The organism is Gilvirhabdus luticola, assembly GCF_040117515.1.
Classification (GTDB): domain Bacteria; phylum Bacteroidota; class Bacteroidia; order Flavobacteriales; family Flavobacteriaceae; genus Gilvirhabdus; species Gilvirhabdus luticola.
In genome coordinates this window covers 1-43182 of the sequence record NZ_JBEEEN010000011.1, presented here as the reverse complement: position 1 = coordinate 43182, position 43182 = coordinate 1, and the positions used below count along the sequence as shown (strand labels likewise).

Below are 43182 nucleotides of genomic sequence, written 5' to 3'. Positions count from 1 at the left end.
GCAGGAATATTATCAGCCTCTCCATCACCAACACAGAACTCGAAAGGTCCGCCTTCCAATACGCCTGCCGTTGGCTGAAGGAATCTCTCAATGGCAATAGGTTCAGATAAATCAAACCTGCCAACAATATCATTAATATTTTTAGTAAACTTACCTTGTCCTGAAGGGTCTACTAAAGGTTTAATGCCGTTGTATGATAAGTGATAGATTAAGCATACTCCTACACTAGCATCATCAAAATTAATATCAGATGGATTATCTGGAAGAGCAAGAATGTTACCTTCTTCATCAGTGATAATCCATTGTTTTACCCGACCAGATGCATTTTCGAGAACAACCTCTACATGATCTGCTTCTCCGTCACCAACACAAACACTATTATAGGACTCTCCATCAATAAATGTTATATCACCTCCGTATACTGTTGCATTCTCATTGGCATGCCAATTCTGTGCATTAAGAACGCATATACTGAAGAGGATAAAAAAGATTGGTAAATTGTTAAGTATGTAGGTATAAAAAATTGAATTTGGAGCAACATTACGTACATTTCTTTTCATAACGATTGCCTTTAAAATTTTACTTTATAAATTTAATAAATAGCTAACGATTAAAATGTTAGCCAGCTAACATTTCGATAAAAAGCAATTAAAACAGATAAAGTTATATAATATATTGCCTGAAGTTATGCTTAATTTTGTTTTAATACAAAATCTAGTATATTACCTGTTGAAGCATTGGGAAAACCAATTCCTAAAAGTGCAGACATAGTTGGTGCAATGTCAGTTATTTCTGTTCTTTTAAAGGTTTGACCGTGTTCAATTCCTTTACCAAAAAATAGAAGAGGTACATGAGTATCATAATTATATCCTGTACCATGATCTGTACCCGTTCTATTCCATTGAGAGTCTGGTAAAACTGATGTATTATAAACATATAAAATATCACCTGAACGTTTTTGATTGTGGCCATTGCTTAATAAATTTTCAAGATATCCGTGTTGTCCACCAAACTGATTAATATTTGAAGCTATAAAAACTCTATCAATAAGTTTATACTCTAATAATTTAATTGAAATTGCTTCTTTTAATTTTTCTAAATTCAGTTTTTCAGATTTAATTTTATCATGATCTAAATAAATTTGATTGTTTATTCTACTCAAAATTAAATTAGATACTTGATACTGATCTTCCAAAAATATATTTAAGTCTTCCTTCATTTTTCTAGTATCAAAAAATCCTCCTGGAATTTTTAATGACTGTAAATATAAAATAGCATCAACTGCTCCATGATCTGATGTTAAAAATACTGTGTACTTGTCCTTTCCAACTTTTTCATCAAGTGCATCAAACAATCTCTCTAACTCTAAATCCAAACGCAAATAGGTGTCTTCTACTTCAACTGAATTTGGGCCAAAATCATGTCCTACTTTGTCTGTACTAGAGTAACTTACTGTAAGGATATCGGTAATTTCATCTACGCCTAATTGTTCTGCATCAATCGCTTTTAAGGTAAAATCTGTGATTAAACTGTTTCCAAAAGGGGAATCCGCAATAATTTGAAAGTTTCCATTTTCGTTTTTCAAAGCTTCTAAATCATACGGAAATGTTGCTGATTCCATGCCTTTAAATATTCTTTCAAAAGTATTAAGGTCATTACCACTTTCGAAATACGTATCTATATCATACAATGTATTCCAAACTTTGAAATATTTTTCTGCTGCATCAGAATCATTAAAATCTTTTACCCATTGAGGCAAGTCATTCATGTAATAAGAGCTTGATATCCAATTTCCAGTTCCATTATGTTCATAATCAAACCAATAAGCAGCATTTGCGGTATGTCCTGCTGGTAAAATTGCTCCTCTATGTTTAATAGATATTCCAATGGTTTTTCCTTTCATTTGTGTGAACAATCTATTTTCATCGGCAAAAGTAGTGGACAACATCCACTTTGGTGATCTTTTACCATCATTACTTGTTGTTCCAATAGGCAAAACAGAATTATCATCAACACAATTTACGTTACGTCTTAATTCTTTTTCATACCAATCATTACCAATCACTCCATGATATTTTGGTGTAGTTCCAGTAAAAATAGAAGCATGGCCAGGACCTGTTTTTGTCGGAATATAATTGAAATGATTATTCTTACAATTATAGCCTTCATCCATCATTCGTTTAAAACCACCATCTCCATATTTATTATAAAAACGGGTTAAATAATCATATCGCATTTGGTCAACCACTATACCAACTACTAATTTTGGTTTTGAATTGCTATCTATAGTAGCTGTTTGTGCTCTACTCGCTATAACGAATGAAAAAATAAATAGGTAAAATAATATGCGTTTCATAACCATAATAATATTGTGTTTCAAAAATAAGGGATTTATTGTTTCTTTAATTTAAAATAATGGTTAAATAAGTAATACTAATTTTTTACTTTAGCAGTAACTTATTTTTTTATGACATACCTCCATAATATTGGTCTTTATTTTTTAATGATTCGAGAAATGTTTCGTAAACCAACCAAGTGGTCCGTTATGAAACACTTAATTTTAAAGGATATAGATGATTTGATTATTCAATCACTGGGTATAGTTGCATTCATTTCATTCTTCGTTGGAGGAGTTATTACTATCCAGACTGCTTTGAACATTAGCAATCCTTTAATTCCAAAATATCTGGTTGGTTTTGCAACGAGACAATCGGTAGTTTTAGAATTTGCGCCTACATTTACATCAATTATTATGGCAGGAAAAGTAGGGTCTTTCATTACTTCAAGTATTGGAACCATGAGAGTTACAGAGCAGATAGATGCGCTTGAAGTTATGGGAATAAACTCACTTAATTATTTAGTTTTTCCTAAAACGGTTGCTTTAATGTTTTATCCTTTTGCTATCGCTATTGGAATGTTCTTGGGAATCCTTGGAGGTATGGCTGCTTGCGTTTTTGGAGAATATACTACTTTAGAGAATTACATTATTGGAATACAGACAGATTTTGATACATTTCATGTGATATATTCGTTTATCAAAACCTTTGTTTTTGCTTTTGTTTTGGCAACAATTCCATCCTTTCATGGGTTTTATATGAAAGGTGGTGCGTTAGAAGTTGGTAAAGCAAGTACAACTTCATTTGTTTGGACCAGTGTTGCCATCATATTGTTAAATTATATTATAACCGGAATGTTGTTAGGCTAATGATCATAGTAAAAGATTTACATAAATCGTTTGGAGACGCTCACATTTTAAAAGGCATAAGCACTACTTTTGAAAAAGGGAAGACCAATCTAATTATTGGTCAAAGTGGTTCTGGTAAAACAGTATTACTAAAATGTCTGTTGGGATTGTTTACACATGAAGGTGGCAGTATTTCTTATGAAGGCAGGCGCTTTTCGAAACTTTCTGAAGATGATAAAAGAAATTTGAGGGCCGATATAGGAATGGTATTTCAAGGCAGTGCCCTTTTTGATTCCATGACAATAGCCGAGAATGTAAAGTTCCCACTTCGTATGTTTACCGCTATGACTAATTCTGAAATGGATGATCGAGTAGATACTGTTTTAAAAAGGGTTAATCTTGTTGATGCTCATAAAAAAATGCCAAGCGAGGCTTCCGGTGGAATGCAGAAAAGAGTTGCGATAGCTCGTGCTATTGTAAATAATCCAAAATATTTATTTTGTGATGAGCCTAACTCCGGTTTAGACCCAAAAACTGCCATTGTTATTGATAATTTAATTCAGGAAATTACCAAGGAATACAATATCACCACTGTGATAAATTCTCACGATATGAACTCTGTCATGGAAATTGGAGAAACCATTATCTTTTTAAAAGATGGACTAAAAGCTTGGTCTGGAAGCAGAGACAACATTTTTAAAACAGATAATGAAGTGGTTACAGACTTTGTTTATTCTTCTGAATTGATGAAGAAAGTGAGACAAATGTATATTGAAGAAAAACAGTAATTTATTATTATTGTATGTCCCGAGACTTTCTTAAAAATCCACCGAACCCAAAAGTTATGGTGTGAATATTGCCAGTAAATTCGTTATAATCTTTATCAAAATGCGTTAGATTAAAGGTGTATTTAACTCTCAAATAACCAAATACATTTTTTTTATCATTCTCATCACGGTTCATTTTAATGTCAAAACTCAATCCCAGTAAAATAGGTTCATCGTAAAAATTAAATTTTTCTTCAATCTCATTCTTCTCAAAATCAAAAATATAATCTGCATTGGGGCTTAAGTCTTTAGCCAATATCCCTGATATAGATACGCCTATAAATGGTAACACCCTTAATGAATTATTGTCCAATAAAGGATAAGCTACAGATAATTCTAAATTGTGATAATGTGCTTTACTGTTTTTCTTCCAAATTAAATTATCAATTTCAATTTCCTTTTTTGTTTTACTGCGCCCATAAAAATATCCTAAATTAATAACCATAATCTTCTTATACTGCATGCTAAATGACACGCCGAATAAAAGTTGATTGTTAAATTGACCATGCAGTCCTTCAGTAAAAATGCTATAACCTGTAGACAAATCTGCGCCGAAACCCCATTTTGCCCAACTATTTGCATCTAAAATAGTACTATCTATGATGTTTTTAGGAGTATCAAATTCCTTATTAGTTTCAATTGAATTGTAAAAATTAAGTTTTGAAAATGTAGATTCTTGCGTATTATTTGACTGACAATAAGATTTTAAAACCAATAGGGTAATAACACCTATGAGTATACTTTTTATCATAAAGTAGATAAACTTAATTAATCACTACGCTATTAATAAATCCATGAAATATTTGGTAATACAACTAAATTAATCTTTTTATCAATACAAACTAAAATTAATTTAAACTCTTAACTATCAAGGTATCTAAATCTAATTTTCTTTTAAGCCACTTTTCTAGCTTTTCTTTATCTTTTTCAATTATTTCCTTGGTGGCAATAGAGTCATACCATTTGGCTGAAAATATTGAAAGTGTATCTGTTTTTTTAAAATTTGTAGTTATTTGATTAGAATAAGAAAATTGCTCAATATTTTCAAAGACAATGTTTAATTCACTCGTTAAACCATCAAATGCAATATAGTTTTTCTCTAATTTAGATAAAGTAATTACCTTGCCTTCTAGAAATCGGATTTTTTCAGATTGTGATAACAAATCCAAAGAATCTCTAGAGCGCAATTCTTCCATATATCGCAAATTATCTGTATATTTTGACTTGCTTTGATTGACTACTAAAGAACAATTATTAAGAGCATTGTAATCATTCATTCTACTTTTTAATAGTGCAATTGTAGATTCAGGAATTTCATCAAGTCCAAAAGTGTTAATAATTATTGATGACGATTCTCCATCGGAATATGTATAATTTGCATTCTTCTTTAAATAGGAAGCATGAGGTAAAGCATTTAACTCATTCTCAATAAAATTACGAGCATCTCTATTAAAATTATTCTCGTTCAAAACGTTTAAAAATGTCCAAACGGCTGGGATCATAACTACAACGGCTAATAAAGTTGCTAATTTTGAAATCCGACTACGCTTTTTGGAATTCACGTATTTTATCATTGGAAAACGCAATAATTTCAATACAATAAAAGTTGCCAAAGCTATAAATATGGTGTTTATAGTAAATAGATACATAGCTCCTAAAAAATAAGGTCCATTACCTATAGCTAATCCATAACCAGCAGTACATAAAGGAGGCATTAATGCAGTTGCTATTGCAACTCCAAAAATAACGGATGCAATTGTACCACGTTTTGTTCTTGCAATTATTAAGGCAAGTCCACCAAAAAAAGCAATTAATACGTCACGTATATCTGGTTTAACCCTTCCTAAAAGTTCTGAAGTATCTTCGCTTAACGGAAATATATAAAAAAATAAAAAAGCCGTAAGTAAACTCAAACCAATCATGATTGCCAAATTGATTAAAGACCTTTTCATCGTATCTATATCATTTATGGCAACAGACATACCTACACCTAATATTGGTCCCATTAGGGGAGAAATTAACATGGCGCCAATAACTACGGCAGTTGAATTTGCATTAAGACCTACTGAAGCCACAAAAATAGAACAGACCAAAATCCAAGCTGTTGCCCCCTTAAAAGGTATATCAGCTTTTATTGCAGCAATAGTCGCATCCCTATCGGTGTCTTGACGAAAATCTAAAAGTTCATTCAAAAACTTTTTGATACTTGCAAATAAACCTTTTGCATCTTTTTTAACAGCCTGTTTAGATTGCTCTACATTCTGTTCATGCTTTGCTTCTTCTTCTGAAAAATTAAACTTACTTTCTTCCATGATTATTCAAAATTTTCACCAAATTTTTGTTTCAGGTTTTGGAGAACTGCCTTTATATCCTGTTCTTTTTCTTTTGGATAAATTAATAAAGCCTCATCTTTATCCACAATAATATAGTCATTCACACCATCAATAACAACAAGCTTACTTTTATTGGTTCTTATGATGTTTCCTTTTGAATTAGACACTAATGTCTTCGCATTTATAATGGCATTATTGTCATGATCTGTTTCAAGTTTATCATACAAGCTAACCCAAGTTCCTAAATCATTCCAATCAAATTCAGCAGGAAGAACACATACATTTTTAGACATTTCCATAATGGCATTGTCCACAGAAATATTTTCAGCTTTCATATAATTCTCTCCAATAAATTTGTCTTCAAGTTCTGTGTTATAAAAATCAATTCCTTTCTCAAATAGGGCAAAAAGTATTGGTTGATTCCTCTTATAAGAATCTATCACACTATTAACATGCCACATAAAAATACCAGCATTCCATAAAAAGTTTCCTTGTGACAGAAATTTTTTTGCCGTTTCATAATCTGGTTTTTCTTTAAATTGTTTTACAGATTTAATGCTATAATCTGAAGAATTATCAAATTCAATATAACCATAACCTGTATTTGGAAAAGTAGGTTGAATGCCTAAAGTCATCAAAGAATTGTGCTTATAACAATAGTCAAAAGATTGTTGAACGTTTTTCACAAAAGTATCTTCGTCTTCAATCCAATGGTCACTAGGTGCAACAATAATGAGTGCATCTGGATTTTCTTTCTGAATTTTTAAAGAAGCATATAAAATACAAGGCGCTGTATTTCGTAATGCTGGTTCTAAAACCACTTGTCTTTTTGTAAGTTTTGGCAATTGTTTAAATACTAAATCATTATACAATTTATTAGTTAAAATGAAAATATTCTCTTCTGGAATAACTTTACTTAAACGAGAAAACGTTTTTTGAATTAAAGTCTCACCAGTTCCTAACATGTCGTGAAATTGCTTTGGGAAAGCTTTTGTGCTTACTGGCCAAAACCTTGATCCTATACCTCCTGCCATTAATATGGCGTAATGGTTTTTACTCATAAATAATTTTAAATTATCTCAACTTCTGCATTTGGATTGAAAAGATACAACTTTCCAGTTTTAATCTCAATACATTCATAACGTTTAACTCGTTTATTTCCTTTTTTAAAAATTTTGCCATTATACATCTTAAATTTAGTCCCAAAAGGAATCTCAACAACATATGTTTTATTGTTAGGTTCATCAAATTGTTTTAACGCCCTTGATAAAATAACATCTGTATCGCTACTAGCTTTTGGATTTTTAAAATGTCTTGCAAGTAATGGTAAAATATCTGCTGGAAAAATATCAGGATTTAAAAAGGATAACATTAAATGCTGAAAACAGCGCTTCCATTCAAGACCGTGTGGTTTAATAAACTTGCCATGTTTCTTATACGCTTCAAAATGTGCAATCTCATGAATGAGTGTAATTAAAAAACGATATTTATTTAAGCTTGCATTTATGGTTATTTGGTGTTTATTATTAGGTAATTTTCTATAATCTCCGTGTCTTGTTTTTCTTTCTTTCTTTATTTTTACTACCAAATTATCATGCTCTAAAAGCTTTAAAACTTTTGATTCAGAAGCTGAAGGAATATAATCTTGTAATCTTTTTTGCATTGCTCAAAAGTATGGCAAATAATTAAAATTTTTCTCTTATATTATTTTAAAATCTTAAATTAAAAAATAAAAGTATATCTGTGTTTACTATAAAAGTAAAAGAAGAACTTATAGAGTATTGCAAAAAACAAATTTCTAATTACAATTTTGGAAAGCGTTCTCAAGCTAATGGTACACCAGAACAACAACTTACCGGGATTATTGGTCAAAGTGTTGTTATGGAACTTTTTGGTTTAGAAAAAGTCGATGGTCGTTATGGTTTTGATGAAGGTGTTGATCTTGTTTTTAACAATAAAAAGATTGATGTAAAAACTATGGGTAGAACTACTTAATGTAAAGCCATATTACACAAATAATTTTTTAAAACTTCAGGACTATTTTAAAACCGAAGTGTATGTTTTTTGCAGTTATCACAAAACGAAAAAAGAACTCACTATTTGTGGTTAGATTACTAAAGAAGATTTTGTGCTGAAAAGACGTTATTACAAAAAAGGATCTTTAAGAACCAGATCCGATGGCTCTACTTTTAAAACTTTTTCAGATTTATACGAAATCGACAATTCAGATTTAAATAAAGTTAATTCAGTAAAAGAATTAAAACAAAAATTAATGCTCCTATAAATTTAAGTGAATTCTTTATCTTTACTATTTACACAATTCCTTGCAAAGTGTCTAATCGTAACAAAGAAATAACCATTGCTGTTTTACCTTTTCAGGTTTTAACAGATATTGAAAAGTTAAATCCGATAATGCTTGGATTTACTGAAGATCTTATTACAAATTTTTCAAAGTTTAATGGTTTATCTGTTCTTTCTCATTTTTCTACAAGACAATTTAAGAACACTTCAAACATCAACTCGTTAACCGAACTCAATGTTGACTATGTTGTTACAGGTAGCTTTAGATCACATTTTGATAAAATTAGAATCAATATCAGGCTTATCAATGCTTCTGAAAACTCAATAGTTTTTGCAGGTCAACATTTAGAAACTCCTGAATCCATCTTCCTTGCAGAAGACGCGGTGACCCATCAAATTGTGAATGTATTGCAACAACAGATAGATTATAATCTTTTATCATACTCTTACAAAAAGAAAAATACTGATCTGGATGCCTATGTTTATTGGCTAAAAGGTATGGATATCATGTATAAAGGAACGCTGGAAAGTGATCTAAAGGCGCGTAAATATTTTAATGAAGCATTAAAGGTAGACCCAAATTATGCTAGAGCATACACTGGAATTTCTTTGTCCTATTTTAATGAATGGAGTTGTCAGGTTTGGGACAGATGGGAAGTAAGTAGTAAAGGAGCACATAAATATGCCCTAAAGGCACTTGAACTTGACGAAAATGATTATCAAGCTTTGATGGTTCTTGGAAGAACCTATTTATATTCTGAAGAATATGAGAAAGCAGAACATTGCTTAAGGAAATCTTTAAGAATGAATCCCAATGATGCTTTAAATCTAATGAGCATTGCTTTTTTATTGGTCTATTTAGGCCACCCAGACGAAGCTTTGAAATTATATAACAAAGCCAATACCTTAAATCCGTTCCATAAAGATAAATTCCTGACTTATGGAACTTTCATTTATTTTGAATTAAGCCAATTTGAAAAAGCACTTGAGCTAGCCAAAAAAATTAAACTTGATCAAAGTTGGGTAGATTTTCCTGTTTTTATTGCTGCAATTTATTTTCATATTAATGATTTAAAAAACGTAAGAAAATATTGGAATATTTTTGTTGAAAATTTTAGTGCCCATATTAAAAAGAATGCAACAGAAAGAGAAGCTCTGGAATGGCAAATAAATGTAAATCCATTTAAGGGTAAAACCAATCTTCGTCCTTTTTGGGATTTTATAGCCAAAGGAGAAAACATTTCTCCTGCTAGTGAACCCATAATTGAAAGTATTAAGCATGAAGCTTCTTTCATTAAAAAAGGCGATATGTGGGAAGTGATTTTTCAGGGACAGAATGCTTTAGTTAAGGATTCAAAAGGAAATAGTGACATAGCTATACTTTTATCAACACCTAACAGCGACATACACTGTATGGAACTCATGGGATCTAATCTTCATGAAAATATAGATTCAGACGTTATTGATGAAAAAGCCAAAGCTTCTTATCAAAAGAAAATAGAATCCCTTCTATCCAAAATAGAGGATGCTAAAGAAATGCAGAATTATGAGCTAACTTATTCGCTTGAAAAAGAATACGAATCTCTTGTCGATCATTTATCTAAATCACTTGGCCTTGCCGGCAAACCCAGAAAAATTGGTTCTTCCGTAGAAAAGGCCAGATCAGCCGTAACCTGGCGTATTCGAAGTGCCATAAAAAAAATTGATGCAGTTCATCCTCAACTAGCTAAACATCTTTCCAATTCAATAAGTACAGGTACATTCTGCTCCTACAAACCAGAATTGAAAGTAACTTGGATGGTTTAATATTTCTCCTTACAATTCTTTTTTCATGAACTTACATCGTAAGGACAAAACTTACGTCTATAAAGGTGTAAGCGAATTATAATCAATTTAAAATTAATTTATCATGCCAACACCATTAGAAATTTTACTCGACCCCATTTCATTGATCATTTTGGTTATGTATGCAATTCTCATTGTATGGGAAGCATTATTTCCAGCAAAGAAATTACCAAAAGTAAAATATTGGAAGCTGAAAGGACTAACTGCTTTTGCTGTTTATTTTTATTTATCTTCTTACCTACCTTTATTAACAGATCCGTATTTAGAACCTTTTCAATTATTTGATCTTTCTGGTATTGGAATAATTAGCGGTTCTATATTAGCCATTTTACTTGTTGAGCTAGCTATTTATATCTGGCATCGGTCTATGCATAGGTCAGACTTTTTATGGCGTACGTTTCATCAGATGCATCATAGCGCAGAAAGACTAGATACCTATGGTACTTTTTATTTCAGCATTTTAGATATGATTGGATGGACGTTTCTTGGAAGTATTTGTTTTGCACTACTTATGGGATTTAGTCCTCAAGCCATTACAGTTATGCTCTTGGTAACAACGTTCTTCAATATTTTTCAACATTCAAATATTAAGACACCTCGTTGGTTAGGCTATATCGTTCAACGTCCTGAAAGTCATACAGTACACCATGCAAAAGGAATTCATAAATACAACTATTCAGATTTACCATTGATTGATATTCTTTTTGGGACCTTCAAAAATCCTAAAACCTTTGAACATGAAACTGGATTTTATCAAGGTGCATCTTCCAAAATTTGGAAAATGCTAACATTTAAAGATTTAAATAAAGAACCTATAAATAAATAAATAATATTATGAACATTAAAGATTATCTAAACTCAAACATACCTGTTCTAACTGATAGTGGATTTGAAACTACATTGTTATTTCACCATAACATAGATCTGCCACATTTTGCATCATTTTATTTGCTTGACAAACCAAAATATGATGACGTCATCTATAATTATTATAAAGAACATCTTGAAATAGCAAAACAATATAAACTTGGTTATATATTAGAAAGTGGTACTTGGAGAGCCAACAGAGATTGGGGATTTAAGCTTGGTTACAATGAATCTGATTTAGTAAAAGTAAATCAGCTAGCTATAAAGCAATTAAAAGCTTTTAAGGACGAATACTCTGCCAATTTACCTTTTATATTGATAAGTGGTCAGATTGGACCTGCAAAAGATGGCTATACAATTACAGCAGTTATGTCTGAAATTGAAGCCCAAAAATATCATGATTTACAAATCAAGGCATTTAAGGAAGCAGGTGCCGATTTGGCTTCTGCCTTGACCATGGGTTATATAAACGAAGCATTGGGCATTGTAAATTCAGCTAAAGAAAATGATTTACCAATAGTCATTTCTTTTACTGTTGAAACTGATGGTCATCTACCAAGTGGTGAAACATTAAAAGATGCTATTGAAACTATTGACAGAGCAACAAATAGTTATCCTTTGCACTATATGATTAATTGTGCTCATCCTTCTCATTTTGTTGACCAATTGGAAGAAGATGGCAAGTGGAAATCTAGAATTAAAGCCATAAGAGCAAATGCATCATGTAAAAGTCATGCTGAATTGGATGAAGCTACTGAATTAGATAGAGGCGACATTTTAGACTTTGGTAAGTGGCATGCTCAATTGAAAGAAAAGTTGCCAAATTTAAACATCTATGGTGGTTGCTGTGGTTCAGATGTGGAGCATGTAGCCGAAATATGTAAAAACATTTCAATTCCTGTTGAAGCATAAAATGAAAGAAATCGTTCAAAAAACATTCAGTTATAATCAAATGAATACTGGAAACATAAAAGAGGTTTTTCCTCTTTTATGTCCAGTTAGAGAAAGAGATTGGATCGATGGTTGGGATTGCAAAATGATTTATTCAATTTCCGGACTAATTGAAAAAAATTGTGTTTTTATAACTCAACTCAATAAAGACAAAGAAACCATTTGGCACGTTACCCAATACGATAAAAAAAATTATAGAATAGAGTTTTTAAGGGTAACACCAAAAGAAAATACGGTAAGAATCAACATGCAATTAGAAAAAATTAATGAATCTTATACCAAAACTTACATTTCTTATTTGTACACCCTTTTGGAAAACACCCAAGTGGAAGAAAAAATGTCTCAAATTGAGCAATCATTTTTAAATTCAATGACGCATTGGGAAAAAGCTATAAACTATTATCTTAAAACTGGAAAGAAGCTAAAAAGGGTTAAGGCGTAGAATTAGAAACTTGAAGTAATTTCCCATTGTAATATTTATTCCCATTCAAGGAAAATTTAAAAATATATTGTGCCATTTCTAGTGCCGACGTTCTCGCCTCATAATCTGGAAAAGCCTCTTTAAGCATTTCTGTTTGTACAGCTCCCAAAGCTAAAACATTAAAACTCGGTCCTGTTTCTTTATACTCTTCTGCTAGCAATTCTGTTAAAGTTATCACTGCTCCTTTACTAGAACTATAAGCTGATAATCCCGCAAATTTCATACTACCTTGAACTCCACCCATAGAACTGATATTTACAACATGACTTTCTTTATTCATAAATGGAAGAACTATACGTGTTAATTCAGCAACGCCAAAAACATTAGTTTTATAGACATGCAAAAAATCTTTTGTACTTGTTTCTGCAAATGGTTTGTTAATCAAACTTCCAGCATTGTTGATTAGAATATCGACTTGATTCCATTCAACCTTTATAAAATCAATTACTTTTTGATAATCGGTTTCAACTTCCAAATCAAATGATAGTGAACAAATATTATCAAAATGAAGATTGTTGACAGGTTGTGCATTACGCGACAATGCCAAAACATTATGGCCCGCATCTGCAAAGAGATGAACCAATTCTAAACCAATGCCTCTGCTTGTTCCAGTAATGATAATATTCTTAACTCTATTCATACATTTCAATTTCTTTTGTAGGTGTATCACACATTTTTTCTATAGCTGGTATGATTTTGTTGATCAAACTCGCCATAAAATCGTAATCTAATTTATCGGCTTCATCGTCAACATGATGATAATAATCATAATTTGACAAATCGCAAGAAGATAAACTTTGACAAGGTAAACCAAACTCTTTATAAAAAGCATAATTATCTGATGCCACAAAAAGATTATATTTTTTAGCAATATCAGATAAGCCAATGAGGTTGCTATCTACATATTCATTAATTTTCGACGCCATATTGGACAGGTCATAACCTGACAAAAAAGCAACATAATCACGATCTTTAAGAGGAACACCTGTCATTTCAAAATTCAACATACTATATAAATCTAAATTTTCATTCTTTAATCTTTTGGCCAAATGTTCTGAACCTAAAAGACCTAATTCCTCTGCTGAAAACAAAACAAACATGATGCTTCTTTTGTTTTTCTTTTTTGCTGCAAAATATTTTGCAATGGCTAATACAGAACTAGTTCCAGAGGCATTATCGTTAGCTCCGTTGGCAATGGAGTCATTATCAACTGCTTTTGCATAACCAATATGATCATAATGAGCTGAAATGATAACAAATTCATTCTTTAATTTAGAGTCTGTTCCTTCTATATATCCAACAATATTGAAAGCATCCAAACCTTTTGCTTTAAAATCATCACGATACGATTCAAAATATGGCTTAACTCCAAAACTTTTAAGCTGTTGTTCGATATATTTGGCTGCTTTTTCAATACCTCCTGTTCCTGTATTTCGTCCAGCTAAATCATCTGAAGAAAGATATATAACAGATTCTTTAATTTCATCACTTAATATAATAATGGTTTTTGAAGGTTTACATCCAATAAAGGTAGATAGGATTAAGAATAAAAAAAAAATACCTCTCATAATTTTAATTTAGATAAATATATAAAATTCCTTAACTTTAATGAAAAGTATTTAAGATGCCTATTTATATGGATCGGCATGAACTTCCGAGTGAAATTACTCCTGAAGCTCTGGCCGAATTACATCAAAAAGATTTAGCAATCGAACATAAACATGACTGCCGAGGTTTTACTTATTGGTTAGATTTGGACAAGAAATATGCCTTTTGTTTGATTGAAGCTCCGAATAAAGAGGCTGTTTACAATATGCATCATGAATCTCATGGTGATCTTCCAACAAAAATTATTGAAGTTGAACCAACTATAGTTGGATCTTTTCTAGGAAGAATTTCTGACCCTGAAAAAGCTAAAGACACAGAATTAAATATTATTAATGATCCAGCGTTTAGAACTATAATGGTTATAGAAACTGGTAATTATCTTAATAGAACAGAAGGCAATCAGTATAATGTTTTTACTCAAAAATTTCACAATAGCGTTACCAAAACTTTAAATCATTTTGAAGGTAGGATTGTAAAACAAGATAATACAAGCTATTTGGTGTCATTTAAATCCGTATCCAGTGCAATTTTATGTGCCATTAAGATTTACTCCAACATCAAATACATAACTCCAAAATTTGAAAAAGCTTTTCGGAATCTTAAAATTGGTTTGACTTCTGGAGTTCCTTTAGCAAAAGATGATGAAAAAATATTTGAAGAGACTATTACACTGGCGACAAGAATGTGTGATGTAATTAAAAACCCTATCGTGATTACCAATGAGTTAAAAAAATTATATGAAAGTGAAAATAAAAACGCTTACATAGATCAAGATTTGATACGTACTCTAAAACCGAATGAAAAAGATTTTTTAACCAAGTTGATGAACTATCTTGAAATAACTTGGCATGATGTTTCATTGAATATTGAAAAATTTAGTTCAGATTTGGGATATAGTAAATCTCAACTTAACAGAAAATTAAAATCACTTACTGGAAAATCTCCAAATAATTTTATTATGGATTACAGGCTTAATAATGCATTAAAATTACTTCATGATCAGAAAGGAAACATATCTGAAATAGCTTTCGAAACTGGATTTAATAGTCTTGCCTACTTTTCAAAATGCTTTAAGAAAAAATTCAAAATACTTCCGTCAAAATATTTACAGCAACATATTTATTAGTCTTTTTCAATCATTTTTTTTGCAAATGACTCAAATTTGCAAACTTTTGAATTAAAAGTAAAAATCAATTCATAAGTAAAATTTTAGTTTTAGGTAATAATTAATGTTTAACTAACAATCAACCAATTATGAAAACTTTAAAACTATTATTAATCGCAACTATTGCATTAACAACTTCTAACATGATGGGACAAGAAAATTCTGCTACAGATCTTTTAAGAAATGAAATGACAAAAAATGATCAAAACATGTACGTTATTGAAAGAGAAATTCCAGGAGCTGGGAATTTAACATCAGAAGAATTACAGGCCATTTCACAGACATCATGTGGTGTATTAGACCAAATGGGAGAGACAAATATTAAATGGCTGCATAGCTATGTTACTGGAGACAAAGTATATTGTGTATATATGGCTAAAAATGAAGATTTAGTAAGAGAGCATGCCAATAAAGGTGGTTTTCCAGCAAACTCTGTAGTTGAGGTAAAAACTATTATAAACCCAGCAACAGCTACGAATTAAAGAATTTAGGTTATTAAACATAAAAAGCAATCACATTTATGATGGTTTTTTTATTCACTATTAAGACTTAAACTAGCATCGTGACTGGATTCTCTATGTAACCTTTTAAGGTTTGCAAGAATTGAGCTCCAGTAGCACCATCAACAGTACGATGATCACAAGCCATTGAGAGTTTCATTGTGTTACCCACTACAATTTGGCCATCTTTAACGACTGGCTTTTGAACAATGGTTCCAACAGAAAGTATTGCAGAATTTGGCTGATTTATAATAGATGTAAAGCTTTCTATACCAAACATACCTAAATTTGATACTGTAAAAGTACTGCCTTCCATTTCGTCAAGAGATAATTTTTTATTTTTTGCTCTTATTGCATAGTCTTTTACCGCAGCACCTATTTGAGGTAAAGTTTGCTCATTAGCAAATCGAACAACTGGCACGACCAAACCATCAGGAACAGCAACAGCTACTCCAATATGCACATGATTATTCAATCTCATTTTATCATCAAACCATTGCGAATTAACTTGAGGATGTTGTTTTAATGCCAATGCACACGCTTTAACAACCATATCATTAAATGATATTTTTGTATCAGGCAAACTGTTATACTGATTTCTAAATGCGATGGCATTGTCCATATCAAACTCTACATTTAAGTAATAATGTGGAGCAGTGAATTTTGATTTTGCTAAATTTTTAGCAATTGCTTTTCGCATATTAGAATTTGCAACCTCATCAAAATCTTCTTGACCAGTAGGTACAAATTTGCCAACTGTTGCAGCAGAAGTTGTAGGCGTGAAATTCTCGATATCACGCTTAATAATACGTCCATTTTCTCCCGAACCTTTAACTTGAGATAGATTGATTCCTTTTTCTTGAGCCATCTTTTTTGCTAATGGTGAAACAAATAATCTACCGTTAGTAGTGTTTACATTAGTTTCAACTTTTGGAGTTTCTTGTTTTAGTTGTTCTACTTTAACAGGTTCATTTTCAGATGTTTCCTTTTGAGTTACTTCTTCAGATTTAGATTCACTGGAAGCTGATTTAAAGTTTTTAGCAATATTTGATACATCTGTACCTTTTGGACCAATAATTGCTAAAAGTGAATCCACCTTTGCAGTTTCACCTTCGTTAAGACCAATATACAATAATGTTCCAGACTGAAATGATTCAAATTCCATGGTTGCTTTGTCAGTTTCAATTTCTGCCAAAATTTCTCCTTCTGAAACTTCATCACCAATTTTTTTCAACCAAGTTGCTACAGTTCCTTCTTCCATGGTATCACTCAAACGAGGCATAGTTACCACAGTAACTCCATCTGGAATATCATTAGAACTATCAGCTTCATCTTTTGATTCTTCATTTGAACCTTCGACAACTGGCTTTTCTTTTTCCTCCTTTTCTGATGATGTATTTCCGTTAAGGAAACTTGAAATATCCTCACCTTCTTCTCCAATAATTGCTAAAAGTTCATCAACTTTTGTGGTTTCTCCTTCTTGAACTCCAATATGCAACAATGTCCCTTCATGAAAAGATTCAAACTCCATGGTTGCTTTGTCAGTTTCTATTTCTGCTAGAATATCTCCTTCTTCAATTTTGTCACCAACCTTCTTCAACCAAGTTGCCACAGTTCCTTCTTCCATGGTATCACTCAAACGAGGCATATTAATTACTTCTGCCATAGCTTATAATTTATGTTGTAAAAATGGATAATCTTCTTGTTCATAAACAGCATCATACATCACGTTCTTTTCTGGAAATGGCGATTCTTCTGCAAACTTTTCACATTCACTAACTAAATCTTTTACACGTTTGTCAATCACTTTTAAATCTGCTTCAGTTGCATATTTCTTTTCAAGTATAACATCTTTTACTTGTGTAATTGGATCTATTTTCTTGTACTCTTCAACCTCTTCTTTCGTTCTGTAATGCTGTGCATCACTCATAGAATGTCCTCTATATCGGTAAGTTTTCATTTCAAGGAAAGATGGGCCATCACCACGTCTTGCTCTTTCTATAGCCTCATAAAGTGCTTCTGCAACTTTTATTGGATTCATTCCGTCTACTGGTCCGCTAGGCATTTCATAACCTCTTCCGAGTTTCCAAATTTCAGTATGATTTGCTGTACGTTCAACAGAAGTACCCATAGCATAACCGTTATTCTCACAAATAAAGACAACTGGAAGTTTCCACAGCATCGCTAAATTGAAAGTTTCGTGCAGCGAGCCTTGTCTGGCTGCTCCATCACCAAAGCAACATAAAGTCACAGCTTCACGTCCGTGATATTTATCTCCAAAAGCTATTCCTGCACCCAATGGTATTTGACCGCCTACAATTCCATGACCTCCATAAAAACGATATTCTTTAGAAAAAATATGCATTGATCCACCAAGACCTTGAGACGTTCCAGTACCTTTTCCATAAAGTTCAGCCATGACTCGTCTAGGGTCTACACCCATTCCTATTGGCTGTACATGATTTCTGTAAGCCGTTATCATTTTATCTTTAGTCAAATCCATGGCATGCAAGGCACCTGCAAGTACCGCTTCTTGGCCATTATATAAATGTAGAAATCCTCTTACTTTTTGTTGTATATATACAGCAGCTAGTTTATCTTCAAACTTTCTCCAGAACAACATGTTCTCGTACCACTTTAAATATGTCTGCTTGGTTATTTTTTGCATTGTATCACTTGTTTAATAAAACAGAATAACAAAAGTAACACTTTAGTTAGTAATAAAAAAGACTGAAATTTGTAAAGTTTTTAGAAATAGTTATAGTGCAGATCTATCAAAAACAAAAGGCAACAAATCTGATATAGAATTAGACTTTATAACCTTTCCCATTTCTCCCATAAAATAAATTTCGATAGGCTTATTTTGATTTACTTCATACTCTGAAATTGCCTGTCTGCATGCACCACATGGCGGAATTGGCTTGTCTGTCAAATTATTTTGCGAAGCAGCTGTTATTGCCATTTTAAGCATTTTGGCTTCAGGATATTTTGCTCCCGCAAAATAAATTGCTGTACGCTCTGCACAAAGACTTGACGGATAAGCAGCATTTTCTTGATTACTACCAGAAATTATTTCATCGTTATCTAAAAGTATTGCAGCTCCAACATTAAATTTAGAATATGGTGCATAAGCTTTGTTTCTTGCCTTTACCGCATGATTCATTAAGTTCTTAATATCTTGTGGGACATCTTGAAGAGAATCAAAAACATATAATGTAGATTCAATTTTAAGTTCTTTCATGCCAAAACATTTTGTATAAAGTTAAGAAACTATTTTAGACAATAAAACTATTGCCATAAGCAATAGTTTTATTCATTAATTCTAAAATTAGACAGCTATTTTAATACTCGAAATACGTATCTGCACCTATATTAAACGTTATAGAAAATCGCAATGTGTTTTCCAATGGGCTTTGAACTTTTGAGGCCGAGAACAGGTAAGATAAATCCATGTTAATAACATTGTATTTAAATCCGGCTCCAAGAGCAAAAAACTTTCTTGCTCCTTTTTCTTCGCTTTCATTAAAATATCCAGCTCTAAACGCAAATGAGTCTTGATACATATATTCTGCACTTAATGCCCAGGTAAATTCTTTTAACTCTTCGCTAAAACCACCTGGAGCATCACCAAATGATTGGAACATTCCTTTTAAAAAGCTAACATCTGGATCTTTTCCTTCTACAATGATAGTAGGCTCATCTGCATCTTGAGTTCCATCTCCATCAGTATCAACAAATCCATATAATGGTGGTGTTGGCACTAATAGTTTAGTAATTTCTGCTGTTACACCTATTTTATTATAGCTATCAAAAATAAAGTCAAATCCTCCTCCTACTCTTAAATTTGTTGGTTGAAAGTTTTCTTGACCTCCTTCATCATACTTGAATTTTGGACCAATATTTTGAATTGCAAAACCCATTCTCCATCTTCCATTAAAATCATTGTAGGCTTCTTCTTCACTCTGATAATAACCGCTAATGTCAACTCCAAAAGTACTTGCTGCTGCAGCATCTGTATCTCCAACATCCAGTCTTAAATCTGATCTTAAGTAGCGCATGGCAACTGACATTGCAAACTGCTCATTTAACTTGAGAGCATAAGAAGCATCAATAGCTAGCTCATTTGGACGTTGTATTAAAGCTTCCGAAAATTCATCTTGAACAAATTCTATATCTCCCAAAGAGAAATATTTAAAACTGGCTGCGAAAGCACTGCGTTCATCAATTCTGTTAAAATAAGTTACATTACCCAAAAATATATCATTGACCAATTTACTTAAATACGGTGTATAACTTATTCCTACTCCTTGTTTGGTTGTTGAAAATGCATATTTTGAAGCATTCCATTGTTGGGAAAACCCATCAACTGAAGTCGCAACTCCCATATCTCCCATTCCGGCAGCTCTTGCATCTGATGCAATTAATAAAAATGGAACTCCTGTGGTAATTACTGAAGATTGGTTTTCAAAAATGATTGTCTCTTGCGCATTTATTTTAAATACAAATGCAAAAGTTATTAGTAATATAATCCTGCTTCTCATGTAAAAATTTATTTAACAAATATAATTCTTTATTATAGTATTACAAGTTTCTCTATTTTTTCTACTTTTTTATTCAACAAATTAGAACGAACTGTAAGTTTATATATATAGACTCCTTTTCCTATTTTGTCACCAAAATCATCTCTTCCGTCCCAAACAATATTCCTTGATAATGAAGACGCTCCATCATTGCAACACGCTTCTGCATTTGTCTGTCCATTTAAAGTTCTAACCAATTTTCCCGAAACCGTGAATATCTGTATAGAAACGTCTAAAGGTTCTGAACTATTGTGATTAAACCAAAATTCTGTATAATTTACAAACGGATTTGGATAATTTAAAACATTGTTGATTACCAATTCTTGGTTTTCATCATGAACAATAAACTGGATTTCTGCAATTGAAGAATTATTATAGACATCCCAAACCTTTAATGTTAAAGTATGTAGACCAGGCTCTAAATCTCTTAATGGATAAGTTACTGTTCCTTTTTGATAATCGTCAACCTCTGTTTGATAATAGTCATTCAAAACAAAAGGGTTTGTTTCATCATTATCAATAATGGCTACAATATCATGTCCAATACCACTTGAAGTATTAATACCATTTTCATCTTCAAGCTTGGCTAATAAGCTTGGTGATTCGTTTGTAATTCCACCTGAAACAAAATTTTCATCGTTCATGTACAATTTTATAGTTGGTCCAATATCATCTTCGGCTGCATTCTCATTTAAACCTCCTATTTGGACCGTATTGATACTTACACCTGTTTGATCTTGTATAGGGTTTTCTGTTTTTGCATAAAAACTAACCCTTCCATAACCTACTGGTATTCCAATGTCTCTTGGAACCACAAAATCGAATTCAAATAAACCATTAGTGATTGACGCTTGACCTCTAAAAATTATTTCTCCCAAAGTTGTATAATCAAGTTTTATCACCTGCCCATTCAAGCGAGTACCATCATTGGCTAATGTTTGTCTATCAATAGGTTTATCATAAATTGTAGTTGATAATGTTCCTGTATAATTGCTTAAAACGTTTCCTGAAATATCAGTTACTTCTCCCGAAAGTTTTACATGGCTTAAAGCTTCTAAAACATCTGGATTTTGTCCAATGGGTACATCATTAATCTTAGTTAAACGAATATTTGGTTTGGGGAATGTTAGTTTCATCGCCGGATCACCAATAAAAAATACTAATCTTCTCTGACTTTGATTTGCAATTGAAGGATCATTTTTTGTTAATCTTAAGGCTTCGGCCATTGAAGGATACTCATTATCTGAATATGTATCATTATCACTAAAAGAAAATAAATATTCTTCTAAAACATTATTAAATGTAATTCCTGTACTTACAAAAATCTGTCGTGTTGTTGTTATTAATCCAATTGCGCCTCCAGTTTTATTCCAATATGTATATTCTCCAGCAGTTGCTCTAAATGGATTATCAAATTTAGTGTACTCACAGGTAACAGTAACAAAACAGTTTAACTTACAAACATTACCTAAGCCTTGTGCATCTGGTATTTCTAATATTCGCTCTTGCATAAGTCCATCTTCACCACCATGTCCAAAATAGTTAACTACCAATGCTCCATTTTCAATTGCATTAATAAATGCTTCCTTCGCTTTTGGATATCTTTCACCACCTGCAGATGTTTCTTGTTCGAAAGAATCTGCATGAATTTTAGTAACATTAATAAAAGGTTTTTCCTGTGCAACCATATTACCAATATTGTCAGTTGTAGATTGAATGATACCTTCCCAATCTTGATCAACATCATCTGAAACAACAACAAAATTATTTCGCCAACTCCCAAATGATGCATCAATGTAATACGATTCTATTTTAGCAATCATGTCACTGGCTCGTTGAGGCGTATCAGCTAGTATTCTTCCAACGGCAATATCAAGTTTATCGCTATTATGCATGGTTCCTTCATTATCATCCATCATTCCATAAAAATCATCAGAAATAAATGAATTGGTAAGATTAAAGCTATTATAGGCATGCCAAGAAGGAACTATATTGGTGTTATTTCTTATCCTGTCTTTATAATCAAACGAGCTATCTCCAAATAAGCAGACATATTTAATTCTGTTTTCTGGTGTGCCGGCATTGTCATAAATATATTTTACTAAATTTCTAATAGCTCCAACGTCTTGATTTCCGGTACTAAACTCATTATATATTTCATCTAAAGTAGCAACTTTAACATTCAACTTGTATTGGTTTCTGTTTATTTGAGCTAGCTGCTCTGCTTGGCTAGCCATATTATTTGGAGCAACAATCAAATAATCTATGTCTTGAAATTGGCCTTGGTTATCTAAAAAGATTGTTCCTTTTATGTTTTGGTTACTAATTGTTCTATCTGAATCCATTTGAGGTTCATAGTAGTCGGATGAAGATACAGCCACATAAGTTTTTAATGTTCCTAGAGTTGATGTAAAATTTAAAATAGAACTTGAATCGGTATTCAAATAATTAGTGACATTATACAAATCTGTAACATCCCATATTTCATCTATATCTGAAGCATTTGTAATATTGTATTGTCCTATCCCCGAATTTTGTCCTACTTGATTATTTTTAAATCTGAACTGATTCCCTTCAAAATTCAACGCTCTTGTGGCCTCAATAGATATATAGTCTAAATATGCTATAGCACTTGGGTTTCCTCCATTATTATAAACTAGATTCACAGATAAACTTGAAGAATTAACATTAACAGGTTCATCAAAAAAGGATTCTGTTGCTAAAGTGGGTTCTGAAGCTCCTGATAAGTTCAAAGTAGTAATATTACTTCCATTAAGATTTACTTGAAAAGATGTAGGAGTCTCTGAAGTACAAGCCGTATAAACTTTAAGATTAACAGGTACAGTAGTTACCAAATTAGGAAATTCAAACTCAAATGTTTTGTCATTAGCTATATCAAACCTATCACCAAACCATCTTCTACCGACTTCTGCAAGATTATGTTCATCAATCTCATGAAATTGATAATCCTGAAATGTATCTATCATTAAATCAATATTTCCTGTCGGCTGAAAAAATGGTTGAATTCTTTTTCCGTTTTCAGAACCAATATTTAAATAATAATAGGTTTTATCTGTGTAACAATTAATATTGGTGTTACTTTCTACATTATACTCTCTAGGACCTTCGGCATAAAACAAAATATAGTCCTGATCATCAAAACTTCCATCTTCCTCACCAACTACTTTAATTGCATTTTCGGTAACATCAAAAGGATAGCTAACAGAGTTAGAATAAGGTATCATTCTACCACCATTGCCAAAAAGACGTAAGTTTCTAGGATTGATACTATTTGTATTGACTCCAAGTTGATTTAAGAAGCTTTTTGTAATCCTAAATACACCTGTAGTGTCCACATAAAAACGATACCATTCACCAGAACTTAAAACTGAATTGGAAATGGTTCTATATGTATTATTGCTTCTATTAAATGATGATCGATTTGAACTGTTTGAATAATTTATTGTAAACGAAGTTATTTTTTTGAAACTTCCATTTTGATCTTTTATTATTGGTGATATTTCAAAATAAGCATGTTTCTTACCTCTAGCATTGGTATTTTTTAATATGAATTTAGCTTCGCTAGGAATTTGTTTTATATTCAAATCAAACAAATCACTATTAGAAATTGACGCGTAAGATACATTACTTATTGAAACTGAAGATTCATCCACACTATTAGAAATATCCCATTGTGTTATATAACGAAGTCCATGCTCAAAACCATAACTAAAACTACTACCTTTAAATGATGGTACTTTAGCAGTATAATTAGCAACAGAAATGGTTTTATGACCTTCCCATTCTATGTTAATTCTTTTTTGTTGAGAAAATATTAAAAGCGGAAAAAATAAAATAAGAAGTAAAAATCCCTTTTTCATTGCCTAAATAACGTGATTAATATCATGATATTATTTAAAAACAAACAATTTTAAAAAAACAATTCAAAAGTACAATAATATTTTAGCAAAACTAACGTTATTGTAGAACAAAATATAGGTCAAAAACGTTAAAATCATCGATGAAATGCATAAAAAATAGGGTGAAATACACTTTTTTTTAGTCTTTTCTTGATTTTTTGCTTGCATTATTCGCTTTAATTGTTATATTGCAGCACCAAAATATATTAGCTTACTTAAAGATATGGATATGAAAAAATTAGTAACATACAGAATTCTATTAGTTCTGGCGCTATTTTCAGTTATTAGCAGTTGTAAAAAATCATCAAGCTCAAAGAACACTTCTAGAGCTACCGGATGGCAAATTAATGCCAGAGAAGGTGGTTTTCAATACAACAATAACTTCAAAGAACAAGAAACCGCTCCAGGTTTAGTTTTTATTGAAGGTGGAACTTTTACCATGGGACGTGTTAACGATGACGTTATGCACGATTGGAATAATACTCCAAACCAACAACATGTTCAGTCGTTCTATATGGATGAAACTGAAGTAACTAACATGATGTATTTAGAATATCTAGACTATATCAAACGTGTTTATCCACCAACAGATGAAAATTACAGAGCCATCTATCATGGTGCTTTACCAGATACATTGGTTTGGAGAAATAGATTAGGATATAACGAAGTTATGACTGAAAACTATTTACGTCATCCTGCTTACAGAGAATATCCTGTTGTAGGTGTAAGTTGGATTCAAGCAGTAGAGTTTGCGAATTGGAGATCTAACATGGTTGCTGAAAACACACTTGAAAGAGAAGGTTATTTAAAACGTGACTCCTATTATACAGATGTTTCAGCCGATTCAAATTTTGATACTGATACCTATATTAACGCACCGTCTTTAACTTTTGGTGGTAATGAAGAAGTTATTCAGCCTGAAAAAGGAAGAAGTAGAAATGCACAAACAGACGCCGATGGCAATCCAATAAACATATATGCTAGAAGGGAATCTGGTATTATTCCTATTAAATATAGACTTCCAACTGAAGCTGAGTGGGAATATGCAGCACTAGGTCTTACAGAAATTAGAAGCTACAATGTATATAGAGGACGTAAAAAATATCCTTGGGATGGGCAATATACTCGCGCTGGTAAAAGAAAAATTAGAGGCGATCAATTAGCTAACTTCAAACAAGGTAAAGGAGATTATGGTGGAATCGCAGGTTGGTCTGATGATGGAGCTGATATTACTGCCGAAGTAAAATCTTATGCACCTAATGATTATGGTTTGTACGATATGGCTGGAAATGTTGCTGAATGGGTAGCAGATGTTTATAGACCAATGGTGGATGATGAATTTAACGATTTCAACTATTATCGTGGAAATGTATATACTAAAAATGCAATCACAGAAGATGGTACAGTAAAAATAGTGACATCAGAAAATATTGTTTATGACACATTAAGCAATGGAAAAGTAGTGGCTAGAAACTTACCTGGAGAAATTTTACAAGTTGCAGTCGACGAAGATGAAACTTATTTAAGATCGAACTTCGACACAAGTGACAATAGAAACTTTAGAGATGGAGACAAAAGATCTTCTCGCTATTTTGAAAATTTCAATTCTGATGATGAAGAAGGTACTGAAATAGCAGATGAAACTAGAAAAATGTACAACTCTCCAAAACATTTAGTAGATAGAGATTCAACAGGTGAATTAATTAGAGAGTATGATAAATCTAACAACAGAACATCTTTAATTAATGATGAAGTTAGAGTATATAAAGGTGGTTCTTGGAAAGATAGAGAAATATGGTTAGATCCTGCTCAACGTCGTTATTTTCCACAAGATATGGCAACAGATTACATAGGATTTAGATGTGCTATGTCTAGAGTTGGAGATAAATCCAAACGTAAGAATAAAACAAAAAATTAGACCAATAAAGTTAAATAAATTAAAGTCCTAACTTTCCGTTAGGACTTTTTTGTTACATTTATTTTATGAAAATTGAACAACTTCATTCGTTATTCTTAAAATGCAATTCTGTAAATACAGATACGCGAAAAATAAAAAAAGGAGATATATATTTTGCTTTGAAAGGTGAAACATTCAATGGCAATGCATTCGCTGAAGAAGCTTTAAGAAAAGGTGCTCAATATGCCATCGTTGATGAGAAAGAATTTCAAACTTCTTCTAATTCTATTTTAGTAGATAATGTGCTCGAGACTCTACAATCGTTAGCGACATATCATAGAAATTATTTAAAGTTACCAATAATTGCAATAACAGGAAGCAATGGCAAAACAACTACCAAAGAATTGATTAATGCAACGTTATCCATAAAATACCAAACTATTGCCACCAAAGGAAATTTGAACAATCATATTGGAGTACCATTAACATTACTTTCAATGGACAAAACTACCGAAATTGGTATTGTAGAAATGGGCGCTAATCATCTGAAAGAGATTGATTTTTTATGCCAAATCGCAAGGCCTGATTATGGTTATATTACCAATTTTGGCAAAGCGCATCTTGAAGGTTTTGGGAGTTTAGAAGGTGTTATAAAAGGAAAAACTGAACTTTACGATTATTTAATAAAACATGATAAGACAATTTTTATCAACTCAAATGATGAAGTACAGGTAGAAAAAACAAAAAAAACGAACAATGTATTTTCTTTTGGTTCTAAAAACTCAAAATTATTAATAGAATTGTTAGGGCTTACTCCTTATGTTGATGTTAAATTCAATGATATTGAAATACATAGCCAATTGATTGGTGAATATAATTTCAATAATATAACTGCTGCAATAGCTATTGCCAAGTACTTTGAGGTTAGTGATATTAAAATTAAAAAAGCTATTGAAAGTTATGTGCCAAGTAATAATCGATCCCAAATCATTGAAAAAGAAACACATAAAATCTTATTAGATGCCTACAATGCAAATCCAACAAGTATGATAGCTGCCTTGCGTAATTTTGAAAAGCTAGATGATAAATTTAAAGTTGTCATACTCGGAGATATGTTTGAGCTAGGCAAAGAAGCCCCAATAGAACATCAAAGCATTGCGGATTTGGCTTCTACACTTCTTATTGACAAAGCTATATTAATTGGTGAAAATTTCAGTAAAACAAAAATCATTTCACCAAAGGTTATGATTTTCAATTCTTTTGAAGATTTTAAGCATAGTGATATGATTTCAAATCTTAAGAATCACACTATTCTTATAAAAGGTTCAAGAGGAATGGCTTTGGAAAGAATATTGCCTTTATTAAACTAAAAGGCTACCATAAAATTTTCACAGTAGCCAAATAGAAATAACGAGATTTTTACTTAATTACCAGTTTTTTTGTTGATACTAATTCATCTTGCTTTATTCTCAAGACGTAAATTCCTGCCTTAAAATTGGAAAAATTTAATTGGCCATTGCTTACTATTTCATTTTTAACTTGTTTTCCCAATAAATCAAAAACTGTAACTTCCAATTTTGATTGGTTCTTACTATCGATATTGACATAACCAAATGAAGTTGGATTTGGGTATAGTTTAAATCCTGTAAAAACTAATACTTGAGACTCAAGGAACACTTTAAATGATACCATTAAAATAGACGTTAAGAATTTAGGTCTATAAAATCAAAAAAGTGCCCATGCTATAAAACATAGACACTTGTTTTGGCGTTCTCCCTAAGAACTAATTAATAGCAAAGACAAGTTACTACACTTAAGATTGTTCTCCAATACTCAAATTGAGTAATTTAAACATTTTATAGAATAAATGTTATTTTGATATAAATCGAGGTTCTTTTTTATAGCAAGTTTAAAAGTGATAACTAAAAAAGGTCTCAAATTGAATTAAATCAAATTTTTATTCATTTTGAGCATCCCTATAAGTTCTCCAGTTGAAGATATATTTAATTTTTTAAGGATATTTCTACGATGAGTATCCACAGTATTAGAACTAATATTAAGTTTTTCTGCGATAGCTTTACTACTATGATTTAAAACTAATAATCTTATAACGTCCCGTTCTCTATTACTAATTCCATCTGAAAGCAGTTTTTGCGAAAAATTGTTATAATAGAGTGTTTCGTATTCATTTTGGTCATTAAGTAATTTAGCAGATGCAGTAATTTGTAGTTTAACATTTGGATGAATAACCGTGTAATGCGCTAATCCAATAATAGGCTTCATGTTTGAATCAAACTCTAATGGTGTTGTATTTTGTATAATATTAATGTATTCATCATGAGCATTTTTAAACCTGAAATTCCAGGTATAATTCATTAGATGCCTCTTTTCCATAGGAATTTCCTTCAGTGTAAATTCCATAAGTTCATTAAGTGCTGTTAACCATTTATCAATATCATCTGGATGTATTCTACTCCAAAAATAACGCATCCCTTTAGCATGAAACTCCCTTGATGGTATCCCCAAACAAGATTGCATGTTTTTACTAATAAATTCAAAAGACAGATCTTGCGTATTAGTAATACAATAAAACGTAGAACTATATGGCAAATAAAAATCAAGTTCCTTTATCTTTTCAATATGGGTTTCTAATGACGGATTATCGTAAGATTCAAAAATATCTTTATAAGCACTTTTAATATCGGCGAATATCATAATAGGAATTTAATAATATATTCAAATTAAATAAAACAAATACAGAAAATAACATTAAATACTACAAACGCGATTTTATTCCGACCAATAACATAAATTTGAAATAATATTAGTCATACAATAACAAAGTGCACGAAAGCACTTTTTGCATTTTGTTGCCTCCAAACCCTTAAGTCTTGGACCTTGGTTTTTCGGAAACAAAAACCCCAATGCATTCTGCATCGGGATTGTGATTGATGTGGGTCATACTGGATTCGAACCAGTGACTTCTACCCTGTCAAGGTAACACTCTAAACCAACTGAGTTAATGACCCTTTAAAAAATGAATATACAAAAAAAAGTTCATCAGAAGATGAACTTTTGTGGGCGCGAAGGGATTCGAACCCCTGACCCCTTGGGTGTAAACCAAGTGCTCTGAACCAACTGAGCTACGCGCCCTCTAAATTGGACTGCAAATATAAATTAGTTTTTTATATGTCAAAAGCTTTTTTACAAAAACTTACAATATTTCGGCAACCACAAATGTGCTTCCGCCAATAAAGATTAAATCGTTATTATTTGCTGTATTCAAGGCTTCATTGTACGCTTCATCAACAGAATTGTAACTATTACCATTAAATCCTTTTTGGTGAAATATAAATTTTAAATTATCTGCGTCAAGTCCTCTCGGAATATTAGGCTTGCAAAAATAATATGTAGCTTCTTTTGGTAAAAGATTTAGAATTTGTGACAGATCTTTATCATTCACAACACCAAAAACAATATGCAATTTTTCAAAATCCCCACTTAAAAGTTGTTGAACCACATAAGTCAAGCCTTCTTTATTATGCGCTGTATCACAAATAACTTTAGGACTTGACTTTAAAACCTGCCACCTTCCTTTTAAACCTGTGTTTTTTATTACATTTTTTAAACCAACCTTAATATTATCTTTTGATATTTTATATCCTTTAGATTGTAAAACTGTAATGGTCTGAATTGTTGTTTTTATATTTTTCTTCTGATAATTTCCTTTTAAATCGCTTTCAATATTTTCAGTATCCTCTTGGTCTGCAAAATTAATTTGAGATTTTTTCTCATCAGCAATTTTATTAAAAACATCTTTTGTTTCCAATTGTGTTTCGCCAATAACCACTGGAATATTTGGCTTAATAATACCTGCCTTTTCAACTGCAATTTCTTGAAGTGTATTACCTAAATATTGCGTATGGTCTAGTCCTATGTTCGTAATTACAGATACTTCTGGAGTAATAATATTTGTGGAATCCAATCTTCCTCCCATACCAACTTCTATGACAGCCACATCTACTCTTTGCTTTTTAAAATAATCGAAGGCCATGCAAACAGTCATTTCAAAAAAAGACAAAGAGTTCTGGTTAAGAAAATGCTTATTACGTTTAACAAAGCCCATAACAAACTGCTTACTAACTTCCTTGCCGTTAATCTTAATCCGCTCTCTAAAATCCTTTAAATGTGGTGAAGTATAAAGACCAACTTTATAACCTGCTTCCTCCAATATAGACGCAATCATGTGACTTGTAGAACCTTTTCCGTTGGTTCCTGCAACATGAATTGATTTGAAACTATTTTCAGGAAAATCTAAATATTCAGAAAACTTGAGTGTGTTTGATAAATCTTTTTTGAAAGCTATTTTGCCTTGATGTTGATACATTGGGAGCTGCGAGAACATCCAATTGATTGTATCTTGATATGTCATTGATTATTGACCTAAATTGAAGTTTACTTTTACAAAACCTATTTGTTTAGCAGGAGCATTTGGGTCAGGACGCCATTTATGAGATAATGCTATTTTCTTTGCAGGATCTAGCAAACATTGTGTTGTATTGGTAGTTCCCTGAACTCCTGGAAGTGCTTCTACCACGTTGCCATTTTGGTTAACTACAATCCTAACAATTACAAGTCCAGATTCATTACAATCTTGTTTAAGTTTATCGTATGTAGCACGTCCTCTTCCATTTAAACCATAACCTATACCACCACTTCCAGTTCCCGGATCACCAAAATAACTTGGCGCATAAGGATTACCATCTAATTGTCCCTTATCACCCACTTGATTATCATTGCCTTCACTTCCTGTGGTTGTACCGTCAGACTTACTCACGCCTCCAATCAAGGCATCCAACTTTTTTTTCTTTTCTTCCTGAATTCTTTTCTCTTTTTCAATGCGTTCAGCTTCTGCTTTGGCCTCGGCAAGGGCTTTTGCTTGAGCTTCTTTTTGTTTTTTCATTGCAATAGACTCTTCGTTATCTTGCGTAATTACTTCTTCTTTGACTTCTTGAGGCTTTGCAGGTTCAGGTTGAGCTTCTTCTATTTTGGGTGGCTCATTAATCTTTTGAGGTTGAGACTTTACAGGTTGAAGCGGTTGTACATCACCTTGACCAACACTTGAATTACCAAAATTTACTGCAACACCATATTCAATTGGAGGATCCATATATTTATGACCAACAACAAACAGCAGCAGTATTAAAATTACCGCAATTAGTGTAGTGATTTTAGCAGAATCCTTTTCATGTTTGGTCTCAAAGTAGAGCATCTTAATTATTTGGTTTAACGGCCAAAATGACTTTGAATTTATTTCGATTTGCAATATCCATAACCTTCACAACATTATCCACAGGCACAGATTTTTCAGCTCTTAACACAATGGTTGGTTTTTCCTGTGATGATAGCACAGCTAACAATTCGTTTTCCAAAAGGCTTTCACCAACCAACCGCTCATCAATGTAGTATCTTAAATCTTTAGTAATACTTACAGCGACCGAATTTTTATTTTCAGTCTTTCCACTTGCTTTTGGTAGCAATATATCTATTGCACTTGTAGTTACTAACGTAGAAGCTATCATAAAAAATATAAGTAACAGGAACACAATATCTGTCATTGATGACATATTGAATTCTGGTGTTACCTTATTTCTTCCTCTTATATCCATAATTAAATTGGTTCATTTAGATGGTCTAAAAATTCTAAAGAATTTGCTTCCATCTGATAAACTACTTTATTTGTCTTTACCACTAAATGATTATAAGTGATGTATGCTACAATACCAACAATCAATCCGGCAACTGTCGTTGTCATTGCTGTATATAAACCACTTGCAAGCACATCCATTTGAATTGTACCTCCTGCATTGGCTAGTTCAAATATTGCTAATATCATACCAATTACTGTACCAAGAAATCCAATCATTGGTCCCGCACCCGAAATAGTAGCCAGCATGCTTACATTTTTTTCTAAACCATAAATTTCCAATCGCCCAGCGTTTTCAATAGCTGTATTTATATCTTCCAAAGGTTTACCTATCCTACTTATTCCTTTGCTAATTAATCTAGACACTGGCGAATTAACTTGGGCGCAAAGCATTTGAGCAGCATCAACCTTACCATGTGATACATGATCTTTTATTTGATTCATAAAATTTGCATCTACTTTTGATGCCGCTTTAATAGCAAATAGTCTTTCAAAATAAATATAAATGGCAACCATGAGTAACATAAACAACACGCCAATAATGACTTGTCCAGCCAAACCTCCACTACCAATTAATTCTATGATAGATAACGTTTTTTCTACAGATTCACCATCGGTGAGTAACTCTGTTCCTTCTTGTGAGTTTTGTAATAGGATATTTAACATAAAGTATTTTTAATTTCTAAAACTATTATATAACGTTGCTTTTGTTTGTTAAGTATATTATTAAAATAAAGTTCTGGTAAACATAAAAGCTACTGCTCCAACAAGGAAACCTACTAAAGCTAGCCAGGCAATCTTTTTTAAATACCAGAAAAAGTCTATTCTTTCCATTCCCATAGCTACTACTCCGGCAGCAGAACCAATAATTAGCATGCTACCGCCAGTTCCGGCAGAATAAGCGATAAAATGCCACAGCTCATTATCAATAGGCTCTGAAAACATACCCAAACTTGCCGCTACCAAAGGCACATTATCAATAACAGCAGATCCGACACCTAAAAGAAGAACAACCAAATCTGATACTCCTTCATGATGCAATTCTGTGCCTAACATTGGCATTGTTTCTTGTAAGGTAGTTGCAAATCCAAACAATATACCTAAAGATTCCAAAGCCGCTACAGCCATTAATATTCCTAAAAAGAATAAGATACTTGGCATTTCAATTTTAGATAAAGAATAATGCACAGGACTATGATGACCTACAATATCTGCATCTTCAGAATGAATGTCGCTTAATGTAAACTTCGAACTACTATATATTTCTGCAAAAACGGCGACAACTCCTAGAGCTAACATCATACCAACGTAAGGAGGCAAATGTGTAACCGTTTTGAAGATGGGAACAGATATAATACCTCCAAGACCTAAATAAAGCATTGTTGCACTAAATTTACTTTTTGGTTTATCGTCATCCTCTTCTTCTTTATCAATTTTTCCTTTGAATGCCGGTAAAAAAGAGGCAATAAAAAAAGGTACTAACATACATAACAAAGACGGAAGGAATAAATACACGAATAAATGCCCTGTAGTTACTTTCTTTCCAATCCAAAGCATTGTTGTTGTAACATCTCCTATTGGAGACCATGCACCTCCAGCATTTGCTGCAATAATAATTAAACCTGCATACCAAATACGGACACTTCTATCACCAATAATTTTTTGTAAAATTGAAATAAGTACAATAGTTGCTGTTAGATTGTCAATTATTGCTGAAAGAAAAAATGCTAAAAATCCAAAAATCCATAGAATCTTTTTCTTACTATTTGTTTTGACATAACCTTTTATTGTAGAGAAACCATCAAAGTAATCTATAATTTCAACTATAGTCATAGCTCCTAAAAGAAACACAAGAATCTCGGCTGTTTTACCAAGGTGGTGCAATAAAGTTTCTTCCATCAGATGCATTTTTTCTGAATGCTCTAAAAGCCCAAAACTCTCAAGCAATTCATGTTTCCCAGAATCAAACCATTGTGAAAAGTGTTCTAACCCTAAAGCAATTAATGCCCAGCTAATTGCCATCATTACTAAAGCTGGTATAAGTTTGTCAATTTTTAAATTATGCTCTAATGTAATGGCCAAATAACCAATAATAAATACTATAACAATGATTGTTTCCATAAAAAATTATATTTTAAAAGTTGACTTTGATATTCTGGTATTTATAAAAATTAAATATAGATATTCCAAGAACATATTATGTTGTGTATTAACAAATATAAAAAACTAAAGATGTATTGTATTAAAATTGTAACTTTTTTAAGCGTAAAAAATCTTACCAGAACTATGGTCTTGTTTTGCACCGGTTACACTGCTTAAACAGTTTATTTCATTTCGTAGCTTTAAAACTCCCAAAAAGCCAAAAATTAGAGCCTCTTTATACTCTATAATTTCTTTTGAAGGAATAACGATTCCTGCTTTGGTTGTGGCTTTAATTCTTTCCATAAGAAACGAGTTAAATACTCCACCTCCAGTTACCAGTATTTTCCAACTTTCATTATTTTCTACTTGTTCAGAAATTTGATAACTAACATGTTCAACATAGGTTCTAAGGATTTCTTTAGTTTGTAAATTGTATGAATCTATCAATGGAAAAATAGTTTCATTAACCCATTCTAAACCTAATGACTTTGGAGGATTTAGTGTATAAAAGTCCAAAGCATTTAATTCATTCAACAAAGAATGATTTATATTTCCAGATGATGCCAAAACTCCTTTGTTGTCAAAATCTAAACCTAATTTTCTAATATAAAAATTTAAAACAATATTTACAGGACAGATATCATAGGCTATTCGTTGAGAATTTTCTTTGGTCGATATATTTGCAAAACCTCCTAAATTGATACAAAAATCATATTCTGAAAAGAGCAATTCGTCACCAATTGGCACCAAAGGTGCACCTTGACCACCAAGTTCTACGTCTTGAATTCTAAAATCACAAACAACATTTTGTTTAAGTAAAGATGATAATTTAGGCAGATTTCCTATTTGATAAGTAATTCCTTTATCAGGTTGGTGTAAAGCAGTATGTCCATGAGAACAAATTGCATCAATTTCCTTAATATTATATTTTTCAACAAAAGCATTAATAATTTCAGATAAGTAAAGTGTGTATTCTTCATCTACGGTATTGAGTTCTTGAGGAGAAAACTGCACTAAATCTTTAAGTTTAGTTGTCCAATCGGAATTATATTTTACTGTTTCAAATTCATGAATTTCAAATTCCCATGTATCTGCAAATACAAATGTAACACATACCAAATCTATTCCATCTAGCGATGTTCCAGACATGACTCCAATAACTTTATATTCTTTATTTAACATATTTAGTAAAAATAGTAATACTTATTGATAAAATATCAACAAAACCGTATCTTTGAACTGATTTTTTATGAATTCAATAATTTATTATATATATGGACTTTAGTCTTTCAGAAGAACAATTAATGATTCGTGATGCAGCTAGAGATTTTGCACAAACCGAATTACTTCCTGGTGTAATAGAACGCGATGAAAAACAAGAATTCCCAAAAGATCAAGTTAAAAAAATGGGAGAACTTGGTTTTATGGGTATGATGATTGATCCAAAGTATGGAGGTAGTGGTTTAGATACAGTTTCTTATGTATTGGCCATGGAAGAAATCTCTAAAATTGATGCTTCAGCTTCAGTAGTCATGTCTGTTAATAATTCTCTAGTATGCTACGGACTTCAAGCTTTTGGAAGCGAAGACCAAAAACAAAAATATCTAACCAAATTGGCCAGTGGTCAAGCATTAGGTGCATTTTGTTTAAGTGAACCTGAAGCTGGCAGTGATGCCACCTCTCAAAAAACCACTGCAATTGATAAAGGTGACCATTATATTTTAAATGGAACTAAAAACTGGATTACAAACGGAGGTAGTGCAGATTATTATTTAGTTATTGCTCAAACACATCCTGAAAAAAAGCATAAAGGTATTAACGCTTTTATTATAGAAAAAGGTTGGGAAGGATTTGAGATTGGACCCAAAGAAAACAAACTAGGTATTCGCGGTAGTGATACACACTCTTTACAGTTTAATGATGTAAAAGTCCCTAAAGAAAATAGAATTGGTGAAGATGGTTTCGGATTTAAATTTGCAATGAAAACACTTTCGGGTGGCCGAATTGGCATAGCATCGCAGGCACTAGGCATAGCTTCTGGAGCTTACGAGTTAGCTTTAGAATATTCAAAACAAAGAAAATCTTTCGGAACAGAAATATGTAACCACCAAGCTATTGCATTCAAACTAGCCGATATGGCTACACACATTGAAGCTGCCAGACATTTATGTTTAAAAGCAGCTTGGGAAAAGGACAATAAAAAGAATTATGATCTATCCAGTGCCATGGCAAAACTTTATGCCTCACAAGTTGCAATGGACGTAACTGTTGAAGCCGTTCAAATTCATGGTGGTAACGGTTTTGTAAAAGAGTATCATGTAGAGCGTATGATGCGAGATGCAAAAATCACTCAAATTTATGAAGGCACTAGTGAGATTCAGAAAATTGTGATATCACGTGGAATTTTAAATAAATAACGGGTTACTAACGATAATTCTGTGGAAAAGCTCAATAGTAATTGGGCTTTTTTTTATGCCATTTTTTTATGATTATTTTTTCATATCTTTAAGTAATTCAATGATTTTTAATAATTTAAATCCTATTATTATGAAATTATCTATTACATCTGTTGTATTCATATTTTTATTAGGTTTCAGTACTCAAGCTCAAACTTTTCAAGATGGCCCAAGTAATGAAGCCGATGGCGATTTTCCTGCAAAATGGGATTTGGTTAAAGGTTCTGCACAAATAATGACTTTTGAAGGCGAAAAAGTTATCAATTTGGCACACAATGCAATTATTACACCATTAATAAGTTCTAAAAATTATCTATCAGATAATTTTACTTTAGAATTTAATGCTTATTTTGATAAATTAGAAAAACCTATTTATTACTATCAGTATTATACAATACGTTTTTGGGAAGGAATTGGTAATTCAGATCGGCAAACCGCAATAGAATCAATATTATACCAACCACTACAAGTTCAACGCCACGGCGTCAGGCTTGTAGGTCATAAAAGCAATTCCGAAGTTATTAAACACGAAATTTTCGATAAAAATCTAGAAGGTACGGAAGCCGTATGGCGGTTTATTGCTATCAATTATAACAACGGGGCACTTAAAGTTTTTATAGACGGTACTCAAATACTCAATATACCGCGTCTTAATTATAGACCAACCATGATATCTATTGGCAACAACTATAGCTTATCTGATGATGGTTTTACAAGAGGTATAAAAAATGTAATGATAGATGGTTTAGAAGTATCAAAATCAGCTGAAATAGGAACCAAAATCATTTTGGTGGTTAATAAAGAAACGCATCAGGTACAAAATATAGAATTGTTTGAAAACATGCAAAATGCAGAGTTTGTAAATGCAAAATACACTAACAGTATTTTTTACACAGGCATACTCTATGGTAATTATATTTTGCAGCCATTAAAAAATTCAACCCTTTCATTTAATATGGCCAATGAATATCTCCCTGGTGATCAATTCCTTCCAGGAGATCAATTTTTACCTGGTGATCAATTTTTGCCTGGTGATCAGTTCCTTCCCGGTGATCAATTCCTAATAGGAGATCAATTTTTGCCTGGTGATCAGTTCCTTCCCGGTGATCAATTTCTTCCCGGAGATCAATTTTTACCTGGTGATCAGTTCCTTCCCGGTGATCAATTTCTTCCAGGAGATCAATTTTTGCCTGGTGACCAATTCCTTCCAGGAGATCAATTTAATTTAAGGATTATAAACTCTAAAATTCTTGCAACCAAAGATGGAAAAGTACTTTTGAAAACCGAATAAAATAAAAATCAATTATTTGTTATAACATTATTCTTACTTCTTTCAAGTCTTTATAAAAATGCCAACTTATGGATAGCCTAAAAGAACGTGCTAAAGAAAAAGGTGTTGAAACAAATGAAGAAGTTATTTACGATAAGTCTGCCTGGGATCCTAATACGTATACAGATGACAAGGATGAATATCAAGATTTAGAAATAAACTCTTTTGAAGAATTCTTTGACAAAAATGTGGTCGTGGCATTATACAATGAAAAGATGTACTTGTACAGAACTCATACTTTGATCCTGAAGTCATTGCTATGCGAACTGAATCTGAAACAATCCCAAATCCCATATACCATGATAGTAAAGGTAAATTCTATGCTTTTAATGAAGATACTGATTTAAAGTGGTCGGCATTTGGATAAAAGAAGAACCTAACATATTTAATTCCGAATATAGCTAATTATAGCTGTTAGAATTTGAATCTAATAACACTAATTATAAAATCTTTGATATTGAAGCTTTTCTCGATGAAAATGGAAACCAAAAATAGTTTCTCATTTGATAAAAAAGTTCCTTAAAGGAATATATTACACCAAACAATTTGGGAATTCCTCATTGCGAATTCATTAATAATCATGATTTTATTCAATGTCTTCACTACGAACTTGTTAACCTTGAACAGTCTAATCTCTTAAGGATAAAACAATAATTCCCTGAAAAAGCTCAATACATATTGGGCTTTTTTTATACAATTTTTTTATGATTATTTTTTATATCTTTAGGTAATTCAATGATTTTTAATTATTTAATCCAAAGCAATTATGAAGAATCTTGTCATTATTCTAATTGCCCTTTCTACAAGCCTAACCTACTCTCAAACTTTTTATGACGATTTTTTTGATGACAGAGAAAACGATTTTCCTTCTAAATGGGAATTACTTAAAGGAGGCGCATTTGTCTCCGTTTTAGATGGAAGCAAAGTGGTTCAGTTTGACCATCAATCCATCATAACACCAAAAATAGGAAATACAGATTATCTATCTGATAACTTCACCATAGAATTTGAAGCCTTTTTTGATAAAGCAACTACTTCTAATGCGACATCTTATACTCTTCGGTTTTGGCCAGGCACAACTATGGTAGAAAGATATGATAATGAAATGGGCAAAGGCTCTTATGGACTACTACAAATCTATAGGCATGGTATTAGATTTGGAAACACTGATGAAGTTAAAGGCAGCACAAATTATAATGTTTTTAAACGAGAATTAGAAGATTTAAATGCCATTTGGAAAGTATTGACTATAAACTATAATAGAGGTGAATTAAGAATTATGATTGATAAAGTCCCCATAATTCATATCCCAGATTTCAAACTTATACCTAGTATGGTTTCTGTTGAAGGTTATGGAAGGGATGGCTCTACTTATTTACCAAGTGCCATTAGAAGTTTTAATATATCAGGAATTAAAACTTCCGCTACAGGTTCTAACACTACAGAAGGTAATACAAACACAAACGTCGGAATCGTTGATACTGCAACATTACCAGAGCCTACAAGTACTGAAACACTGGGCAATGACGCTTCTGGTTTAGAAGCCATAGATGAAGGTAATGGCATTGGATGGCGGTTAATAGGTAGAGACCCCAATAAATATGATAATATTGGTAACAATGCAATAGATTTTAGCAACCAAATATATGGCTTTGGTACTGGTGCTTCAGGAAGATCTTCCTTTGCTCTGGGTGAATCTATTAGTGCTTCTGGAGATTTTGCAATTGCAATCGGTCAAGAAGCTTCTGCTAAAGATGGTTATTCCGTTGCTATTGGAGCCAGAGCCATTGCTAATGGTTCTTATTCAATTACTATAGGAAGTGAGTCAGAATCACATGGTGGTTCTGTCGCGATAGGTCTTGACGCTGAAGCGCACAATACATCCATTGCTATGGGATATATTTCAGATGCAAAAGGAAAATACTCAACAGCATTAGGTTCCGAAACTAGAGCGTTTGGAGATTATTCAACAGCTATAGGGTACAAAGTTGAATCATCGGGAAAATACTCAACTACCTTTGGTTATAAAACTGAAGCTACTGGAGATTATGCAACTGCAATAGGAAACAATACAAAAGCAAATGGGTCTAATTCTATTGCAATGGGAAATGAAACCATTGCTTCTGGTTTTAGTTCAACTGCATTAGGATTCCAAACTACTGCTGATGATCAATTTTCAACTGTTGTTGGTAGACTTAATGACCCTTCAACTTCAAGTAATATTCTATTTCAAGTAGGAAACGGCAATAGTTCTTCACCCTCAAATGCTTTTTCAGTTAATCATGAAGGTATAGTTCTAGCTCCCAGCTTTGAATTGAATAAAATAACAGATCTAAAGGCTTTAGTTACTAAAGAATACGTCGACACCAACAGTTCTGGACTAAAAGCTATTGATGAAAGTAATGGTATTGGCTGGCGGTTGTCTGCAAGAAATTCTGATTATTACGGTAATATTGGAAAAAACGCTGTAGATTTTAGTTATTCTTCTTCCGGGTCAACATCAAAAGGGGCTTTAGGAAATTCTTCTTTTGCTGCAGGAACAAGAACTGAAGCTACTGGTGCTTACTCATTTGCCGTTGGGTCACAAACGAAAGCTTCTGGAGCTGCATCTACTTCAATTGGACGTAATTCAAAAGCAGAAGGAAATGCATCATTAGCGGCGGGAGACAATACTAGTGCAATTGGCACAGGTTCAGTGGCATTAGGAGAAGATAATGTTGCAAATGCAACAAATTCGCTTGTGATAGGTAAAGGAAATATAACTAGTGCCCCAAATGGTTTGGTCATCGGCAAATATAACAATCCGAGTTCTGCTGAAGATATGATTCTCCAAATAGGAAATGGAACTAGTGACACAAATCGAAAAGATATTTTTTGGTTAAGAAATAATGGTTCAGCTAGATTAGCAGGTAGCATACATCAAGAATCAGATTTTCGATTAAAAACGGGAATTACTCCCCTTAAATATGGTTTGAACAGTATTTTAAATCTTCAGCCTAAAAGCTATTACTGGATAAACGATCCAAATAAGGTAAAAAAATCTATTGGTTTAATCGCTCAAGAAGTTCAACCTATCATCGATGAATTGGTTCTTGTTGAAAAGGATAAAGATAAAACTTTAAGTATTAATTATATTGGGCTTATACCTATTCTTATAAAGGCCATTCAAGAACAACAGGAAATTATTGAAAACCAAAATCAAAAGATTGGTCAACTTAATACAGAAATAAGTGAAAAAAATCAAGCTTTAAATAATATTGATAATCGTGTAAAACAAATTGAAGCACTCCTAAAACAAGAAAAACTATGAAACTCAAACCTATTTATTTAATAGTTCTCTCCTTATTATTAGGTTTAAATGTACAGGCACAACTTATGGATAAGCTAAAAGAACGCGCCAAAGAAAAAGGCATTGAAACCAATGAAGAAGTGACTTATGATAAGTCTGCCTACGACCCAAATATGGATACAGATGATGAGGATGAATATGAAGATTTAGAAATAAACTCACCCGAAGAATTCTTTGACAAAGATGTGGTCATGGCATTATACAATGAAAAAGATCAATTAGTACAAACGGCGTATTTTGATAAAGAGGTCATTGCCATGCGTACCGAAACGGTTGCAAATCCTTTATATCCCATTTTTCACGACCGAACTGGCAAATTTTATGCGTTTGACGATACAGAAGGACAGTATAAATCAATGTCTTTGTTACCTGCAAGTTCTATGGGCTTTATGACAGCAGGTATGACGACACAGGTTTATAAATTGCCTCAAACTCCATATTTTCAAGCCTTTGAGGCCTTATCAAATATGGATATCGCCCTTAATTTTCTAGTTTTAGAGATGGCTTTTGTCTATGAACCGAAACATTTTGAAAACAATGATTTTTATATAAAATCTGAAGTAACTTGTGGTAGTAACATTTGTATCCGATATAGTTATAACGATCCCGAATACGAAGGAAGCTATATACAATTTGATTCTCGAGGAAGATTACGCGAATTATATATTTACTCTACCAATACACAATTTAAGGATGATGATAGAAATCCTTCAGGAAGATTTATTTTCAGTTACAAACCTGTGGCCGTAGAACTTCCTGATGCTATTGAGCAATCCATGATCCCTGGTCCTTTAGGTAAGATATTACCTTTAGAAAAAGGTTTAGAACCTTGGAAACACAATAAAAAAGACGAAGAAAAAAATTAAAACTAAATAATCATGAAAACTAAAATTCTATCACTCATTGCCTTATGTTTTTTAATAAGTATATCTGTTGATGCACAAGACCCAACTCAAAAAGTATTGCAAGGTCTGTTAGGCTCTAAAAACAATAGTGCAGAAAAGTTACCTGACACTTATGTTTTTAATTGGTTGTTTAAAACCAATATGGAAATAACAGGTAAAAAGAAATCTAAAAATACGGAAACCAACATGAATTTCTTCTTAAATACAGATAAGGATTATTATGGTATGGATGTAGAAAACGAAGATATGAAAAAATCTGGAGGAAAAGCAGTCATGGTCTTCGATTTTAAAGAAGAAGCTATGGTTATGTTTGCCGATTATGGCGGACAAAATATGGCCATGCTTAATAAACTTAAAGACCCTACAAAAAAAGAGATTAAAGAAAAAGATCGTAACTACAGCTTTAAAGAAATAGGAACAAAAACCATTTTGGGCTACCAATGCTATGGGATGGAAGTAGAAAACAAGGATTCTTTAGTAACACTTTGGTTTACTTTAGATGCTCCAGTAAATTTTAGTGCATTTTTTGCTTTTTCTAGTGAAGCAGCACCAAAAGGTTTTAGTGACCCACAATTGTTTGATGTCTTAAAAGAAGATGCCTTGCTTATGGAAATGGAAATGATAGATAAAAAGAAAGGGGAAAATATAAAAATGACTGCCATAAGTCTTGAAGAGCAAAAAACCGAATTCCATAAAAAAGATTATCAATTTATGAAAATGGGATTTTAGTTGAATCAAAGCCTTTTATCATATAATCACAAAAAAACCCTTACTAATAATTTAGTAAGGGTTTTCTAAAAAAAGGCGGCGACCTACTCTCCCACAAGTAGCAGT

37 protein-coding genes, 2 tRNA genes and 1 pseudogene are annotated in these 43182 nt (G+C 32.2%); 17 read left to right on the top strand and 23 right to left on the bottom strand.

What is annotated here, in order from left to right; genetic code table 11:
- Window positions 1–560 (bottom strand): annotated as a pseudogene (locus tag AAFP94_RS14545) (hypothetical protein); the annotation flags it as partial.
- 131 nt (window positions 561–691) lie between these two features.
- The gene (gene pafA, locus AAFP94_RS14540) at window positions 692–2380 is read right to left on the bottom strand and encodes an alkaline phosphatase PafA (protein ID WP_409629024.1); all 1689 of its coding nucleotides are present in this window, start codon (window positions 2378–2380) and stop codon (window positions 692–694) included.
- 87 nt (window positions 2381–2467) lie between these two features.
- Here pafA and AAFP94_RS14535 point away from each other — a divergent pair, with 87 nt between their 5' ends.
- Both AAFP94_RS14535 and AAFP94_RS14530 read left to right on the top strand, forming a co-directional pair.
- Complete coding sequence (locus tag AAFP94_RS14535; RefSeq protein WP_409629021.1) at window positions 2468–3205, top strand: MlaE family ABC transporter permease; 738 nt, start codon at window positions 2468–2470, stop codon at window positions 3203–3205.
- A complete protein-coding gene (locus AAFP94_RS14530) occupies window positions 3205–3972 on the top strand; it encodes an ABC transporter ATP-binding protein (protein ID WP_409629018.1) in 768 nt (255 codons plus the stop codon). The genes AAFP94_RS14535 and AAFP94_RS14530 overlap by 1 nt, the downstream gene beginning before the upstream one ends.
- Window positions 3973–3979: 7 nt before the next feature.
- Here the strand turns inward: AAFP94_RS14530 and AAFP94_RS14525 are convergent, their stop codons facing one another.
- The 4 genes from AAFP94_RS14525 to AAFP94_RS14510 form a co-directional block, all read right to left on the bottom strand.
- Window positions 3980–4762 (bottom strand): hypothetical protein, encoded by a 783-nt coding sequence (locus tag AAFP94_RS14525; RefSeq protein ID WP_409629015.1) that lies wholly within the window; start codon window positions 4760–4762, stop codon window positions 3980–3982.
- A 97-nt stretch (window positions 4763–4859) separates the two neighbouring features.
- Window positions 4860–6323, bottom strand: a complete 1464-nt coding sequence (locus AAFP94_RS14520) for a DUF389 domain-containing protein (protein ID WP_409629012.1) — start codon at window positions 6321–6323, stop codon at window positions 4860–4862.
- Between the two features lie 2 nt (window positions 6324–6325).
- The gene (locus tag AAFP94_RS14515; protein ID WP_409629010.1) at window positions 6326–7405 is read right to left on the bottom strand and encodes a mannose-1-phosphate guanylyltransferase; all 1080 of its coding nucleotides are present in this window, start codon (window positions 7403–7405) and stop codon (window positions 6326–6328) included.
- A gap of 8 nt (window positions 7406–7413) precedes the next feature.
- Window positions 7414–8007: a SprT-like domain-containing protein gene (locus tag AAFP94_RS14510; protein WP_409629007.1), complete on the bottom strand. Its 594-nt coding sequence runs from the start codon at window positions 8005–8007 to the stop codon at window positions 7414–7416.
- Between the two features lie 80 nt (window positions 8008–8087).
- Between AAFP94_RS14510 and AAFP94_RS14505 the strand changes: the two genes are divergently transcribed.
- The 5 genes from AAFP94_RS14505 (at window position 8088) to AAFP94_RS14485 (ending at window position 12750) form a co-directional block, all read left to right on the top strand.
- Window positions 8088–8339, top strand: coding sequence for a hypothetical protein (locus AAFP94_RS14505; protein ID WP_409629004.1), 252 nt, complete (start codon window positions 8088–8090; stop codon window positions 8337–8339).
- 336 nt (window positions 8340–8675) lie between these two features.
- Complete coding sequence (locus AAFP94_RS14500; RefSeq protein ID WP_409629002.1) at window positions 8676–10451, top strand: tetratricopeptide repeat protein; 1776 nt, start codon at window positions 8676–8678, stop codon at window positions 10449–10451.
- Window positions 10452–10554: 103 nt separating this feature from the next.
- A complete protein-coding gene (locus AAFP94_RS14495; RefSeq protein WP_409628999.1) occupies window positions 10555–11316 on the top strand; it encodes a sterol desaturase family protein in 762 nt (253 codons plus the stop codon).
- Between the two features lie 8 nt (window positions 11317–11324).
- The gene (locus tag AAFP94_RS14490) at window positions 11325–12269 is read left to right on the top strand and encodes a homocysteine S-methyltransferase family protein (RefSeq protein ID WP_409628996.1); all 945 of its coding nucleotides are present in this window, start codon (window positions 11325–11327) and stop codon (window positions 12267–12269) included.
- Window position 12270: 1 nt separating this feature from the next.
- The gene (locus AAFP94_RS14485) at window positions 12271–12750 is read left to right on the top strand and encodes a hypothetical protein (RefSeq protein WP_409628993.1); all 480 of its coding nucleotides are present in this window, start codon (window positions 12271–12273) and stop codon (window positions 12748–12750) included.
- On the opposite strand, the gene AAFP94_RS14480 is transcribed toward AAFP94_RS14485, so the two are convergent.
- Both AAFP94_RS14480 and AAFP94_RS14475 read right to left on the bottom strand, forming a co-directional pair.
- Window positions 12740–13429, bottom strand: a complete 690-nt coding sequence (locus tag AAFP94_RS14480) for an SDR family NAD(P)-dependent oxidoreductase (protein WP_409628990.1) — start codon at window positions 13427–13429, stop codon at window positions 12740–12742. The two genes, AAFP94_RS14485 and AAFP94_RS14480, sit on opposite strands and share 11 nt — an antisense overlap.
- The gene (locus AAFP94_RS14475; protein WP_409628987.1) at window positions 13422–14357 is read right to left on the bottom strand and encodes a M28 family metallopeptidase; all 936 of its coding nucleotides are present in this window, start codon (window positions 14355–14357) and stop codon (window positions 13422–13424) included. The genes AAFP94_RS14480 and AAFP94_RS14475 overlap by 8 nt, the downstream gene beginning before the upstream one ends.
- Before the next feature lie 68 nt (window positions 14358–14425).
- On the opposite strand from AAFP94_RS14475, the gene AAFP94_RS14470 reads away from it, so the two are divergent.
- Window positions 14426–15523 carry a nickel-binding protein gene (locus AAFP94_RS14470; protein WP_409628985.1) on the top strand — a complete coding sequence of 366 codons (1098 nt, stop codon included), beginning with the start codon at window positions 14426–14428 and terminating at the stop codon, window positions 15521–15523.
- Between the two features lie 128 nt (window positions 15524–15651).
- Complete coding sequence (locus tag AAFP94_RS14465; protein WP_409628982.1) at window positions 15652–16044, top strand: DUF4242 domain-containing protein; 393 nt, start codon at window positions 15652–15654, stop codon at window positions 16042–16044.
- A 67-nt stretch (window positions 16045–16111) separates the two neighbouring features.
- On the opposite strand, the gene AAFP94_RS14460 is transcribed toward AAFP94_RS14465, so the two are convergent.
- The 5 genes from AAFP94_RS14460 to porU all read right to left on the bottom strand — a co-directional run bounded on the left by AAFP94_RS14460 (window position 16112) and on the right by porU (window position 24523).
- The gene (locus tag AAFP94_RS14460) at window positions 16112–17728 is read right to left on the bottom strand and encodes a pyruvate dehydrogenase complex dihydrolipoamide acetyltransferase (RefSeq protein WP_409628979.1); all 1617 of its coding nucleotides are present in this window, start codon (window positions 17726–17728) and stop codon (window positions 16112–16114) included.
- 3 nt (window positions 17729–17731) lie between these two features.
- Complete coding sequence (gene pdhA, locus AAFP94_RS14455) at window positions 17732–18730, bottom strand: pyruvate dehydrogenase (acetyl-transferring) E1 component subunit alpha (RefSeq protein ID WP_409628977.1); 999 nt, start codon at window positions 18728–18730, stop codon at window positions 17732–17734.
- Window positions 18731–18820: 90 nt separating this feature from the next.
- Window positions 18821–19303 (bottom strand): cytidine deaminase, encoded by a 483-nt coding sequence (gene cdd, locus AAFP94_RS14450; RefSeq protein ID WP_409628974.1) that lies wholly within the window; start codon window positions 19301–19303, stop codon window positions 18821–18823.
- Window positions 19304–19403: 100 nt separating this feature from the next.
- Window positions 19404–20603 carry a type IX secretion system outer membrane channel protein PorV gene (gene porV / locus AAFP94_RS14445; RefSeq protein WP_409628972.1) on the bottom strand — a complete coding sequence of 400 codons (1200 nt, stop codon included), beginning with the start codon at window positions 20601–20603 and terminating at the stop codon, window positions 19404–19406.
- A 32-nt stretch (window positions 20604–20635) separates the two neighbouring features.
- A complete protein-coding gene (gene porU, locus AAFP94_RS14440; protein ID WP_409628969.1) occupies window positions 20636–24523 on the bottom strand; it encodes a type IX secretion system sortase PorU in 3888 nt (1295 codons plus the stop codon).
- A 262-nt stretch (window positions 24524–24785) separates the two neighbouring features.
- On the opposite strand from porU, the gene gldJ reads away from it, so the two are divergent.
- Entirely contained in the window at window positions 24786–26480 is a 1695-nt protein-coding gene (gene gldJ / locus AAFP94_RS14435) for a gliding motility lipoprotein GldJ (protein WP_409628966.1), read from the top strand.
- A 65-nt stretch (window positions 26481–26545) separates the two neighbouring features.
- Window positions 26546–27829: a UDP-N-acetylmuramoyl-tripeptide--D-alanyl-D-alanine ligase gene (locus tag AAFP94_RS14430; protein WP_409628963.1), complete on the top strand. Its 1284-nt coding sequence runs from the start codon at window positions 26546–26548 to the stop codon at window positions 27827–27829.
- A 49-nt stretch (window positions 27830–27878) separates the two neighbouring features.
- On the opposite strand, the gene AAFP94_RS14425 is transcribed toward AAFP94_RS14430, so the two are convergent.
- The 10 genes from AAFP94_RS14425 to AAFP94_RS14380 form a co-directional block, all read right to left on the bottom strand.
- Window positions 27879–28151 (bottom strand): T9SS type A sorting domain-containing protein, encoded by a 273-nt coding sequence (locus AAFP94_RS14425; protein ID WP_409628961.1) that lies wholly within the window; start codon window positions 28149–28151, stop codon window positions 27879–27881.
- A 252-nt stretch (window positions 28152–28403) separates the two neighbouring features.
- Entirely contained in the window at window positions 28404–29174 is a 771-nt protein-coding gene (locus AAFP94_RS14420; RefSeq protein ID WP_409628959.1) for a LuxR C-terminal-related transcriptional regulator, read from the bottom strand.
- Window positions 29175–29413: 239 nt separating this feature from the next.
- Window positions 29414–29488, bottom strand: a tRNA-Val gene (locus AAFP94_RS14415).
- A 49-nt stretch (window positions 29489–29537) separates the two neighbouring features.
- Window positions 29538–29612, bottom strand: a tRNA-Val gene (locus AAFP94_RS14410).
- Window positions 29613–29673: 61 nt separating this feature from the next.
- A complete protein-coding gene (locus tag AAFP94_RS14405) occupies window positions 29674–30891 on the bottom strand; it encodes a bifunctional folylpolyglutamate synthase/dihydrofolate synthase (RefSeq protein WP_409628957.1) in 1218 nt (405 codons plus the stop codon).
- Window positions 30892–30894: 3 nt separating this feature from the next.
- Window positions 30895–31731, bottom strand: coding sequence for an energy transducer TonB (locus AAFP94_RS14400; protein ID WP_409628955.1), 837 nt, complete (start codon window positions 31729–31731; stop codon window positions 30895–30897).
- Window position 31732: 1 nt separating this feature from the next.
- Window positions 31733–32128 (bottom strand): ExbD/TolR family protein, encoded by a 396-nt coding sequence (locus tag AAFP94_RS14395; protein ID WP_409628952.1) that lies wholly within the window; start codon window positions 32126–32128, stop codon window positions 31733–31735.
- Window positions 32129–32130: 2 nt separating this feature from the next.
- Entirely contained in the window at window positions 32131–32832 is a 702-nt protein-coding gene (locus AAFP94_RS14390) for a MotA/TolQ/ExbB proton channel family protein (protein ID WP_409628949.1), read from the bottom strand.
- A 60-nt stretch (window positions 32833–32892) separates the two neighbouring features.
- Window positions 32893–34287, bottom strand: coding sequence for a sodium:proton antiporter NhaD (gene nhaD, locus AAFP94_RS14385; RefSeq protein WP_409628945.1), 1395 nt, complete (start codon window positions 34285–34287; stop codon window positions 32893–32895).
- 138 nt (window positions 34288–34425) lie between these two features.
- The gene (locus AAFP94_RS14380; RefSeq protein WP_409628942.1) at window positions 34426–35490 is read right to left on the bottom strand and encodes an anhydro-N-acetylmuramic acid kinase; all 1065 of its coding nucleotides are present in this window, start codon (window positions 35488–35490) and stop codon (window positions 34426–34428) included.
- A 92-nt stretch (window positions 35491–35582) separates the two neighbouring features.
- Here AAFP94_RS14380 and AAFP94_RS14375 point away from each other — a divergent pair, with 92 nt between their 5' ends.
- The 6 genes from AAFP94_RS14375 (at window position 35583) to AAFP94_RS14350 (ending at window position 43077) form a co-directional block, all read left to right on the top strand.
- A complete protein-coding gene (locus tag AAFP94_RS14375; protein WP_409628939.1) occupies window positions 35583–36725 on the top strand; it encodes an acyl-CoA dehydrogenase in 1143 nt (380 codons plus the stop codon).
- Window positions 36726–36855: 130 nt separating this feature from the next.
- Complete coding sequence (locus AAFP94_RS14370) at window positions 36856–38055, top strand: hypothetical protein (protein ID WP_409628936.1); 1200 nt, start codon at window positions 36856–36858, stop codon at window positions 38053–38055.
- 68 nt (window positions 38056–38123) lie between these two features.
- Window positions 38124–38441 carry a hypothetical protein gene (locus AAFP94_RS14365; protein ID WP_409628934.1) on the top strand — a complete coding sequence of 106 codons (318 nt, stop codon included), beginning with the start codon at window positions 38124–38126 and terminating at the stop codon, window positions 38439–38441.
- 419 nt (window positions 38442–38860) lie between these two features.
- The gene (locus AAFP94_RS14360) at window positions 38861–41404 is read left to right on the top strand and encodes a tail fiber domain-containing protein (protein WP_409628931.1); all 2544 of its coding nucleotides are present in this window, start codon (window positions 38861–38863) and stop codon (window positions 41402–41404) included.
- Window positions 41401–42309, top strand: coding sequence for a hypothetical protein (locus tag AAFP94_RS14355; RefSeq protein ID WP_409628928.1), 909 nt, complete (start codon window positions 41401–41403; stop codon window positions 42307–42309). The genes AAFP94_RS14360 and AAFP94_RS14355 overlap by 4 nt, the downstream gene beginning before the upstream one ends.
- A gap of 12 nt (window positions 42310–42321) precedes the next feature.
- Window positions 42322–43077 carry a DUF4412 domain-containing protein gene (locus AAFP94_RS14350; RefSeq protein ID WP_409628925.1) on the top strand — a complete coding sequence of 252 codons (756 nt, stop codon included), beginning with the start codon at window positions 42322–42324 and terminating at the stop codon, window positions 43075–43077.
- The last annotated feature ends 105 nt before the right edge of the window (window positions 43078–43182 follow it).

Bases quoted from the DNA above. Each gene is read 5' to 3' on its own strand.
- AAFP94_RS14535 (WP_409629021.1), top strand. From the start codon at position 2,468: ATGACATACCTCCATAATATTGGTCTTTATTTTTTAATGATTCGAGAA.
- AAFP94_RS14530 (WP_409629018.1), top strand. From the start codon at position 3,205: ATGATCATAGTAAAAGATTTACATAAATCGTTTGGAGACGCTCACATT.
- AAFP94_RS14525 (WP_409629015.1), bottom strand. From the start codon at position 4,762: ATGATAAAAAGTATACTCATAGGTGTTATTACCCTATTGGTTTTAAAA.
- AAFP94_RS14520 (WP_409629012.1), bottom strand. From the start codon at position 6,323: ATGGAAGAAAGTAAGTTTAATTTTTCAGAAGAAGAAGCAAAGCATGAA.
- AAFP94_RS14515 (WP_409629010.1), bottom strand. From the start codon at position 7,405: ATGAGTAAAAACCATTACGCCATATTAATGGCAGGAGGTATAGGATCA.
- AAFP94_RS14510 (WP_409629007.1), bottom strand. From the start codon at position 8,007: ATGCAAAAAAGATTACAAGATTATATTCCTTCAGCTTCTGAATCAAAA.
- AAFP94_RS14495 (WP_409628999.1), top strand. From the start codon at position 10,555: ATGCCAACACCATTAGAAATTTTACTCGACCCCATTTCATTGATCATT.
- AAFP94_RS14490 (WP_409628996.1), top strand. From the start codon at position 11,325: ATGAACATTAAAGATTATCTAAACTCAAACATACCTGTTCTAACTGAT.
- AAFP94_RS14485 (WP_409628993.1), top strand. From the start codon at position 12,271: ATGAAAGAAATCGTTCAAAAAACATTCAGTTATAATCAAATGAATACT.
- AAFP94_RS14480 (WP_409628990.1), bottom strand. From the start codon at position 13,429: ATGAATAGAGTTAAGAATATTATCATTACTGGAACAAGCAGAGGCATT.
- AAFP94_RS14475 (WP_409628987.1), bottom strand. From the start codon at position 14,357: ATGAGAGGTATTTTTTTTTTATTCTTAATCCTATCTACCTTTATTGGA.
- AAFP94_RS14470 (WP_409628985.1), top strand. From the start codon at position 14,426: ATGGATCGGCATGAACTTCCGAGTGAAATTACTCCTGAAGCTCTGGCC.
- AAFP94_RS14465 (WP_409628982.1), top strand. From the start codon at position 15,652: ATGAAAACTTTAAAACTATTATTAATCGCAACTATTGCATTAACAACT.
- AAFP94_RS14460 (WP_409628979.1), bottom strand. From the start codon at position 17,728: ATGGCAGAAGTAATTAATATGCCTCGTTTGAGTGATACCATGGAAGAA.
- pdhA (WP_409628977.1), bottom strand. From the start codon at position 18,730: ATGCAAAAAATAACCAAGCAGACATATTTAAAGTGGTACGAGAACATG.
- cdd (WP_409628974.1), bottom strand. From the start codon at position 19,303: ATGAAAGAACTTAAAATTGAATCTACATTATATGTTTTTGATTCTCTT.
- porV (WP_409628972.1), bottom strand. From the start codon at position 20,603: ATGAGAAGCAGGATTATATTACTAATAACTTTTGCATTTGTATTTAAA.
- porU (WP_409628969.1), bottom strand. From the start codon at position 24,523: ATGAAAAAGGGATTTTTACTTCTTATTTTATTTTTTCCGCTTTTAATA.
- gldJ (WP_409628966.1), top strand. From the start codon at position 24,786: ATGGATATGAAAAAATTAGTAACATACAGAATTCTATTAGTTCTGGCG.
- AAFP94_RS14430 (WP_409628963.1), top strand. From the start codon at position 26,546: ATGAAAATTGAACAACTTCATTCGTTATTCTTAAAATGCAATTCTGTA.
- AAFP94_RS14425 (WP_409628961.1), bottom strand. From the start codon at position 28,151: ATGGTATCATTTAAAGTGTTCCTTGAGTCTCAAGTATTAGTTTTTACA.
- AAFP94_RS14420 (WP_409628959.1), bottom strand. From the start codon at position 29,174: ATGATATTCGCCGATATTAAAAGTGCTTATAAAGATATTTTTGAATCT.
- AAFP94_RS14405 (WP_409628957.1), bottom strand. From the start codon at position 30,891: ATGACATATCAAGATACAATCAATTGGATGTTCTCGCAGCTCCCAATG.
- AAFP94_RS14400 (WP_409628955.1), bottom strand. From the start codon at position 31,731: ATGCTCTACTTTGAGACCAAACATGAAAAGGATTCTGCTAAAATCACT.
- AAFP94_RS14395 (WP_409628952.1), bottom strand. From the start codon at position 32,128: ATGGATATAAGAGGAAGAAATAAGGTAACACCAGAATTCAATATGTCA.
- AAFP94_RS14390 (WP_409628949.1), bottom strand. From the start codon at position 32,832: ATGTTAAATATCCTATTACAAAACTCACAAGAAGGAACAGAGTTACTC.
- nhaD (WP_409628945.1), bottom strand. From the start codon at position 34,287: ATGGAAACAATCATTGTTATAGTATTTATTATTGGTTATTTGGCCATT.
- AAFP94_RS14380 (WP_409628942.1), bottom strand. From the start codon at position 35,490: ATGTTAAATAAAGAATATAAAGTTATTGGAGTCATGTCTGGAACATCG.
- AAFP94_RS14375 (WP_409628939.1), top strand. From the start codon at position 35,583: ATGGACTTTAGTCTTTCAGAAGAACAATTAATGATTCGTGATGCAGCT.
- AAFP94_RS14370 (WP_409628936.1), top strand. From the start codon at position 36,856: ATGAAATTATCTATTACATCTGTTGTATTCATATTTTTATTAGGTTTC.
- AAFP94_RS14365 (WP_409628934.1), top strand. From the start codon at position 38,124: ATGGATAGCCTAAAAGAACGTGCTAAAGAAAAAGGTGTTGAAACAAAT.
- AAFP94_RS14360 (WP_409628931.1), top strand. From the start codon at position 38,861: ATGAAGAATCTTGTCATTATTCTAATTGCCCTTTCTACAAGCCTAACC.
- AAFP94_RS14355 (WP_409628928.1), top strand. From the start codon at position 41,401: ATGAAACTCAAACCTATTTATTTAATAGTTCTCTCCTTATTATTAGGT.
- AAFP94_RS14350 (WP_409628925.1), top strand. From the start codon at position 42,322: ATGAAAACTAAAATTCTATCACTCATTGCCTTATGTTTTTTAATAAGT.